This is a genomic window from Bacillus sp. CFBP9009, assembly GCF_036541465.1.
GTDB lineage: Bacteria > Bacillota > Bacilli > Bacillales > DSM-1321 > Peribacillus.
Genome location: NZ_JAZHFU010000025.1, coordinates 1 through 42,307 on the forward strand (window position 1 = coordinate 1; position 42,307 = coordinate 42,307).

The following is a 42,307-nucleotide window of genomic DNA, read 5'->3' on the forward strand; positions in this document are numbered from 1 at the left end:
GTGCTCACTTAAAATTTAACGTTGGCGCTTTGTTTTGTTCAGTTTTCAAAGAGCAATTTCACAATCGTTCTTGCGAACGGCTGTTTATTCATCATAACATCTTATTGATTAGTTGTCAACTTCTGCGAAGTTTTTAACTTATTTTAAATCGCTGTGTTTTTCAGCGACCATTTCATCTTATCATTTTCATAGTAAGAAGTCAATAGTTATTATTTCTTTCAGCAATCAGCCAAAAGCGATGAAGTTTTTCGTTTGTCTTAGTTGGTGCTTATTTATATTAATCCCATTTCAGTTTAAAGTCAACGCTTTTTTTCCTTTTCTTTTATTTATACCATACAACCGGTTATTAGCTTCTTCAGTTTTATCAGCAATGCCAAGACAGTACTTATATAATGGTAAGAATGGCAACACACACGGGATAGACCTAATAAGTATCTTTGTATCCTTTTTTTAATGCCTGTTAATAATGAAATTTGACATATAACCAAGTTGACTTCACAATTTTCATTATGCTATTATATAACCAAGTAAAATAATCGGAATAGTTAATTTTAATTTCATACAATAAAACATAGCTAATTAAAGGAGATGGGATTATGACAGCAGCAATGGTAATACCAGGTGCGGAATCTTTTTTCTTACCCGGCAATTCTATCGGCATTCTTATTTGCCATGGCTTTAACGGAACGCCACAAAGCGTAAGGTATTTAGGTGAAAAATTCGCCGCCAAAGGCTTTACTGTCTTCGCTCCTCGACTGGCGGGCCACGGGACGGATGAATATGAAATGGAAGCGAGTCATTATCAGGAATGGATACAAGATGTTGAAATGGCTTATGCAAAATTAAAACGAACCTGCACCCATGTATTCGCCATCGGACAATCAATGGGGGGTGCCCTTGTTCTCGATTTAGCGACAAAAGTGGCTTGTGCTGGAATTCTCACCATCAATGCCGCTCTCCAAGTTCCTGAATATGAAATATACCGTAACCAATCGGTTCCACGCTTCGTTCCTGAGGGCAAACCTGACATAAAAGACGATACAACTAAAGAAATCACATATGACCAGGTTCCGTTAAAAGCGATTAATCAATTGCTTGATATAATGGAACATGCCAGTCAAAAACTAATAGACGTTTCGTGCCCGATACTTATCTTCCATTCTCCAGAAGATCACGTTGTACCAGACTCTTGTTCCTACCAGATTTACGATACGGTCATGTCCGGGGATAAGGAGATGTCGCCCCTTGAAAATTCATATCATGTGGCCTCGTTGGATCATGACAAAGATCATATCATTGAACGGTCATATCAGTTCATTCAAAGGTTAAGTAAAAGGGCTATAATCGCTTCTTAAACTCCTTTCTCCATATAATTCAGGTTTACCCATACACTTCATGGGTATATACAGTATATAAAGAAAAAGGAGGTAACATAATGAGCGGTTTATCAGACAAAGTAAAAGGTGCTGTAAATAAAGTTAAAGGTGAAACGAAAGACCAAGTCGGAAACGCGAAAAATGATCCTCACTTACAAGCAGAAGGTAAAGTCGATAAATTAAAAGGCAATCTCCAAGATGGCATTGGTAAATTAAAAAATGACCGTTAACTGCAAATAGCCGAATATATGATTCACTCTCTTAACACATTCTCATTTCATATACCCCCCTTTTATAGAGAAGAGGCGGCAGATAACCTGCCGCCTCTTCCTTGTTCAATTTGCTTGAATAACAACAACACACATATCATCAGGTTGATCTTGCTGCATTTCCGGGGACATCAAAAAGTCGATAGGGGGAGATTCCTTACAATCGAACCATCTCGTCGAGACCGCTTCTTTTATTTGGTCGAGTCCTTCCGTCCCTTCTCGATCTATCGCTTCCATGACTCCATCCGTAAATAGCATGAGCTGAATCTTCTCTTCATAATGAATGACGGACTTCTCTATTTTCATTTCGGTGAAGAACCCAACAGGACATGTCCCTTTTGAAAGTGAGACCACTTTCCCATCGTCCATTAAAGCAAAGCCCGGAGGATGTCCGGCATTCACATATTCCACAGTCTTTTGCTCTGTATCAATGACCATATAAATCGCGGTAAAATAATAATGCACTGGATTATCTTCTTTATTAAGGGTACTCATCCAGCGATTCATTTCGTTTATTACTGCCACTGGATCCGTATGTATCCTGATGGCATCCCTCAATACGGAGGAAATGAACATGCACACAAGTGAGGCGGATATGCCATGCCCCATCATATCCAGCAGGATGATCCCATACCGACTTTCATCGATGCGGTGCCAATAGTACATATCCCCTGCCAATTTATTCGCAGGTAAGTATGATGCCCTTATAGTTAAGTGGTCATTTATAATGGGTTCACTTAATAAACCGCTTTGAACCTGCATGGAAAGATCCAATTCATTGCGGATTTTTTCATCCTGCATTTTATGCCAATCTTTTTCATATTTAAGTCTTAACCCCACGCGAATCCTCGCAAGTAAATCTATTTTATTGATAGGCTTCATTATATAATCAATTCCGCCAACATCAAGTGCCTCGGCAACCTTGTTTGAATCTTCAAGGGCGGTCACAAAAATTACGGGTATATCTCTAAGGTGAGGAATGCTTTGAAGTCTCCTGCACGCCTCTATCCCATCGATCTCCGGCATCATGATATCGAGCAGAATGATATCAACTGAAGTCTCTTTAGGTTGCGGACTATCCACCTGTAAATATTCAAACATCTCAACAGCTGAAGTTAATGATAGAAAATCCGTATAGCCAGCTCGTTTTAGAATTTTCTCTATAACGAAAAGGTTAACCTGGTTATCATCTACGATTAAAATCGTCATTCTTTCATTCCCCTTTTGGCTTATATCGAGCGGCAACATTTATCTTTTTTATATGGATCAGTACTTTCATAAAGCTCCCTTAATAGGGATTTTCCTATTATATTATAACGAAGTTCAGTCTCTTTTAATAATAATAAACCACGGCAGTTATTCTACATGGAGACCAACTCATTATTTATACCCCTTCTTTCAATACCTTAAACATAGAAATGAAAAAAAAACGAAAAATAATGCACTAAATTAAAAAGAAAGAGTCCGCTTATATGCGAACTCTTTCTTTTTACAATTTCCGATAAATTCGTTCCTTTGAATCAAAGTCCTCATAATCTTCCGAAAAGGATGATGTATGAAGTGTTTCCTTGCTGCCAACCGCAAGGAAGCCGTCTTTACAAAGGCTGTCATAAAACAACTGATTTACATAGGTCTGCAATTCACCGGTAAAGTAAATCATCACATTCCGGCACATGATGATATGAAACTCATTGAACGAACCATCAGTAACTAAATTATGCTGGAAAAACACAATGTTTTTAAGGAGATTCGAATCAAGATAAGCATTTTGATAATCGGTTGTATAATACTCCGAAAATTCCTGGTTGCCTCCAGCTTGCAAATAGTTTTTCGTATAAGACTGCATTCTATTTAAAGGCAATATTCCTTTTTCCGCATGACGGAGGACTTCATCATTCATATCAGTGGCATAAATCCTCGCCTTATCATAAAGTCCTTCTTCCTTGAGGATGATCGCCATGGAAAAGGCTTCTTCACCGGTTGAACATCCCGCGTGCCAAATTCTGATTTCAGGAAGTTTTTTCAGGAGCGGTACAATATTTAAACGAAAGGCTTTAAAGAAATCCGGATCTCGAAACATTTCAGTGACATTTATTGAAAAATCTCTCAATAGCTTCTCGACATACCCTTTTTCATATAAAACCATTTCAATCATTCCGCTGATCCTGCGAACATGGTCCAGTCTCATTCTATTTTCAACTCTTCTTTTTATTGAAGAACGCATATATTTGCGAAAGTCAAAGCCCGAAACGGAATAAATGGCCTCTAACAATAATTCGATTTCCAAGTCTTCTCTTTCTTCAATCGTTAAAGTATCCTTCATGAAAAACCTTCCTTACCCGTACTATCAATCAATTAGTCAGCCATACCCTTAGGACGGATAGCAGCTGATCCAATTTTAAAGGCTTGCTGACATAATCGGAAGCGCCGGCCTTCAAGCACTTTTCCCTGTCGCCTTTCATCGCTTTCGCAGTTAGCGCGATGATTGGAAGATCCTCGAACTTACTTTGCTCGCGAATTCTGGTCATCGTTTCGTATCCGTCCATGCCTGGCATCATGATATCCATCAAAATAACATCTATATTATTTCCTTTTTCAAGGAGTTCCAAACATTCATAGCCGTTTTCAGCTGTAAGGATTTCCATCCCCTCATGCTTCAGCGCATTTTTCAGAGCAAATATATTACGGTGATCATCATCGACGACCAGTACTGTTTTATTGCAGAATGGTTTGGCCTTATCCCGATCTTCTTCATCCACTATAACTACATCCGGTTCTCCCTGACCGTCAAAAGGCGCGGCAGAATCATCGTGGTTGGCTGCTGCCACTTCTGGAGAAGCAGCCATTGCTTCGCCGACATTTTTGAAGCCCTCTGGCATGCTTGGAATAAAGAAAGTAAAGGTACTGCCTTGCCCTTCCTCACTATCTACAATGACCCAGCCTCCCAGAAGTTTGGCGAACTCCCGGCAAATCGATAGACCTAGTCCTGTACCGCCATATTTTCTCATTGTAGCTCCGTCACCTTGCTGGAACGCTTCAAAGATAAGTTTTTGCTTCTCTTTCGAAATTCCGATGCCCGTATCCGTCACCTTAATTTCAACCCAATTGCTAGCTCCTTTTGTCTGTATCCATTGTGCTACATTTTCTTCATCAGCTTTTTTGATTTGGACAGACACAGAACCTTTTTCCGTGAATTTAAATGCATTGGATAATAGGTTTTTCAAAATTTGCTGGAAGCGCTGTTCATCCGTAAAAAAAATATCCGGAACGTTTTTACTTTTTTCTATTATAAAGTCAATGTTCTTTTTCTTCGCTACATGATCGAAATTACGGTGCAATTGCTCTGGAAGCTCACTCAAATTCATTTCGTCAAAGACCACTTCAAGCTTTCCGACTTCGACTTTCGATAAATCCAAAATGTCATTGATCAACGTTAATAAATCCTGACCTGATGAGTTAATGACACGAGCGAATTCCTGTTGCTCTTCATTTAATTTACTATCATTCGGATCTGAAAGCATTTCTGATAAAATCAGGATACTATTGAGCGGTGTCCGCAATTCATGGGACATATTTGCCATGAACTCGGATTTATATTTGGAACTTAACTTTAATTCTTCCGCTTGTTTTTCAAGATTCAGTTTTGCGACTTGAAGCTCTTTCGACTTTTCTTCAGTTTCACGATTTCTTTCTTCTAATTGTTCATTGATCATTCGCAATTCTTCAGCCTGTGTTTGCAGTTCCTCCGATTGGGCTTGCATTTCCTCTGACTGTGATTGCAATTCTTCCGATTGAGCCTGTAACTCTTCGGTCTGAGCCTGTGATTCTTTCAATAAACGCTCTATTTCCATCCGGCCCTCTACATTATTAATCGTGATGCCAAGAGTATCAAGAACCTGGTTCAGGAAAGTTTTTTGCAGCTTCGTAAATGCCTCCAAACTCGCCAGTTCAACCATTGCGACCACTTCATCCTCAAAAACGACCGGCGCAATGACAATGCTTTTCGGGTTGACTTCCCCCAATCCTGTCGTAACCACTTGAAAATCTTCAGGGATATCTTCAATGACTTTCGATTTTTTTTCAAGGGCGCATTGTCCGATCAAACCTTCACCGAGACGGAATTCACGTCTGCCTGAATCTTCGCCATCTCCCGCAAAGCTGGCAAGCTTCACAAAACGCATATCCACGCCCTCGCCCCGTTTGACATAAAAAGCTCCAATTGAAGCTCCCATCATCGGTGCAAGTCTTGTAATGAACCGGTCAGCCAGAACTTCCACATCAACAATGCGCTGATACATCGTAGCTATATCTGCAACACGGGTCTGGATCCAGTTCTGTTCACTGATCTTTTCGGTGAAATCTTTCTCTTTTTGATTATAGATTTCAAGCGATCCCGCCATTTCGTTGAACGATCTCGCTATATCACCAATTTCATCAGTAGTCCGAACCGGAACTCTTGGTATGACCGATAAATTTTTATAATCGATATTTTTGATGACCTTCGTAATCGATTGCAGATCTTTCGATGTACTGCGGATCATCCAAACAACCGTTACGGAAATAACCAAAATGCTGAGAATAACCGCAAAAATTACAAAACCGATCATATCTTCATAGGTTTGTTTCGAATTGTTTAAGGTATCGTTCATGACACCTTCTTGGTAATCCTTAAATTCATCCATCGTACTGATGACTTTCGTTCGTTTTTCCCTTTGGTCCTCCATCAGGCTTGAAAGATCATCCGAAGAGGTTCCCGATTTTATCTTTTGGATGATTTCAGCCTCCGTTATGGAGTAAGAAGCATATTGAGTCTCGAACTCTTTCAATAATTGCTTTGCTTTCGCCTTATTTAACGAACCTGATAACCCGGCAATTTTTGATTCAATCAAACTATGATTCTCATTGATGATTTCGAGGCTCTCTGCTCTTTCTTCTTTGTTTGCATCATTAGCTGCAAACAGGATCTCACGGTCCGACCTGGAAAAAAGCTGACGGATTTCCATCGAAGCTGAAACTTTTTCATAGCGATTTTCAACTATTTCAGTCATGTTGCTCTTTAAATTGTTAAGCGTAACCATCATGAAAGAAAGTAAAATAGCCAAGAAAAGCAAGATCAAACCAAATCCCAACATTTGCTTCTTCTTAAAACCCATTTTTCCGCCCACCTTCAATACTTATTTATACCAGCTCGCGATAAACGGCTTTGCAAAATAAATCTTAATACTATCATTAGTATTACTTTTGATGAATTTTCCTTATATTCTTTGAAACTCTAAAATGATATATAGATAGATTCATTGCTCAAAGTCAATTTTAACATTTTCCAAGCTTAAATTGTTATCTACTGTGTTATTTTAAATGAATTCATTTTCCAATTAAGTAACAGTCTGCCTTGACCATTGTTATAAACACCGAATAGACTTATTCTTACATAATAAAAGCCGAAAGTTTCCACTTTCGGCTTTGTTGTAATCCTGTTTTATTTAATCTTCTTCACTTCAACATATAAAACATGATGACCGTCCATTTCCTTTACAGTAAATTCATATCCGGCGTATTCGATTTTATCCCCGACAGCAATCTCGAATCTGCCTGTCAGGAACCATCCTCCCAATGTATCGATATCTTCCTCTGGCAAATTGATTGCAAGGGTATCATTGACATCTTCAACCAATGTTTTTGCGTCGAATACATAATGCCCCTCATCAATCTTTTGAATGAGCGGACGTTCATCCTGGTCAAATTCATCACGGATTTCCCCGACGATTTCTTCAAGTATGTCTTCAACCGTAACAAGACCGGCAGTTCCGCCATATTCATCAGTCAAAACAGCCATATGGATCCGTTCCTTCTGCATTTTCAGCAGCAGATCATGAATGGCGATCGTTTCAAGAACACGGATAATGGGTGTTACAAATGAATCCACCGTCAAAGCTGTTACATTATCTTCTGTAATCGTCGCTGTATAAAGTCGCTTGATATTGACCATTCCCACGACATTATCTTTATCACCGTCTATGACCGGATACCTAGTGTATTGTTCTTCCTGAATCAGTTCAACTACTTCCAATAATGGCATGCCCTTTTCGATAACGGTCATTTCCGTACGCGGAACCATGATTTCATTGGCAATGCGCTCATCAAATTCAAATATCTGATTGACATATTTGTATTCCGATTGATTGATCTCACCGCTTTTATAGCTTTCCGATAAAATGATGCGCAGCTCTTCTTCGGAATGGGCCATTTCGGACTCAGATGCAGGCTTTAAACCGAACATGCCCGTCAGGAGACGTGCAGAACCATTCAGTAACCAAATGAATGGGTACAAAATGCGGTAAAAGAGAATTAACGGCTTTGCAAATAGCAAGGTTACCTCTTCTGCCTTTTGAATCGCAACCGTTTTCGGTGCGAGTTCGCCGACAACAACATGAAGGAATGTTACAGAACCGAAGGCGATCAGGAACGAGATGATGTGACTTACGGACTCCTCTAATCCCCATTTAGTGAACAATGGTTTTAAGATCGCCTCGACCGTCGGTTCACCCAATACCCCTAAACCTAAGGCGGTTACCGTAATCCCCAATTGACAGGCAGATAAGTACTCATCGATATGTGATGTCACTTTCTTGGCTGCAAGGGCATTTCTATGCCCTTCCTCAATCAACTGATTGATTCGGGAACTTCTGACTTTCACGATTGCAAATTCCGATGCAACGAAAAATGCGGTTAATGCTATCAATACAGCTACTGCTAATAATTTTATAAATATCTCCAATATGTGCGGGTTCGCCATATTGTGCCCATCCTTCTGACCTTCGGATTAGACATGTACGGCTAAATCCCAAGCACCTCCTGTATAAATGGTTATTTTCGTTTCAAAAAGCGATTTTTGCCTTATCAAAACCATTTAGCCTATATCGTTAATATGCACCTTTGTGCATAAAACTATAGGGATAAATTTTAATCATACCAGCAACACTAGCAATGATTGGATTAAGGCCATGCTTTCGCGGGATATCTGTTTTTTTATAAGAAGCTCACTTTTTCCGTCCTTTTCAATCAAGCTGATGAATTCCTGAAGTTCCTCGTTCAGGCCATCCATTTTATTCTTGAGTTGAAGACCTTTTTCCTCAATTGCTGATGCGGCTTCCTTATCCTTCTTAAGTAATTCTTTAATATCTTCCAATGAAAGGTTTTCTCTTTTGTATCCCTCGATACGGCGAAGCCTTTCAATTTCACCGACTGAATAATAACGGTAATTAGAGGCGGAACGTTCTGCTTTAAGCAAGCCTAGGTTCGTATAATAATCTACAGTTCGTTTCGTAACATTCGCCATTTCCGCCAACTCGCCAATTTTTAAAGTCTCGTTCCCAACATAACCCCTCCTAACCGTCACGTGATGGTTTGACAAACTGAAAGTATGTCTTTTCCTCCATGACGTTTTATTCTATTCCCTAATCGTACATTATTTTAATTGAAATGAAAAATATTTATTACCCTCTTTACCCTTCATTGGAAAAACAAAAACCGATTAATTGAATAATCGGTTCAGACTGTAGACAAACTTGATATTAATTAAGATTGCCTACATTTTTTTGAGAGTGTATAAAATATGAACGCTGATTGGAACTAGGGCACTCGCTTTCCGCGGGCGGTCCGGGAGCCTCCTCGGCTTGCGCCTGCGGGGTCTCCCTTGGACACGCTTTTCCCGCAGGAGTCTCGAACACCCGCTCCAATCAACTTTGTTTAAAAATTAAGATGGAACCCCTTTTGTCTACAAACTCAAACCGACTAATGGTTTAATTTATGATCTATTCCACGGGATTTTATTTTTTTGTTTTAACTGAGAATTGATTGCTCAATATCTTAGGACCGCATTGGCAAAGGGCAGAATGCTTTAGCTTTTTTATTGGTGTTCCGCATGTTCCACAAACTTTTGCTATCATTTACTGTCCTCCTCACTTTATTTGCTTGTTATACATATTATACTACTTTCGTAATGATAATCAATACTAAATTAAAATTATTATAAATAAGGTTTTGTCTTTATTTTGTTCGACTTCACAAGTGTTTAAAATAAAGATAAAATATAAATAAAACATATCAGGAAGGTTGGTATTAGTATGACGAGTGAAATTCGTTCCATTCCCCGTCCTTTAGTACGAACGAATCAATGGGTCATTTTGTTAAGCGTAGCCACCGCCTTATTAACGGGACAAATGTGGATATTAGTGATTCCTTTAACTGCAGGACTTTTAGGTCTTCTCTTTAATTTCAATCCAGTGATGCGTCTAGCCAAGCTCTTTCTTAAAAAGAAACCCTCCGATTATATTCCTGAAGATCATTCACAGCAACAATTCAACCAAGCCATAGCTGTCGTTTGCTTAGGACTTGGATTCATATCTTTTTTGCTGGGTTGGAATGTTACCGGTTATATATTCACCTTGATGGTCGGATTGGCTTCTCTCATAGCCATCCTTGGATTCTGCATCGGCTGCTTTATCCTTTATCAATGGAAGCAATATTCCTATCGCCGATCTATTCGCTAATACCATACATAAATGGGACTGACATGCGTCAGTCCCATTATATTATTCAGTTGTACGTAAGGAATTACTCTTTTTGACCCAAATGGTGGCCAATGCAATCAGCAAAATTAATACAGCTTGCGGCACCAGCGTCTCCATTGTTGGATAAAGACCTATCGTTTCTATAAACGGGAAGGAGCTGATCGTATTTGTCTGTATCATTTGCGATACCTGAAGCGAATGGATGGAGACTCCAAGAATCTTGAAAGCCAAGGCATATATGAGTATCGTTGCCACTTTAAAGAATAGGGTCATCGGTAATTTCACACTATAGCGCAGCATGACGAAACCTATTATCACCAATACGAGGAAGGCAAGGAAAATACCGCTCAGCAGCTGCTTTAATTCCATATAAGGAGCCATTCCAGCATAAAAGATAATGGTCTCGGCACCTTCACGGAATATGGATAGAAAACTGATTAAAGCGAAAGAGATGATGCTTCCCGTCGCAATGGCTTGGTTCATTTGCTTGTCGATATACCGGTTCCATGCATGGACATTCGATTTACTATGAAGCCAAAGACCAATTGTCAACATCATCAATACTGCTATAATCCCTGTGATTCCCTCAATATATTCCCGGCTTGACGCAGCCGTGATCTGAGAGAAAACGATATTAATTATGACCGCCAATATGGAACTGGCAACTAAACCCGCACCAACCCCTGTCCAAATCCATTTTTGTTTGTCCGCTTGCCCGATTTTCTTTAGGAAAGACAATAATGTAGCTACAATCAAGAGTGCTTCCAGCCCTTCCCGTAAAAGGATCAGCGCGGCATCCCATGTTGTATAACCCGTATCATCAATTAAAGGGAGTAACCTTGTGTTTAAATCGGATACGATTTCCTTCGCTTCCTCCGCCTTTACCTTTTTCGACTGCAAAAGGCTGATAGCGGTAGGGACTTTCGTTTCCATATCGCTGTAAAGCTTGCTGTCCCTTGTGGAAACCTCCCCTTCGACATTAGGCCAAATTGTTAAAATTTCATTTAGCTGATCAACGGCGGAATCGATGTCATCCTTTTCAATATCCGTTGCACTTCCTTGTAAAAGTTGCGTTACATCCCCAAGTGAATAGGTATTCTTCTGGCTCCCTTCTTCAACTTTACCAGCAAGGAAATCCTCGATTAGACCCTTCAATTCAGTTAGATTTTTTTTGGCTTTTTCCGCATCAGGCGGGTCTTGGGTAACCGCTATTCGTACAAAGGCCATTTTCGTTTCAATTTCACCATATGTAGCTACACTTTTCTCCCTGACAATGACCTCTGCTTCGGTCCATTGATTCAGGAGATCGGTATATTGAACTTTAGCTTGATCAAAGTCACCTTCAGTTATCGAAGCGTCCAACTCACCTATTAAAGGAAGTATCGCTTCTAACCGTTCTTTATAGTCCGTCTTATCAACAGGGTTTTCCTTGGTATCATAAATAACAAGAGTACTTGATAATGCCGATAATCGCTTCTTGATTTCATCTGTGGAGGCTTGGCCGCTCACAGCAGTTTTTACGGCAGATAGTCGCTCGTCGACTTTCCTCGCACTTTCGCTTTCCGTTTTGATCGTTTTCCAATCTTTCTCGAATAGATCGATATTTTTCGATACTTCCTCAAGGTTTCCGGATTTTACCTTCATTAGGCTATCGCCAATATAAACAAAAAGCTGATCATGATTTTCACCCGCCGAAACCATCCTTATATCTGTCGAAAGAAATAAAAGGCTGACTACTAAAACCAATATCCCACTCTTCCATTTAGAAACGGTCATACTGGTCCCTCCTTATTCATGAACTAAAATCGCCAACTGGATAATATCCATGCTGGCGATTTTCACGTCCTCATTTGAGATTTTATTTATCCAAAAAGGGAATCCCCAATATAGCCACCCTTTTTCACACCTGGTAAACAAGCGAATATGGCACTGCCCCTGTGAACGATATATTCGTTGAGCTTATCATTTTTCGCCAGTCGCTCTTGTATGGGAATGAATTGTTTACTTGGAGTTCGCTGAAAACAAATGAATAGCAAGCCTGCATTGAAGCTCCCTGTTTTAGGATCCATTCCATCTGCATATGAATATGGACGCCGCAATATCTTTGCTTTTCCGCCCCCCCTGGAGAGACTCATATGCGAATCTTCCGGAATGATCCGATTTCCATTTGGATCTTTAGCTTCGAGGTCCACGGTATCGAACTCATTCTTCATCCCTAGTGGAGCTCCACTGTCACGATGACGGCCAAACGTATTTTCTTGTTCTTTCAATATTGTCCGGTCCCAAACTTCAATGTACATCTGGATTCGGCGCACCACCATATAACTTCCTCCAACTAGCCAGTCAGGACCGTCCTCACCCTTCACCCAAACAAGCTCATTCATTTCATTGTCATTATTCGTATCCGGATTGACAGTCCCATCCTTAAACCCGAAAAGGTTACGAGGTGTCGTTTTTTGTGAATCGGCTTGCTTAGTCCGTTGAAAACCTGTTTGTGCCCAATGAATGATCGTTTTCCCTCTTCCGATCCTCACTAAGTTCCGGACGGCATGAAAAGCCACTTGGAGATCATCTGCACATGCTTGAATACAAATATCCCCACCGCTCCATTCTTCTTCTAAAGCATCTAAAGGGAATTGAGGCAGATCCTTTAATTCTGCAGGCCTTTTCGATTTCAAACCAAATCGATCTTTGCCATCCTTTGAAAACAGGGTCGGACCCACTCCAAAAGTGATCGTTAAATTGGAGGGCGATAATTCTTTCGCTTCCCCCGTATCCTTTGGGGGCATATTCGTATTAAGGGATGCTTCACCAATCAAATTCCCCTCAGTCATCTGAGCCGCAGCCTCTGTCCAATCCTTAAATAACTGGATTAGGTCTGACCTTTTATCTGTGGTTACTTCCAATGATGTGAAGTAAAGGTTATCTTGCGCCTCAGTGGTGATACCGGCTTGATGCGCTCCATAAAAAGGAATGATATCCTTAGTTCGTCCCTTTGCCTTTTGTTCAGAAAGTGTCAGCAGCCCGCCAAATCCAGATGCTCCTATCACGACTCCGATTCCACCGACTCCTGCCGTTTTCAACATATTTCGACGACTCACTTTTTTTGTAAAAAGTCCGGTTTCATCTTTCGGCGTATGTTCTTTCAATTAAGATTCCTCCGTTACAATCCCGATTTGCGAAAGTGGTTCAGCCAATGCATCAATTGCTTGACTTAACTCTTTGACTTCAGATTCCTTTAAATCCGTATATGAGATGTAGCCATCCCCTTCTTTATGCTTTTCAAGCAAGCCGTATACATCGTCAAAACGTTGTTGGATTTCCGCAGCAAGCTTCGCATCCTTTTCTTTCAGCGCTGGAGTAAGCAGTTCATAGATCTTTTCTGCACCTTCAACATTTGCAACGAAATCATACAGGTCGGTATGGGAGTATCGGTCTTCTTCTCCTGTCACTTTACTCGTGGAAACTTCATTCAATAAATCCACCGCACCCGTGATCAACAAATCAGGTGTTACCTCAACCGTTTCAACTTTGGCTCGAAGCAAATTGACGTCACTCATTAATTGTTCTGCATACTTTTCGTAGCCCTTCGTTGTATTTTCTTGCCATAACCCCATCTCAATCCGGTGGTAACCGCCCCATTCTTCATCTTTGACATCCCCTTCACGCGCATCGATTTTGGGATCAAGATCGCCAAAAACTTCTGCGATTGGTTCCGCTCTTTCATAATGCATGCGGGCTGGTGCATATAATTCCTTCGCCTTTTCAATATCACCGGCAGATACGGCCGTAGTGAATTCTTCCGTTGCGTTTACGAACTCTTCTATTTCACCAATGGCATATTCCCGGTACTCGCTAGATACATCATCAAGCTTACTCGCACTCACTTCTTTGGCATTATCATCTGCCGGTTCAGTTCCTTCCTTTTCCTGCGCACAGCCAAATAATAGGCTGGTTGATAGTAAGACCGCTAATGACGCCTTTGCTTTTTTCATAGTGTATTCTCCCTTTGAAATGATTTGTAGATTCATATTAGCAGATAATGAAAATCATTATCAATATATATTTTAATGGAAACGTGACATTGTTCATTCTCTTTTAAATAAATTTCACTCTACACCTTTAATTATTGATAAGAAGCTACCAGCTGGCTAAAAATAAAAAAGGCAGCCTACATACACCGGCTACCTTTCCCGCTCACTCATTAATTTGTCATTTTCTTTGTCCATGATTTTTGTGATATCCTCAACAAATTGATTGATCAATTTTAGCTCTTGTTCATTATAAGATGAACATAACTCCTTGGTGGCCATAGAAAGCGATTGATAGTGCGATTTAATCTGTTCCTGCCTTTCGGGTATCGGTGCAATCATTACCCGTCTTCCGTCCAATTGATCTCGTTCTCTTTTAACATAACCGGATTTCTCAAGGCGATTGATCAGTGCCGTAACCGATCCCGTGCTCAATCCTGTAATTTTGGATAATTCACCGGCAGTAATCGGTCCCGTTTCATTCAATATTTCAGCACTCTTTAAGTCCGTATGGGATACCCCTATTTTTTGGGCCATATTTTGTTGAAATAATACGGATCTCATTCCATACCGCTGTAATCTGTGAGTTAAACTCTCTAACAGAGCTGCATTCACCCTATTATCACTTGACATAAAATGCCACCCCTTTTACACTTAAATTTATCTTGATTTTCAAGATAAATGTTTTGTTTCATCTTAACGTTTACCCTTCAACCATGTAAAGGAAAATCATGAGCTGGTTGATACGAAGGAGGAAAATAAATGAACGCTCAAAAAAAACAAAAATTCATTGTTGCCGGTTTACTATTGGGTATCTTGATGTCGGCAATGGATAATACAATTGTTGCGACTGCAATGGGAACGATCGTTTCTGATTTAGGCGGATTCGATAAGTTTGTATGGGTGACATCTGCCTATATGGTCGCCACGATGGCAAGTATGCCGATATTCGGTAAGCTTTCCGATATGTATGGAAGAAAGAGGTTTTTTATTTTTGGACTTATAGTCTTTTTAATCGGCTCCGCATTATGTGGCATGGCCCAGAGCATAGTCCAGTTAAGTATCTTCCGTGCAATCCAAGGGATCGGCGGAGGCGCTCTGATGCCTATAGCCTTTACGATCATTTTTGATATTTTCCCACCTGAAAAACGGGGAAAATTAACTGGCCTTTTCGGTGCTGTGTTTGGGGCATCAAGCGTATTGGGACCACTTTTAGGCGCTTATATTACTGAATACTCCAGCTGGCACTGGATTTTCTACGTCAATGTTCCGATTGGGATCATTTCTTTATTTTTCATCTGGAATTACTACAAGGAGTCACCTAACACCCAAGAGCAAAAAATTGATTGGGGTGGCGCAGCAACACTCGTCATTGCCGTTATCAGCTTAATGTTCGCTCTCGAACTGGGCGGGGAGTATGGCTGGAGTTCCTCTCCCATCATAGGCCTGTTTGCCAGTTTTGTGGTTTTCTTCGTTTCATTTTTCTTTTTCGAAAAAAGGGCAAAAGATCCAATCATTTCATTATGGCTGTTTAAAAGGCGATTATTTGCCACTTCTCAGATCTTAGCCATTCTTTATGGCGGTACATTCATTATATTAACCGTCTATATCCCGATTTTCGTGCAGGCAGTTTACGGTGGTTCCGCAACAAATGCCGGATTGATCCTAACTCCCATGATGCTTGGTTCTGTATTCGGCAGTGCAGTTGGCGGGATATTCAATACAAAGACAAGTTTTCGCAACTTAATGACGGTTTCTGTCATCTGTTATTTTGCAGGAATGCTTCTATTAGGAACCATCACCCCTGATACCAGCAGGACTTTATTAACTTTGTACATGATTCTGACTGGATTTGGCATGGGCTTTTCCTTCTCCCTTTTGCCTATTGCGTCCATTCACAACTTGGAACCTAGATTCAGGGGGTCGGCCAACTCAACAAACTCATTCCTCCGTTCATTTGGGATGACACTCGGTGTAACGATTTATGGAGCGATTCAGACCAATGTATTCCAAAGTAAAATGACGGATGCATTTAAAGGAATGCAAGGAGGTCCTGATACAGCGGGATTAATGGAGGACCCACGTCAGCTCTTCCAATCGGAAGCACGTGCCGAGATTCCGGACTTTATCCTGGATAAAATCGTTCATGCGATGTCCGATTCGATTTCATTGATATTTACCTTGGCTCTCATTCCGATCGGTCTTGCAGCAATCACTGTATTCTTCATGGGAAAAACAAGAGTGGAAACACCTTCAAAAAAGGAATACTTACAATAAACAATAAAGCGCTGCATTTGCAGCGCTTTTTGTTATTTTCATCTCCCTTCTATATGGGAGGTAAAGATTGCCGAAAAATCATTCCACTACTAAAATATAAGTAACACATCCACATACCGAGGTGAGAAGTTTGAAGATCGTATGTTTTGGAGACAGTTTAACCAGGGGCATTTCTTATGTTAGGGGGCGCCTTCGTATCATTAAAGAAAATTATCCGAACTCCCTAGCTAAGCTAACAGAATCTTTGCCATTCGTGGAAGTTTTGAATAAAGGGGTTTTCAATGATAACTCCGACCTGTTGGTTAGCCGGATCGAGAAAGACGTCATGTCGGAAAATCCCGATATCGTATTAATAGAGGTCGGTGGAAACGACTGTAACTTCCATTGGGACGAAGTAGCCAAGAATCCTGAAGGTGACCATGAGCCTATCGTTCCAATCGAACGCTACCTGGAAAATATCACACAACTTGTCAAGCAGGTTCAGGACAAGCATGTAACACCTTTCCTTTTAACTCTCCCGCCACTTGATCCTGCCAGGTATTACAGATCCATCGCTGATAAGTTCGGTCATTCAATCGGGCATTTCGTTTCCCATGTCGGCGGGATTGAACATTGGCATGGGATGTATAATCGCCAATTGAAAAGCCTTGCAGAGGAACTAAGGGTGCCTTTGATCGATGTCCGTTCCTATATTAAATCCTCCGGCGACTTGGGTCGCTTGATTAGCGATGATGGCATCCACCTCACTTCAGAAGGGTACCAGCAAATGAGCCTGGCCATATTCAGTGATTTGCGGAAGCATCTGGAAGAGGAAATGCTTCCGCAGCCATAAAACAGTTAAAGGCAAAGCATGGCGCTTTGCCTTTTTGGGCCTTACAGACTTTTCACTTCCACGTTCTCCGGAAGCTTGAAAGGGTTTTCGGTGTTGATCCGGTCATAAAACATCATCCCGTTTAAATGATCTAACTCATGTTGAAAAACGATTGCAGCAAAGCCCTTCAGCCGCATCTCTATTTCCTCACCATTACCATCCACCGCTTTAATTTTAACCCGTTCATAACGCGGTACATAACCTTTAATATCACGGTCGACAGAAAGGCAGCCTTCACTTTGCGGTAAATAAATCATTGTGGCCGAATGACTGATGATTTTCGGATTTACAAGGGCATATTCAAACAGCTTCCCCTTTTCGTCGGGAAAATACATGACGAACATGCGTTTATTCAAGCCTATCTGATTTGCAGACAACCCAACTCCTTCACGCAAGTTGAACTTCTTTTGGAGTTTTGGATCCTGGCTATTTTTCAGGTATTGCATCATGCATTCCAACGTTTCACGATCTTCATCCGAAATCGGCAGGCTAACTTCATCCGTTACCTGACGCAGAATGGGATCCCCTTCTCTAACGATATCCTTCATCGTAATCATATAGTCTTTTATAAATTTACTCATAGAACTTCACACTCTTCTACCATTTTATTTTTTCATGACTTAGACCATTTCACTTTAGCATTTCGCTTTTAAAAAGTCTAATATGCTGGTTAGATTAAATATTTCTAAATTCCGGACTCTTTAAACTTCCATAATAAATATTATTTCTTGCATTTCACATTATTTACCTTTAATTTAAGGTATAAAGACCTATAGATTACATGTTTAAAAATTTTATACTGGATATATACTCTTAAAGGAGATGAAAAATTGAACTCGAACTCTAAATTAGTTTCGAAATTGCTGCCGTTCCTTACGGCTCTCATTGTGATAATTGCTGGAGTCAGTTGGTATGTTGTTACTCAGTCAAAGGATATGGTCATTCCCTTTTCTTCGGTAGAAAAGACGATTAAAGCCCAAAATGGAGCCCTTGTCACCATTGAAGAAAAAAGAAATGGCACTCTTCACATCTCCACACCAGATGGAGAATATGTTTCCAATATTCCTCCCAACAGTCAAATGATCAATAAACTTGTCGAAACTTATAACGTTCAATATTCTTTTTCATCAACTAATAAATCTGCATTATGGATTTTAGTCGGATTAATGGCGGCTCTCGTCACAACCGGTGTCATAATACAGAAAAAATCAAAGAATGGATTGCGGATCGGCAGTAAAAAACAAAGCCTTTCCACTCCAAAGCCCCTGCCAGAGATAACTTTGGATGATGTAGGCGGTTTACAATCCGAAATCAAACAGGAAATCCTACAGACACTCACTACACTAAAGGAACCTGAACGTTCAGCTAAAATTGGAATTAAGCCGCCTCAAGGCATTTTATTATATGGCCCCCCTGGAACGGGGAAAACGCTGCTTGCACAGGCAATTGCAAAAGAGCTTGGTGCAAACTTCTTCTCAACGAGCGGTTCAGCCTTCAACGAAATGTTTGTTGGAGTCGGTGCAGCCCGTGTCCGCAGCCTTTTCCAAAATGCACGTAAGCAATCGCCAGCTGTCATTTTCATCGATGAAGTGGACGCGTTGGCTGGTAAAAGGAAAGCTCATGGCGGGGAAGAAGGCGAAAAGACGTTAACTGAACTGCTTGTGCAATTGGATGGAGGCCATCCAAATGAAGGCATTTTATTCATTGCAGCAACCAACCGGAAAGATATGCTCGATGAGGCATTTCTACGTCCGGGCAGGATCGATTTCTCTTTCCAAGTTCCACTTCCAGATACACAAGGAAGAAAGGAAATCATCAATATCCATACGAAGGGTAAGCGTCTGGCGACAGATGTCCTTGCTTCCCTGGATGAGTTGGCTGAAAGTACATCCGGTTTCTCCGGTGCTGACTTAAGCTCCCTGTTCGATACTGCATCACGTCATGCCCTGAGGAATGAACAGGATATGATTCGTAAACAGGATCTTGATTACGCCATTGACCGCACGATACTCGGAGCGACATCACGTACCTTGAATGATGTGGATACGAAACGGCGCGTAGCCATCCATGAAAGTGGACATGCCCTGATTGCAGCTTTGACAAAGCCCGGTTCCGTTCGAAAGGCGACCATCATTCCGCGTGGGGAAGCCCTTGGGTATGTAGCGCCAATACCTAAAGAACTCCATCTGGCAACAGCCAGTGAATTGCTTGATCAAGTCAAAATGATTTTAGCTGGCGGCGTGGCGGAAAGAATGTATTTAGGAGAACATAGCATCGGTGTAGGCGGAGATGTGCAGCAGGCGAAACATCTACTTGAACAAATGGTCGATACCGGAATGCTTCAAGATGGATTTACCCTCACCTTTAATAAAGGCGAGAAGGAGCAAAAGATGCAGGAATTATTCACGAAAGCGATTTCTGAAACGGAAATGTTGATTGACTCGAATCGCCTACAGTATGAAGAGCTTGTTGAAGAGTTATTGAAAAAAGAGACACTTGAGGGATCTGAAGTTCAGCGTATCGTTGATGCAGCAGAAATAACCAGCATATGCTCGAATGCATAACGTGTTTAAAAGACTAATATTATGTTTAGAGCCTGTTCGAATCGAACAGGCTCTTTTTTATATATGGTAGTGAGCCGCAAAGCCAATCTTTAATTAATATTATGTAGGAGGTCACTGGCAAAATCACAGTTATCCGCTTCTCACCTGTTTTACATCAAGGGATTTAGCCATATGCTGTTTCGGTATCTTGGCCTTAAAATCATCCTTTTTCAAACGCATCGCAAATAATAGGGCTATGACGAGCAAAGCCACAGAACCGAGGAGACCAAATTGATAGGAGGTTAAACTAACATGCTGCTCCCCATTCGTTCCTATCGAGCTAGTGCCCACTGCCCCCAGAATGCTGGCTAGGATGGCTACACCAATGGCTGAGCCAATCCGGTTTTGGCCACTTTCACCAATATCAACTCGGCTTCGATGGGAAACGGTTGGTCATCAGTTATTGTCCTCCTTCATAATTTTTTCAAATTCTTGATAGTGAATGTTTGTTAGCAATCTCCTAGCCAATTTCAGCAAGCAGCATTTTCAACTAATAATGATAATCATTATCAACTATAATCTATAGGTAATGATATATATTTATAACTTAATGGTCAAGTGCCCTCCACGGATTTACTGAGAAAGACCTATTTCTTACCAGGCACATTTCTCTTCAAAGCAAAACGCAAGGCCCTGTTAATCAAAGGCAGCAAAACTGAAAGATGCCCTTCCTCTTCAAACTCCTTGAATTGAACATTCACTCCGCTATCCTTTAAGGATAATCGTTTTGATAATTCCAAAGCATTTTCGTTCATACCGCTTTTATGGGAGCCCTCCAGTTCCCCCACGCCAAGCAATAAGGAAATATCACCATTTCCTTGATTCAATCGGGAAAGAAACCTATCCTCCTCCTCACGGAACCACTTTTTGTTCCAATGGAGAGATGGGCTCCCAGCTATATATGTTTGGAACGCATACGGATTTTCAAAAAGAACATATAAAGCGAAAAGACCGCCAAGGGAATGCCCGAAAAGCGTTTGGCTATTGTAATCGACCTTATACCTTTTACCGATTTCCGGTTTTAAATCGTCTTCTATGAATTTCAGAAAGTTTTCCGCCCCTCCATGTGAAGGCCATGGACTTCCGTCTGGTCTTACAGGTAACTCACTAACCGCAACGGGCAGAGTGAAATCATAATAACGTTCAGAAGAAAATGGTGCATTGGTGGCATATCCAATACCCACAATGATGGCGGGAACCACGCCTGACTTTTCCGGCCGGCGCGATTGCAATCGTACCGCCTCAACCATCGTTCCAAATACAGAATTGGCATCCAGCAAATAAATGACCGGATATCCCGAGGGTGGCGGCTCTTCCAATGGCTTTGATACAAAGATTTGGTATTCACGTTCCCCGGTACTCGAATGCATGAGAAAGTGTTGAGTTCCTTTGATCGTAACCTCTGTACTGGCAGTAGTTTTGTCCATTACGCTTTTGTCCATTTTTTTATGCATCATCTAAATGAATTCCCCCAACCTCTAATACTCGTAATCTTATTCATTGTTTACTTCTCAAATAGCTCTTTTAATATCAGCCTAATTTAAAAGAATGTAATTGAGAAAAGATTACCATGATATTGATAATGATAATCTTTCTCAATCAATACATCAACCATACACCGATAATTTTTTCCTATCATTTTACAAAAAGGAGCTTTCCCTCCCCTTTCCCCCCTGATTTTCAAAGCCTTTTTGACATACCAAAAACATTACTATGGAAAATTATTCTTGAAATAATAGAAAATTAAATATATATTTAATAACATGTGAAAATGATAATGATAATCGTTATCATTAACGCGGGTCATTATGTTAAGCTATTGTTAATTTCACCGGCAAAGGAAGTGAAAATAGATTTTTAACCAATAAGGATTTGTTTTTCGATCCTATGAAGCAGCGATAAATGATATTTAATATATTCAAAAAGGGGAATCGACTAATGAAAAAGCAATTATTCGTACTTGGAATGGCAACAGTATTCAGTTTAGGACTTGGAGCTTGCGGTAATGCCGAAAAGACTTCCGAGGATGCTTCACAGAAGAGCAAAGTGACAGATACGGCGAAAAAAGAAGCAAAGACCCAAACCGTCACATATCTGGATAAGGAGTATACAATCCCAGGCAAAGTCACCAGTATCGCCACTGCTAGTTTGGAATCAATGGAGGATGCAGCCATATTAGGGATTAAACCTTCGGGTGTTGTTACTGTAGGTGGAGAAATACCTGAATATTTGGCTAAAGACCTCGAAGGTGCTAAGTCGATCGGTGAAAAAATGCAGCCGAACTATGAAACTCTTCTTGGGATGAAACCTGATGTGATCATGTGGTCTTCTAAATCTCCAGCTAATGTGACGGAACAATTGGAAAAAGTGGCGCCAACATTCCCTTATTCACATATTTCGACAAATTGGGAAGACAACCTGCGGTTAATGGCCAGCCTTGCCGGTAAAAAAGATCAAGCTGAAAAAATCATCACAACCTATAATGATGACGCCGCAAAAGCAAAACTTGAAATTGGTGAAAAACTGAAGGATAAAAAGGCTTTAGTAGTGAGAATCCGGAATGGCAGCCTATTCCTATATCCTGAGGATGTATATTTCAACCCAGTAATTTATAAAGATCTAGGTTTGACTGTCCCTGAAGAAATTAAGCCTATTAAAGCACAAGAAATGATTTCATTAGAAAAATTTGCAGAACTGGACCCAGATTATGTCTTCTTACAATTCTCGGAAAGTGAAAATGCACAAAAACCGGAAGCGTTAAAAGATTTGGAAAACAACTCCATTTGGAAGAGTATCACGGCAGTAAAAGACAATAAAGTGTTTGTAAACTCGGTTGATCCTCTTGCTCAAGGTGGAACGGCTTGGAGTAAAATAGCTTTCCTGAAGGCTGCAACGGAAGAATTAGCTAAATAAACAGTAAGGTGCGTTGATTGATATGGCAAAAACAAATTCATTACCAATAATAATTCTTTGTATGGCACCTCTATTGATTTGCTTCTCCATCGTATTATCGATTTTATATGGTGCCAAAAATATAGATTCCATAACGGTATGGAATGCCATTTTCCACTATGACTCTAGTAACGTTGACCATACGATCATTATGGCTTCTCGCTTGCCTAGAGTTTTGGGTGCCCTTCTCGTCGGGGCATTTTTAGCCATATCAGGAGCACTCATGCAGGGGATGACAAGAAATTATCTTGCATCCCCTTCAATCATGGGAGTGACGGATGGCTCTGCGTTCGTAATTACACTTTGTATGGTATTTGCTCCAGGTATGTCTTCATTCCAAATGATCCTCTTTTCCATGTTAGGTTCTGCATTGGGAGCCGGAATTGTCTTTGGTTTTGGGTCGCTGCTTCCAAATGGATTATCACCCGTTCGATTAGCCATAATCGGAACAGTGATCGGGACATTTTTAAGCAGTATATCTGCTGCCATAGCATCCTATTTCCAAATTTCCCAGAATGTAAGTTTTTGGTACAACTCGAGGTTGCACCAGATCGATCCCAATATACTAAAATTGGCGATACCGTGTGGAATGGTGGGAATCACCCTCGCCCTATTCATCTCAAAATCCATTACGATATTATCTTTAGGCGAAGAAATTTCCATCAATTTAGGTTAGCGCACAAAAATAGTAAAAGCTGTGTCCCTCCTTTCCGTCATCTGCTTAACGGGAATCGCAGTGGCGCTTGTAGGGAAAATCGGTTTTGTTGGACTTATCATCCCCCACATCACCCGGTTTTTAATTGGGATCGATTATAAGTGGATCGTTCCATGTGCAGGGGTAATCGGTGCGGTTTTTCTAGCTCTTTGCGATGTCTTGAGCCGGTTTGTTAATTATCCATTCGAAACCCCCATAGGAGTCGTTACTTCCCTGATCGGCATTCCTTTCTTCCTGTACTTAATTAGAACGAGAGGAGGAGAAAAGAATGGATAAGAATACTCGGTGGCGCTTCACCGTCACGATGACCATCATTTTATGTTTAATCGTTATTACAAGTTATTTTAGTTTGATATCCGGTACATTCGACATGACCGTCAAAGCTGTCCTTCAGACCTTATTCAGGGTGAATCCAGTTTCCGATTTTGATTTGGTCATCTTTGATTTCAGGCTCCCCCGCATTGTGATCGCCGGTTTGGTGGGAGTGAGCTTAGGAATTGCAGGGACTGTCATTCAAGGGGTTACGAAAAATGGCTTGGCCGATTCCGGTATTCTCGGTATTAATGCCGGTGCTGGTACGGCCATTGTCATTTTCATGTTTTTCTATCAAGGTCAAAACAGCGGCTCGGACTGGTTCTCCATTATGAGTTTTCCGCTATTCGGTTTGGTGGGCGGGCTTTTGGCAGCCCTATTGATTTTCCTTTTCTCTTGGAAGAACGGCACCCTGGACATGGGCCGCCTTTTACTGACCGGAATCGCCATAGGCTCGGCATTTGGTGCCCTTTCCTTATATTTATCATTAAAAATGAAATCAACCGAATTTGAAATGGCAACGGTTTGGCTTTCAGGAACGATATATGATGCGAACTGGAAATACATCGCATCCATGTTACCATGGTTGATAGTCCTGATTCCGATTATTAAGAAAAAGGCGTATTTACTAGATTTGTATCAGTTGGAAGAATCGAGTGTTAAAAGTTTGGGGATTTCAGTAGAAAAGGAAACGATCATCCTTTTACTCTGCAGCATCGGATTGGTGGGCGCCTCCGTTTCCGTATCGGGAAATATCGGATTCGTAGGTTTAATGGCTCCCCACATAGCGAAGCACCTTGTAGGTATCCATCACAATCAGGTCATCCCAGTATCGGGAGCAATTGGCGCATTGCTGGTGATCGCATCCGACTTTATCGCAAAAACCGTTTTTGCACCGGCTGAATTGCCAGTTGGGATCATCATCTCAATTATTGGTGTCCCATATTTTCTTTATTTACTAATTAAAGCTAAAGCGTAGAAGGAGAGATGATCAGTGAGTATTCTCCGTATGGAAAATCTAGAAACGAATTACGAGAAATTCACGGTGTTCAAAGACTTGAACTTGGAAATAAAAGAAGGCCTAGTCACTACCATCATTGGTCCTAATGGCTGTGGTAAATCCACATTACTGAAAACGATAGGCCGCATTCTAAAACAAAAGAGCGGAAGCGTTTTTTTACAAGGTCAGGATTTACATAAGATCCATACGAAGCAGATTGCCAAGCACTTGGCACTACTTCCCCAAAACCCGGTTGCACCAGCCCAATTGAAGGTAGAGGAGCTTATTTCATATGGAAGGTATCCGCACCGCAATAATGTAAATAAATTAACGAAAGAAGATAAAGAAACGATTGAATGGGCCATGGATATCACCAAAACCCTTTCATTTAGAAACCGGGAGATCACAAATCTTTCCGGTGGTCAAAGACAAAAAGTTTGGCTGGCAATGGCTTTAGCACAGAAAACGGAGATTTTATTATTGGATGAGCCGACCACCTACCTTGATATGGCTCATCAACTAGAGGTTTTGCAAATAGTTGAAAAACTTAATAAAGAACAAAAAATAACAACTGTCATGGTGCTGCATGATATTAACCATGCGTCCCGGTTTTCACATGAGATCATAACGATGAAGGAAGGAGAAATCGTTAAAATCGGTACCCCCAGCGAAATCATTACACCTGCCGTTTTAGAAGAAGTCTTTCGTATTCATGCAAGGGTTATGATAGACCCTGCCAATGGGGCACCCGTTTGTTTTGGTTATGACAATTTATCACAGCAAGAAGTATATAAAGAAGCCTTTTCAACCAATTGAAAGGTGTGCTTCTAAAAGTGGTTCGGAAAACGTATATTTCATCAAATGATATTCCCGAATCAACTGACCCAAACCAACACCTCCAACTCCTCAGGTATGGTTTCTAAATTTTATAACATAGTTGATTGGAGCGGGTGTGCGAGACTCCGCAGGCGCAAGACGAGGAGGCTCCACGATCGCCCGCGGAAAGCGAGTTTCTTGAGCGGAAATCAACATCCAAATTGTACAAGCCATAAAAAAAACTGCAGGCAAACTCGCTTTTCTTTGAGTTTGCCTACAGTCTAAAGTCTAAAGGAAAGGGATGTCGACAAGTCGACACCCCTTTTTTTACAAATTTATAGTTTTTCCAACTGGATGATATCTGGTGTATTTTGTTTCTGGATCCCTGACTTTTGCAATTTCACTGCCGTTCCTTCAGGTAAGTTAGTGAATATAATAGGAGTGACCGTTGATGGGGCATTCCGTTTTATGAAATCTAAATCAATTTCCAAAAGAGGTGTTCCTTTTGTTATTCTTTGACCTTCTTGCACAAGAGATGTAAACCCTTCTCCATTTAATTTAACTGTATCTAAACCAACATGGATCAGAATTTCCAGACCATTATCCATTTTCAATCCCAGTGCATGATTTGTCGGGAAGATACTTAGCACTTCCCCATCAATTGGGGATACTAGTTTTCCGTTGACTGGCTCGATAGCAAAGCCATCCCCCATCATTTTCATTGCAAACACTTGATCGGGAACTTGTTCTATCGGTAAAACGGTTCCTTCAATTGGAAGGACAAAGTCATTTGCACCCAAAGCTTGGTTTTCCTCTACTATATCCTCTGCCACTTGTGCAGATGGAACTGCTTTCACTTGGCTTGGGTCGGCGCCATTCTTGACAAGTTGTTTCATTGCATTTGCAACGAATTCAACATTCGTTCCAACAATGACCTGCACACTCGATTTATTCAACTTCATGACACCGCGCGCACCATGCCGTTTTAAGGCTGCTTCATTCACATTTCCTGAATCGGCCACTTGTAAACGCAAGCGTGTTGCACAGTTATCAATTAGCTTTATATTCTCTTTACCGCCAAGATCTTGAATGAAAAGCGATCCCATATCGGTATATTTGTCCCCTGTTTTTACAATAGTTTCTTCTTCCACTTCTTCCTCATCGTCTTCACGGCCAGGTGTTTTTAAATCCATGATCTTGATGACAAAATAGAAAATCACGAAGTAAACTGCCGCGTATACTAAGCCAATCGGTATTAACCATAGCGGTTTTTGCGCAATACCAAAGTTCAAGAAATAATCAATCGCTCCTGCGGAGAATCCAAAACCATGATGGATATCCAATATAACAGCAAGTGCCAGAGAGACCCCGGTTAAAAGGGCATGTATTACATATAACACCGGTGCGATGAACATGAACAGAAATTCAATTGGTTCAGTGATTCCTGTAAGGAAAGAAGTGAAAGCTAACCCAACAAGCATCCCCGTCACCAATTTACGTTTCTCTTTCTTAGCAGCTGCAATCATCGCTAATGCCGCTGCTGGAAGACCGAACATCATGATCGGGAAAAAGCCGGTCATGAAGGGCCCAGCAGTCGGGTCCCCTGCGAAGAAACGATTTATATCACCTGTCGCTCCATTGTACTCACCAAAGACGAACCAAACCATACTATTCAAGACATGATGCAGTCCTACTGGAAGCAATAAGCGATTCAATACGCCGAATACGCCGGCACCCAATGCCCCGGCACCTGTAATCCAGTCTCCAACACTATTGATTACATCTTGAATCGGCGGCCAAACAAAACCGAATATTGCCGCAAGTATAATCATCGCAAGCGAAGTGATGATCGGGACGAATCGTTTCCCTGAAAAGAATCCAAGCCATTCAGGGAGTCTTATGTCGGAGTATCTATTATATAGAAGAGCGGCAACTATACCGGATATAATACCGCCTAAAACAGCCATGTTGATATCTTTATTAATCGCTTGTGTACCATTCGTTAAAACAAAGTAACCAACAAGACCTGCCAATGCCGCAGCACCGCTTCCATCTTTGGATAATCCAATCGCTATACCTAAAGCGAACAATATGGCAAGATTATCAAAAATAGCTTGTCCCGAGGCAGCCATAAATGGAATATTAAGTAAATCCGGTTGCCCTAAACGAAGCAATAAAGCCGCTGCTGGCAAAACAGCAATCGGTAACATTAAAGCCTTACCAATCTTTTGTAAAAAATTTAACATCGAACTCATCTCCCTTGTTCCTAACTTCTTTTGATTCAGCAGAACGAAAAGACGTATAAAGCGTTTTCATTTTATCAATATAATAACTTTTCTTTGGCTTATACTAGCACAGAAAATATATAGATGTCTATACCAATTCACTTAAAAATATACTACATTCTTCGAAAACAAAGCAAAAAAAGCTTTTTTATTCCTGATACACCTTAACTGGTCTAGACAACTTTTGATAAAAACGATAAAATGAGGGCAAAATATATGAGACCTTATTCATTAAGTTTTACTTTCATAAAGGAGATTATGTATGAAAACATTCATTATTAATAATCTAATAGTTCATAGCGAAAAGGAAACATACAAAAATGGATATATTAAAGTCGTGGATGGAAAAATTGCCGAAGTTGGTCCAGTCAGCCAATACAAACAGGACGATGATGCCAAGGTAATTACTCTTTCACCGGATTATCAGGTAATTCCCGGTGCGATCGACATCCACATTCACGGAGCATCCAATTCCGATGCAATGGATGCCACACATGAAGCATTATCCACAATGGCAGAGACTCTTCCCAAAGAAGGAACCACCAGCTTTCTGGCCACTACAATGACTCAATCTACCGAAGCCATTGAATCAGCACTTCTTAATGCTGGTAAATATATCGAAAATCAATCTCAAGAACACGCTGAAATAATTGGAATCCATTTAGAAGGTCCTTTCATTTCACCGGTCCGTAAAGGAGCACAGCCTGAAGAGCATATCGTTGACCCTGATGTCACTCTATTTAAAAGGTGGCAGGAAATGGCCGAAAATCAAATCAAGCTTGTAACGCTTGCTCCTGAACAACCAAACGGATTAGATCTTGCCGCTCACTTAAAGGCAACTGGCGTCGTCGCTTCCATTGGACATTCAGATGCAACATATGACCAAATCGATGAAGCAATCCAAGCAGGGACTACCCACGTTACACATCTTTATAATGGGATGCGGGGACTCCATCACCGTGAACCTGGTGTTTTGGGAGCTGCTTATCTTCGAGACGAGCTATATGTTGAACTTATTGCTGACGGCATTCACTGCAGGCCGGAAATGATCAAGCTGGCATATAACCAAATTACCAGCGAACGAATGATCTTGATAACGGATTCGCTTCGTGCCAAATGGCTTGAAAAGGGAACCTATGATTTAGGTGGTCAGCCTGTGTATGTTAACGAAACGAAAGCAACGCTTTCAGATGGTACACTAGCCGGCAGTATATTGAAAATGAACGATGCCATCAAGAACACAATGGAATATACCGATTGTTCCATGACTGACATTATAAAAATGACGGCGGAAAACCCTGCCAAACAACTTCGGATTTTTGACAGAAAAGGAAGCATCCAGGTCGGCAAAGACGCCGATCTTGTAATATTGAATGACCGCTTGGACGTTGAAATGACGTTCTGCAGAGGAAATTTAGCTTTTAAAAAGGAGAATGTATAATGAATATCATACAAGTGCAGGACTACATGGAAATGAGCCGGACAGCCGCAGGAATAGTGATCGGAAAAGTCAAAGGAAATCCAAATATCAAATTGGGCCTTGCAACAGGCGGTACCCCTAAAGGAATGTACGATAATTTGATTGAAGATCACTTGCGCAATCATACTTCTTATGAACATGTAACGTCTTTTAATCTTGACGAGTATATCGGCTTAAAACCAAATGATCCAAACAGCTACCATTATTATATGGATGACTCCTTATTCAATCACATCAATATAAATAAAGAGCGCACTCATCTGCCAAACGGCACAGCAGATGACACCAACGGAGAATGTAAACGATATGATGAAATGATTGATTCCGCGGGAGGGATCGATCTTCAGATACTTGGCATTGGGCAAAATGGCCATATTGGTTTTAATGAACCTGGAACTTCCTTCACATCCGGTACACATGTCGTGACACTCGAAGATTCCACGCGTCAAGCGAATGCACGTTATTTCGAATCTATAGACGAAGTTCCTACACATGCCGTTACGATGGGCATTTCAACAATCATGAAAAGCAAAGAAATTCTGCTGCTGATATCTGGTGAAGAAAAAGCCGAAACACTGAAGAAATTGATACACGGTGACATTTCAGAGGAATTCCCTGCATCCATCCTAAAAAAACATAATAATGTTACAATTATCGCAGACCAAAAAGCGTTATCCGGAGTAATAATACCCTAAAAGGAGCGAAAGTCGATGATTGATAAAAACTCACCTCTTCCGATTTATTTTCAAATCGAAGAACAAATAAAAAGACAAATAGAAAACGGTGAGTTCCAAGCGCACGATGCCCTTCCATCTGAACGTGAATATGCCGAGCAATTTGGAATTAGCCGGATGACCGTCCGGCAAGCCATAAATAATTTGGTGAATGACGGATACTTATACCGTCAAAAAGGAAGGGGAACCTTTGTCGCCGATAAGAAGTTGGAGCAGCAGCTCAATGGGTTGACCAGTTTTACCGAGGACATGAAAGCCAGGGGATTGAATCCAAGCAGTAAGCTGCTGAGCTTTGAAATCATTCCGGCTGATAAGAAGATTGCCAGTGAATTGCACATTTCCCTTTATGCTCCCGTTTATGAAATAAAACGCATTCGGTTGGCTGATGATGTTCCAATGGCGCTCGAGACCGTGTACATGTCTGCCAATTTAATTAAAGGATTAACGGAAGAAATCATTAACCTTTCTCTTTACCAATATGTGGAGAACTACGTTAAACTTAAAATAGACTATGCTACACAAACGTTGGAATCATCGATTGCTTCTGAATTAGAAGTCACCCATTTAGCGATTCCAAAGCACTCACCCATATTATTCATTCAAAGGCATACGTTCCTAATAGATGGAACTCCCCTTGAATATGTTAAATCGGCTTATCGTGCGGACAGGTACAAGTTCAGTATCAAAATAAGCAGATAAAATTGAATATTTTCAATCGGAGGGTGTCACATATATGAACTCATACTTTGAAGAAGTGCAGGCTTTACTCACAATTGTGGAACAACAGGAAAAGCAATCAATTAAGGAATCTGTGGAACATATCGCAAAAGCAGTGATATCAGATGGAATCATCCATCTATTCGGAAGCGGACACTCTCATATTTTGACCGAAGAGGTATTCTACCGGGCAGGTGGTTTAGCCGCAATTCGTCCTATTTTCGTTGAAGATTTGATGCTTTTTAAGGGTGCTTCAAGATCATCCCAACTTGAACGGCAAAATGACCTATCAGAGAAATTCATGCATGATGAGGATATCCGTCCTGGTGATGTCTGTATCGTCATTTCATCATCCGGCGTAAATCCCGTTCCCATAGATGTCGCCACTATCGCAAAAGAAAAAGGAGCCTTCGTCATAGGACTAACATCACCGGAGTATGCAAAAAGTTGTCCTTCACGGCATAAACAGAAGCATTATCTCCACGATGTCGTTGATTTGGTCATAGACAATCATATTGCCAAAGGTGACACATTACTGAAATCAAATAATATACCTTTTGGTTCTGGATCGACCGTGGTCGGGGCCGTTCTCCTCAATATGATTTTCACGCAAGTCATCCAAACGATTATTGAATCAGGGGAGACCCCTCCCGTATTCCTAAGCAGTAATATCGAAGGGGCAGATGAACACAATCAAAAGATCATCGCGAAATATAAAACAAGAATCCCCCAATTATGAATCGATTTAGCCAAAAAAGAATATATAATTAAAGAAGGCATCAATGCGGATGCCTTCTTTAATTTAAGTTTATTCCTTATTTTTCAAAAACGGCCACCAATTCGCGTTTCCGAACGTCGCAACCATAACCGGGATAAACAATGGCAATATGACAAACGCATATAAAGCAAGCCCCACCAATATTAAAGTGGCTATCTCCAAGAGCGATAAAACTCCTGCTGGCATCATGGCAGCAAAGGTCCCGCCCAGAATGACAGCCGCCGAGATGATCACAGTTCCCATTTTTCTCATGGACAGTAACATCGCTTCCTTGACCGGCTTATCTTTCCATTCGTTAAAGCGATCCATCAAGAAAATGCTATAGTCAATGCCAAGAGCAATCAAGATGACGAAAGCAAAGAAAGGAACTGCCCAGCCGATGCCGGCGTAACCGAGAATATTAACAAAAATCAACTCGGTAATGGCTGCCGCTGTATAATAAGTCAAAACGAGCGACACAATCAAATAGACCGGCATGACCAGGGATCGCAGCATGAAAAAGAGAATGATTGCGATACCCGACAGCATCAAAACGACCGTCCGTGAGAAATCCTCCTCAGACATCATGCCCAAGTCATGATGTGTACTTGTGATTCCCCCTATCGCCACTTGCGCATTTTCTAGCTTTGTATCTTTCGTTACTCTTTCAACGGTTGCCTCAATCGAATCGATTTGCTCGATTGCTTCATTGGAATATGGATTCGCCTTGAACACCACATCCATCGTCATGGTTTTACCGTCTTCAGATAAATAAGCGTTCAATGCTTCCCCGAATTCTTCGCTTTCTACTACTTCTTTGGGAATGTACATGCCTGTTACCGTTTTATCCGTTTTTGCCAGCCCTGATAAATAACCCTGTGCGGACGATAGTCCATCATGGACTTCATTCAGACCATCCGCACTTTCATTTAAGCCATCTGTCAAATCAGTAAGTTGTCCGCCGAGGCCTGAAAAACCATTTAGGAGTTCTTGCTGCCCATTACTTAAGCTGGTAAGGCCTCCTTTAAATCCTGACAAATTATTTATGACTTCCCCCTGACCATTGGCCATCGTGCTTAGACCTTTTTGTAAAGTGTCAACACCTGAAATCAATTGGTTCAGGCCCTCCCCGAGAGAGGTTTGACCGTTTACGATTTGGGCCATATTTTCGTTCGCCGTATTCAAACCGCCGGACACTGAACCAAGATTCCTATTGAGCTCGGAAAGGCCTGCTGCCATGGGCTCCAAGCCACCCTGTGCCCCTTGCACGGTTTGCTTGATCGTTTGATAGGACTGATCCGCCTGTAATTCTGGATGAGTGGCTTCCATTTGCTCAAAGGATGGATTTAAACCAGCAAGGCTTTGTGATACGCCCGTAAGATTAGTTTGAATCTCTTTGTATCCACCTGTGAGCTCACTTAGCCCATTAGCTGATTGTTTATAGCCTTCGAGGAGCTGTCCGCTTCCGGTGGCGAGCTTCTCCAAGTTTGCCTTGACCTCATTCAGTCCGTTTTTTATATCCCCAGTCCCTGAAGAGCCATCGCGAATGCCTGCTTCAATGCTTGTTAACGCCTTCTCCACCTGGCCTACGCCGCTCTTTAATTCATTGGTCCCGGATATGAGACCCCCTATTCCGTCCGTAGCTTGCTTCAACCGTGGTCCTGAATCTGAAAGCTCACTGCCTGCCGTTTTTAATCCATCACTGATTTGTTTAATGCCTTCATTTCCTTCCCCGATTCCCTTTTCCAAAGTTTCGGCCTGGTTCGCTACAAATAAGTCCTTAATCGGTTCACCTGTCGGGCGGGTCATGGATCGAACTACATCGACTTCATCCACCTTGACGACTTCCTGGCTGATTTTTTCAGCAAGTGCGACGTATTCTTCCGAATCCATGCGTTCGTCATTCTTTATGACAATCTGTGTTGGCATGGATTGTCCCGGTCCGAATTCATCGGAAATGATATTAAATGCCATGATGGAAGGAACATCATCACCCGCTTCTTCAAGGGAGTTATATGAAATCTTCCCATCATACATAAACAAAAAGGGAACACAGACGATTGCAACGATCATCAGCGCCAACAATGGGCGGTTCATGGAGAAGTTACCGAGAATTCCCCATAGTTTACTTTCACTATGCTCAAGTTTCCCTTTTGCCGGCCAGAATAGCTTTTTGCCAAGAACCGCCATGAAAAATGGAACAATCGTATAAAGGGCGATCATTAAAATGAAAACCCCTATGGCAACGGCCGCCGCAGATTGATAGAGCTTAAAAGTAGAAAAACCGATTGCCGCAAAACCAATCATTACGGTCAGCCCACTGAAGAAGACCGTCTTACCCGCAGTTCGGTAAGTCTCAACGATCGCTTCAGTCAAGGACTCCTGTGACGATAGCTCTTCCTTGAAACGACTAAGCAGCAGGATGCAATAATCAGTCCCGATTCCAAATAAAATACCTACCAGGAATATTTGGGTGTAAGACGAAATCGGAAAGTCCCATTTATCCACCAGGAATGAGACGATGGATTGTGAGCATAAATAAGTGAAACCTACCGTTACCAACGGAATGATCGGTGCCACCACTGAACGGAAGACTATCAGTAATACAGCCAGAATGAAGACAACCGTGATGCCTTCAGTTTTCTTCAGCCCTTCTTGGGAATTGGCATTAAGATCTTCATCGATCATCCAGCTGCTTGTGTAATAATGCTCGACATCCACTTGCTCCAGCTCTTTATAAAGGGCATCGATCACTTCCTTAGCTTCTCGGTCCCCCTTGACCATCGTGATGGATGTCAAAACCGTTGTTTCATTCTCCGAGACCAACTGACCTTTTAGCGAGGGCTCTTTAAAATGGGTCATGACCTCTTTGATGCCAAGCTCTGCTTTATTCTTTTCAAGGTTTTGGATCGCTATCTCAATCTCTTTCAATTCCGAGGAAGACAGCTTCTTATCACCATGAAATACGAGGGCCACTTGTGACTCATCCTTATCCTGGATCTCTTTCATTAGCTCATTGGCCATCCCAGAGGAGTACTCTGCCGGTACATCCAGCTGTCCCTTATTCCGGACAAGGTCCGCCATATTCGGTGCCGCAAACAATAAACCTGCCGTAATTGCAACCCAAGCGATAATGACCAGCCATCTTCCCTTTATGATGCCCCTCATTATATTTCCTCCCATTCCTCATTCTTCATTTGAATAAAAATTTGTGAAAGCTTCTCATATGTATCAAGGAATCTAACGATTTCTTCATAATCGAATTTCGTCATGATGCTCTCTACCAACTTATGAATCTTATTTTCTGTTTCCTGTAACAATGCTTCCCCCTCTTTTGAAAGCTTCAAGTGAAAGACCCTTCGGTCAACCAGGTCCTGTTCCCGTTCTATCAATCCTTTGCCTTCCAGCCTATTGATGTTGGATGTGACGGCACTCTTATTAATATAAAAGGCATCACTGATTTCCGTCGATGTACACAACCGCTGTTGTTGAATGAAGCGTAAAGTATAGTATTGTTCGTTCGTCAGCACATCACAAATCTGATCTTTTATTAAAAGCTCCCCCATCTTATTGACATAGAAGGAAACCTTCATATATCGATCAATCAATCCAGTAACTTTTTCATTAGTCATCGTTGCACCTCCCAAAAAGTAGTTCAGTCATTTAACTATATGTAGATTACTATTGTTTTATTTATTATGTCAATCCCATGACAGTTTATTATTTCCAGTTTAACTTATGGTAAATAAGGGAAAACCCAAAGTAAGCAAACAATCTACTATTCTAAAGGAGGAAATATAAATGACTCAATCAACTATCGAAACGCAAACGAATAGCAAACTTTTAAAAGGAATTCTAATCGGGGGGCTTGTTGGTGGTGCGTTGACCTTACTTGACTCCAACACAAGAAATAAAGTAAAGCGTTCAGCCGTCCTTTTAAAAGACAACTCCATGAATATGATTGAACAGGTCAAGGAAAATCCCGGTGAAATGAAGGAACAGATGGTATCAGGAGTCAAAGGGGCAACCGAGACGATTAAAGAGGCAATCAATGACGTCGAAACACTATATGAAACCGTCAATGAAGACGTGGTGGGTAAAGTATCAGAAGTAAAGGATATCTCCACTGATGCCCTTGGTACAGCGAAGGAAGCAACAAGTGAATTAAAAGACATCAGTTCAAAGGTGGTCGTTGCCGGTAAACAGCTGAAAGAAACGCCATCACAATCATTGAAATCCGATAATGATAAAGGTGAAAAAGAGAGTGATGAAATTGTTAAAAAATCAGGATTATCCAATCAAAAATCCATTTCATCCAACTTCTAATATATAAAAAAGCTGAGGCATTATGCCTCAGCTTTTTTTTGTAGAGAAAATGGGCCCAACATATGACCCAAAGCAACAACTCCAACTCCATAGGGATGATTTTATCTATATTAATAACAGAGTTGATTGGAGTGAAAGGTACGAGACTCCTGCGGGAAAACGCGTCTAGGGGAGACCCCGCAGGCGCAAGCCGAGGAGGCTCCACGACCGCCCGCGGAAAGCGAGTGCCTGAAGCGGAAATCAACATCCAAATCGTACAAGCCATAATAAAAGCTGAGGCATTTTGCCTCAGCTTCTTTGATCGGTATATCATTCACTTGATAACCTTAGTTAGAGCTCTCCAATTTATTCGTTATCTCATGGTCTTTTTTCACTTCAGCTAACCAAACGGGATATTCCTCTTGTAATCTTTCAGAAAGAAGCGTTTCTTTAATTACATCTTTACTGTCTTCTAAATTAGCTTTTTTTGCTTCCTTCTTACCGGTTACTTTTATGATATGGTACCCATATTCGGATTTAACTGGATCACTGACTTTATTTATATCAAGATCAAAGGCAACATTTTCAAACTCTTCCACCATATCACCTTTCCCAAAATACCCTAGGCTTCCACCGTTATCCGCCGTTTCGGTATCAGTGGAATATTCAGCTGCCAATTTAGCGAAATCACCGCCATCTGCGATTTCTTTCGCAACCTTTTTAGCCGTTTTTTCGTCTTCGACTAAAATATGACTGGCTTCCACTTGTTCCGCTTGAGCAAATGTATCTTTGTTATCTTCAAAATACGTACTGATTTCTTCGTCCGTCACGGTAATTCTCGGTTCTACCAGTTTTTTCGTTTGCAGATAAACCACGATGTCCTTTTTTAAGGCTTCCATTGAAGAACCGCTTGCTTCCAATTGCTCTTTTAACGATTTTTCATCACCATAGGACTCTACCATAACATCGATTTCTTTCTGGATTTCTTCATCCTTAATTTTAATTCCTGCTTTTTCCGCTTCCAATTCAACCAATTTATTCGTAATCAACAGGTCTAAAGTATCTGCTCCGTATCCCGCAACAAGCGCGTCATACAGCTCATCCTTATTGATTTTCTCGCCATCGATACTCGCCATTGTCTTATCCGTGGATGAAATCATCGCAAATGCCATGATCCCGGCAATGATTAAAATGCTCCCTGCCCAAATATATGCCTTCGTGCTTCTTAATAGTTTCATGAATACTCTCCCTTAATTTTTCTATTATGATAGCTTGGAAATATTAATTAATCCTTAAGATTTTAGTTCCACCTTCAATATGCACCGACTCAATCATTATACTAACATACTTGTATACCTACATATATTTTAAAGTATTTCATTCTGCTACCATTTTGCATTGAGATTTTGGTTGATCATTACAAAAAACGATATTATACCGTTATATCGACTTTTGATATATAGGTAACAGAGTGCAATTCGGCTTTTACTCGTGAGTTTCGGGCTTTTACTCGTGAATTTGGATGGAGCAAATACTCGTGAAACACAGAAACGAAAAAGCATGGTGTATGGAGGGAATTCCTACACCATGCTTTTTCGTTTCTGTGTTATTTACGATGCATCTTGAATTCAAGGAAGAGTTCGTTGTAATGGGCTAAGTTCTTCTTCCCCAGGTTTTCGTACACTTCCAGTTTCTTTGTCAGTTCCGGCGATGGATAGAAACGTTCATCCTTCACCACTTCTTCAGGCATATATTTCAGTGCTTCTTTATTAGGTGTCGAGTAACTTACATATTCAGCGTTCTGTGCCGCAACTTTCGGGTCCAGCATGAAGTTGATGAACTGGTGAGCCGCATCGACATTTTTGGTTGTTTTCGGGATGACCATATTATCAAACCATAAATTGGACCCCTCTTTTGGAACAACGTATTCGAGATCTTCATTTTCAGCCATGATTTCAGAAGCAACTCCCGACCAAACAAGGCCAATCGCCGCTTCCTGGGCTTCCAATAGCATGCGGCTTTCATCTCCGACAATCGCTTTAATATTCGGGGTGAGGGCATCAAGCTTGGATTTTGCCTCTTGAAGGTGTTCTTCATCTATATCATTCAATGAATAATTCAACGAGTTCAGGCCCATGCCCATCACTTCTCTAGCTCCATCCGTCAAAAGGATTTCATTTTTTAAATCTTTATCCCATAAATCCGCCCAGGCCGTTATTTCCTTTCCACCGAGCATCTTGGAATTGTAAACAATTCCAACCGTTCCCCAGAAATACGGCACGGAATATTTATTCTCCGGATCGAATGGCAGATCGATGAATCGCTCATCGATATTTTTCAAATTCGGAAGCTTGGAATGATCCAAGGGAACCAGCAAGTCTTCTTGCCTCATCTTATCGATCATATACTCAGACGGAATGGCAATATCATAAGTGGTACCGCCCTGTTCGATTTTAGTCATCATGGCCTCATTCGAATCGAACGTCTCATAAATAACCTTTATACCTGTTTCTTCTTCAAAACGTTCGATTAGATCCGTATCGATGTAATCGCCCCAGTTATAGATGGTAAGCGTATTGCTGCTCGTAAACCCCTGCGATGAATTCAATCTTGAAATCGCATATAGCAGCAAAGCGGATACGAGGGAAATGATTAAAAACATTTGGACAAGCCTTTTCATCGTTTCCCCCCCATTCCCGTTTGCCTTACACGTTGAGTTATAAAGTAATAAACGACAACCAACAGCAGTGTCACGACGAACAGCAATGTCGATAGTGCATTGATATTCAATGAAATCCCACGGCGGGCCAAGGAATAGATTTCCACAGAAAGAGTGGAGAAGCCATTACCGGTCACAAAGAATGTAACCGCAAAATCATCAAGTGAATAAGTCAATGCCATAAAAAAACCAGCAAAGATACCTGGTAAGATGTATGGAAGGATGACCTTCGTCAATACATCCCACCGGCTTGCCCCTAAATCTCGGGCCGCATCAATTAAAGTAGGGCTCATTTCCTGAAGTTTCGGAAGGACCAGCAGAACAACAATCGGGATACTGAAGGCGATATGCGACAACAGTACAGAGTAGAATCCAAGCTTGATCCCGGCCATTGTAAATAAAATCAGGAAGGAAGCACCGATGATCACATCGGGACTGACAATCAATACATTATTCAATGACAATACTGTATTCTTAGCTTTACTGCTCGTAAAGGACCGAATTCCAATCGCCCCTATCACCCCGATGATCGTTGCGATCAGTGCAGATAATAAAGCAATCACAAGTGTATTCAATACAATGATCAACAGCCTTGTATCTTGAAATAGCTCCTTGTACCACTCCATCGTGAACCCTTTAAAGTCATACATCGTCCCACCGCTGTTAAAAGAGTAAAAGACTAAAAAGAAAATCGGTGCATAGAGTATGAGAAAAATCAAAACGAGAAACGCTTTTGATATTGGTGATAATTTATTGCCCAATTTACACACCCTGCTTTCGGTTACCCGTTACAAACATAATCAGGAACATTATAATAATCAAAAATACCGCGATTGTGGAACCCATTCCCCAATCCTGTGTCACAAGGAAGTGCTGCTCGATAGCCGTACCAAGCGTAATCACGCGGTTACCGGCAATCAGTCTTGTAAGCATAAACAATGAAAGTGCCGGGATGAAGACTACCTGGCATCCCGTCTTTACACCATCTAACGTCAATGGAAAAATGACACGGCGGAATGTCATCCATCGGGACGCTCCCAAGTCATTGGCCGCATCCAAAAGGGTTGGATTCATTTTATCAAGCGCATTGAATATCGGTAAGATCATAAACGGGATGAAAATATAAACCGAAACGAATATGAAGCTGAAATCGGTAAAGAGAATCTGCTGCTTTCCGATTCCTACAGCCTCTAGAAAACCATTTGCCACACCATACGTGCCAAAAATACCAATGAAGGCATAAGCCTTCAAAAGTAAATTGATCCAGGAAGGGACGATAATCAGCAAAAGCCACAACTGCTTATGCTTGGTTTTCGTTAACAAATATGCGGTCGGGTAAGCGACTAAAAGGGATATTCCCGTAATCAGGAAAGCATACCAAAATGAGCTTAAAGTCATTTTTAAATATACTGGCGTAAAGAACTTTTGATAGTTAATCAAAGATAGATTGCCTTCAATGTCAAAGAAGGAATAGTAAAGGATTAACAAAATGGGTGCGATCACGAATAAAGCAATCCATAAGACATAGGGTATGAAGTAAATATTCCGGGATATTTTATTCTTCATGACTTTCCCCATCATGATACGCTTCCAGACGCTTATCGAATTCTTCTTCAGTTTCACCCAATCGCATGACATGAATCGATTCTGGATCGAAATAAAGACCTATTTCATCACCAACTGCCACTTTTTTCGTTGATTGGACAAGCCATTCATTTCCATCATGGTCATAACAGCTGATTTCATAATGAACACCGCGAAATAGCTGGGAGTCCACCCGAACTTGCAGTTTTCCGCGATCGACGGAAGTAATCTCTAAATCTTCCGGGCGGATGACAATATCGACAGCTTCATTACTGTTCAATCCTTGGTCGACACATTCGAACTGTCTGCCGACGAATTCCACGAGGTAATCTTCAATCATTTTTCCTTTTACAATATTGGACTCGCCGATGAAATCGGCAACGAATCGATTCAGCGGTTCATCATAAATATCCGTAGGGGTCCCGCTTTGCTGAATTTTCCCTTTGTTGAGGACAAAAATCTCATCTGACATCGCTAATGCTTCCTCTTGGTCATGAGTGACGAAGATAAACGTGATTCCAAGCCTCTGTTGCAGCTCCCGCAATTCATATTGCATTTCTGTACGCAATTTCAAATCGAGGGCAGATAGCGGTTCATCCAGAAGGATGACTTCCGGTTCATTAACGATCGCCCTGGCAATCGCCACCCGTTGCCGCTGACCGCCGGACATTTCCCTGATCTCCCGTTTTTCATAACCCTCCAAATTAACAAAGCTGAGGGCTTCCTTCACTTTTATTTCCACTTCCGAGTTTTTCATTTTTTTGATCCGAAGACCAAATGCTACATTTTCAAACACATTTAAATGCGGAAAAAGTGCATAATCTTGAAATACCGTATTCACTTGCCTTTTATTGGCTGGCACATCATTGATCTTTTTTCCTTCAAAGTAAATATCACCTTTGGAGGCTTCCGTAAATCCGGCAATCAAACGAAGGATCGTAGTCTTCCCGCATCCGGAAGGACCCAAGAGCGTATAGAACTTCCCTCTCTCGATTTCAAAACTAACATTATCGAGAACTACCGTATCATCATCGAATTGCTTCGTAACCTGATCGAAGCGTATTATATTCCCGTTTGCCATAGCTCTTCCCTCTCTCCATTACCTTACTCATCAATCTTCAGCGATTGCATTTGTTTTCTATAAATATGATTCCGTCACCACGAGTAATAACTCGGAAGGACCTTCAAAATCATTGATGATTTGATGTTCATCTGAAGCATGAAAATAAATCGATTCCCCTGCCTTGACGAAATACGTATGTTTACCAAGCTTTACAATGACTCTTCCGCTTAATACATAGCCGAATGTTTCCGACAAGGATGGTTCAAATTGTTTGAACTCCCCCTTTTCCTGGAGAGTCAGTCGAATAGGTTCCATTTCCTTCTCATTCGATTCAGGCACGAGCCACTGGATTTGATACCCGCGTTCTTCATCGATGAAAAATGTTTGTGCCTCTTCTTCATACACTACCTTTTGGACCTGATCCTCTTCATCGAAGAACTGCTTCGGCGTGCAGCCAAGCACTTCTAAAATATTGAAAAGAGTTTCAATTGAAGGGGAACTAAGATCCCTTTCCAACTGTGAAATATATCCTTTGCTTAAATCCGTTCTTTCTCCCAATTCTTCCTGGGTCAATCCTTTTTTCAAGCGAAGATTCTTTATTTTTTTTCCAATTTGCATCACATTTACCCTCAATCGGTTTACTTATAGTAAACCCACAGTAGATAAAGTTTTATATAAGTAAACTTTCAGTTTAATTTTACGAGTATCATTATACAGGAAATGCCAGAAACTTCAAACCGAAATTCCGGCATGCATAAAAAATGGACCGCCACCATGAAGTGAACCCAAAAAGTTAGACACTTTATTTACTTAGGCAGCCTTGAGGGCATGAACCCGGTAATCTACCGGGCTCATGCCTTTTAATTTT

35 protein-coding genes and 1 pseudogene are annotated in these 42,307 nt (G+C 41.2%); 15 read left to right on the forward strand and 21 right to left on the reverse strand.

Going from position 1 to position 42,307, the window contains the following annotated elements:
* Positions 1-596 precede the first annotated feature (596 nt).
* Both V3595_RS26515 and V3595_RS26520 read left to right on the forward strand, forming a co-directional pair.
* Positions 597-1,355, forward strand: a complete 759-nt coding sequence (locus tag V3595_RS26515; RefSeq protein WP_485910779.1) for an alpha/beta hydrolase — start codon at positions 597-599, stop codon at positions 1,353-1,355.
* An 80-nt stretch (positions 1,356-1,435) separates the two neighbouring features.
* Positions 1,436-1,606, forward strand: coding sequence for a CsbD family protein (locus V3595_RS26520; protein WP_098866101.1), 171 nt, complete (start codon positions 1,436-1,438; stop codon positions 1,604-1,606).
* 105 nt (positions 1,607-1,711) lie between these two features.
* On the opposite strand, the gene V3595_RS26525 is transcribed toward V3595_RS26520, so the two are convergent.
* The 5 genes from V3595_RS26525 to V3595_RS26545 all read right to left on the reverse strand — a co-directional run bounded on the left by V3595_RS26525 (position 1,712) and on the right by V3595_RS26545 (position 9,044).
* Positions 1,712-2,854 carry a PP2C family protein-serine/threonine phosphatase gene (locus V3595_RS26525; RefSeq protein WP_485910781.1) on the reverse strand — a complete coding sequence of 381 codons (1,143 nt, stop codon included), beginning with the start codon at positions 2,852-2,854 and terminating at the stop codon, positions 1,712-1,714.
* Positions 2,855-3,134: 280 nt separating this feature from the next.
* Positions 3,135-3,968, reverse strand: a complete 834-nt coding sequence (locus tag V3595_RS26530; RefSeq protein WP_137019304.1) for a CheR family methyltransferase — start codon at positions 3,966-3,968, stop codon at positions 3,135-3,137.
* A 28-nt stretch (positions 3,969-3,996) separates the two neighbouring features.
* A complete protein-coding gene (locus V3595_RS26535; protein WP_485910783.1) occupies positions 3,997-6,798 on the reverse strand; it encodes a response regulator in 2,802 nt (933 codons plus the stop codon).
* A gap of 326 nt (positions 6,799-7,124) precedes the next feature.
* Positions 7,125-8,441 carry a hemolysin family protein gene (locus V3595_RS26540; protein WP_485910785.1) on the reverse strand — a complete coding sequence of 439 codons (1,317 nt, stop codon included), beginning with the start codon at positions 8,439-8,441 and terminating at the stop codon, positions 7,125-7,127.
* 171 nt (positions 8,442-8,612) lie between these two features.
* Complete coding sequence (locus tag V3595_RS26545; protein ID WP_485910787.1) at positions 8,613-9,044, reverse strand: MerR family transcriptional regulator; 432 nt, start codon at positions 9,042-9,044, stop codon at positions 8,613-8,615.
* Between the two features lie 727 nt (positions 9,045-9,771).
* On the opposite strand from V3595_RS26545, the gene V3595_RS26550 reads away from it, so the two are divergent.
* Positions 9,772-10,197, forward strand: a complete 426-nt coding sequence (locus V3595_RS26550; protein WP_137019300.1) for a DUF4395 domain-containing protein — start codon at positions 9,772-9,774, stop codon at positions 10,195-10,197.
* A gap of 42 nt (positions 10,198-10,239) precedes the next feature.
* Here V3595_RS26550 and V3595_RS26555 read toward each other — a convergent pair whose 3' ends face one another.
* The 4 genes from V3595_RS26555 to V3595_RS26570 all read right to left on the reverse strand — a co-directional run bounded on the left by V3595_RS26555 (position 10,240) and on the right by V3595_RS26570 (position 14,882).
* Entirely contained in the window at positions 10,240-11,994 is a 1,755-nt protein-coding gene (locus V3595_RS26555; RefSeq protein ID WP_485910789.1) for an FTR1 family iron permease, read from the reverse strand.
* A gap of 86 nt (positions 11,995-12,080) precedes the next feature.
* Positions 12,081-13,367 (reverse strand): iron uptake transporter deferrochelatase/peroxidase subunit, encoded by a 1,287-nt coding sequence (gene efeB / locus V3595_RS26560; RefSeq protein ID WP_485910791.1) that lies wholly within the window; start codon positions 13,365-13,367, stop codon positions 12,081-12,083.
* Positions 13,368-14,213: an iron uptake system protein EfeO gene (gene efeO / locus V3595_RS26565; protein ID WP_485910793.1), complete on the reverse strand. Its 846-nt coding sequence runs from the start codon at positions 14,211-14,213 to the stop codon at positions 13,368-13,370. It abuts the gene before it with no gap.
* Positions 14,214-14,402: 189 nt separating this feature from the next.
* Positions 14,403-14,882, reverse strand: a complete 480-nt coding sequence (locus tag V3595_RS26570) for a MarR family winged helix-turn-helix transcriptional regulator (protein WP_485910795.1) — start codon at positions 14,880-14,882, stop codon at positions 14,403-14,405.
* 129 nt (positions 14,883-15,011) lie between these two features.
* Here V3595_RS26570 and V3595_RS26575 point away from each other — a divergent pair, with 129 nt between their 5' ends.
* Together V3595_RS26575 and V3595_RS26580 are read left to right on the forward strand one after the other, a co-directional pair.
* Positions 15,012-16,526 (forward strand): MDR family MFS transporter, encoded by a 1,515-nt coding sequence (locus V3595_RS26575; protein ID WP_485910797.1) that lies wholly within the window; start codon positions 15,012-15,014, stop codon positions 16,524-16,526.
* Positions 16,527-16,656: 130 nt separating this feature from the next.
* A complete protein-coding gene (locus V3595_RS26580) occupies positions 16,657-17,358 on the forward strand; it encodes an SGNH/GDSL hydrolase family protein (RefSeq protein WP_485910799.1) in 702 nt (233 codons plus the stop codon).
* 41 nt (positions 17,359-17,399) lie between these two features.
* Here the strand turns inward: V3595_RS26580 and def are convergent, their stop codons facing one another.
* A complete protein-coding gene (gene def, locus V3595_RS26585; RefSeq protein WP_230301983.1) occupies positions 17,400-17,978 on the reverse strand; it encodes a peptide deformylase in 579 nt (192 codons plus the stop codon).
* Positions 17,979-18,227: 249 nt separating this feature from the next.
* Here def and V3595_RS26590 point away from each other — a divergent pair, with 249 nt between their 5' ends.
* On the forward strand, positions 18,228-19,961 hold the full coding sequence (locus tag V3595_RS26590) for an AAA family ATPase (RefSeq protein ID WP_485910801.1): 1,734 nt from the start codon (positions 18,228-18,230) through the stop codon (positions 19,959-19,961).
* Between the two features lie 129 nt (positions 19,962-20,090).
* On the opposite strand, the gene V3595_RS26595 is transcribed toward V3595_RS26590, so the two are convergent.
* Both V3595_RS26595 and V3595_RS26600 read right to left on the reverse strand, forming a co-directional pair.
* Positions 20,091-20,291 (reverse strand): hypothetical protein, encoded by a 201-nt coding sequence (locus V3595_RS26595; RefSeq protein WP_485910803.1) that lies wholly within the window; start codon positions 20,289-20,291, stop codon positions 20,091-20,093.
* Between the two features lie 296 nt (positions 20,292-20,587).
* Positions 20,588-21,442: an alpha/beta hydrolase gene (locus tag V3595_RS26600; RefSeq protein ID WP_485910829.1), complete on the reverse strand. Its 855-nt coding sequence runs from the start codon at positions 21,440-21,442 to the stop codon at positions 20,588-20,590.
* Between the two features lie 496 nt (positions 21,443-21,938).
* Between V3595_RS26600 and V3595_RS26605 the strand changes: the two genes are divergently transcribed.
* The 4 genes and pseudogenes from V3595_RS26605 (at position 21,939) to V3595_RS26620 (ending at position 25,795) form a co-directional block, all read left to right on the forward strand.
* Positions 21,939-22,913, forward strand: a complete 975-nt coding sequence (locus tag V3595_RS26605; RefSeq protein WP_485910805.1) for an iron-hydroxamate ABC transporter substrate-binding protein — start codon at positions 21,939-21,941, stop codon at positions 22,911-22,913.
* 22 nt (positions 22,914-22,935) lie between these two features.
* Positions 22,936-23,943: pseudogene (locus V3595_RS26610) on the forward strand (FecCD family ABC transporter permease).
* On the forward strand, positions 23,936-24,958 hold the full coding sequence (locus tag V3595_RS26615; RefSeq protein WP_485910807.1) for a FecCD family ABC transporter permease: 1,023 nt from the start codon (positions 23,936-23,938) through the stop codon (positions 24,956-24,958). Before V3595_RS26610 ends, V3595_RS26615 begins: the two are co-directional and overlap by 8 nt.
* Before the next feature lie 15 nt (positions 24,959-24,973).
* Positions 24,974-25,795, forward strand: coding sequence for an ABC transporter ATP-binding protein (locus V3595_RS26620; RefSeq protein WP_485910809.1), 822 nt, complete (start codon positions 24,974-24,976; stop codon positions 25,793-25,795).
* A gap of 335 nt (positions 25,796-26,130) precedes the next feature.
* Here V3595_RS26620 and nagE read toward each other — a convergent pair whose 3' ends face one another.
* Positions 26,131-28,041 carry an N-acetylglucosamine-specific PTS transporter subunit IIBC gene (gene nagE / locus V3595_RS26625; RefSeq protein WP_485910811.1) on the reverse strand — a complete coding sequence of 637 codons (1,911 nt, stop codon included), beginning with the start codon at positions 28,039-28,041 and terminating at the stop codon, positions 26,131-26,133.
* 301 nt (positions 28,042-28,342) lie between these two features.
* Here nagE and nagA point away from each other — a divergent pair, with 301 nt between their 5' ends.
* The 4 genes from nagA to V3595_RS26645 are packed head-to-tail and all read left to right on the forward strand — an operon-like array spanning position 28,343 to position 31,750.
* A complete protein-coding gene (gene nagA / locus V3595_RS26630) occupies positions 28,343-29,521 on the forward strand; it encodes an N-acetylglucosamine-6-phosphate deacetylase (RefSeq protein ID WP_485910813.1) in 1,179 nt (392 codons plus the stop codon).
* Positions 29,521-30,255, forward strand: a complete 735-nt coding sequence (gene nagB, locus V3595_RS26635; protein ID WP_485910815.1) for a glucosamine-6-phosphate deaminase — start codon at positions 29,521-29,523, stop codon at positions 30,253-30,255. Before nagA ends, nagB begins: the two co-directional genes overlap by 1 nt.
* A gap of 15 nt (positions 30,256-30,270) precedes the next feature.
* Positions 30,271-30,993 carry a GntR family transcriptional regulator gene (locus V3595_RS26640; protein WP_101225693.1) on the forward strand — a complete coding sequence of 241 codons (723 nt, stop codon included), beginning with the start codon at positions 30,271-30,273 and terminating at the stop codon, positions 30,991-30,993.
* Between the two features lie 34 nt (positions 30,994-31,027).
* On the forward strand, positions 31,028-31,750 hold the full coding sequence (locus V3595_RS26645; RefSeq protein WP_485910818.1) for an SIS domain-containing protein: 723 nt from the start codon (positions 31,028-31,030) through the stop codon (positions 31,748-31,750).
* A gap of 69 nt (positions 31,751-31,819) precedes the next feature.
* Here V3595_RS26645 and V3595_RS26650 read toward each other — a convergent pair whose 3' ends face one another.
* Positions 31,820-34,936: an MMPL family transporter gene (locus V3595_RS26650; protein WP_485910820.1), complete on the reverse strand. Its 3,117-nt coding sequence runs from the start codon at positions 34,934-34,936 to the stop codon at positions 31,820-31,822.
* Complete coding sequence (locus V3595_RS26655; protein WP_485910822.1) at positions 34,936-35,400, reverse strand: MarR family winged helix-turn-helix transcriptional regulator; 465 nt, start codon at positions 35,398-35,400, stop codon at positions 34,936-34,938. Before V3595_RS26655 ends, V3595_RS26650 begins: the two co-directional genes overlap by 1 nt.
* Before the next feature lie 169 nt (positions 35,401-35,569).
* Here V3595_RS26655 and V3595_RS26660 point away from each other — a divergent pair, with 169 nt between their 5' ends.
* Entirely contained in the window at positions 35,570-36,094 is a 525-nt protein-coding gene (locus V3595_RS26660; protein WP_185149873.1) for a YtxH domain-containing protein, read from the forward strand.
* A gap of 326 nt (positions 36,095-36,420) precedes the next feature.
* Here the strand turns inward: V3595_RS26660 and V3595_RS26665 are convergent, their stop codons facing one another.
* The 6 genes from V3595_RS26665 to V3595_RS26690 all read right to left on the reverse strand — a co-directional run bounded on the left by V3595_RS26665 (position 36,421) and on the right by V3595_RS26690 (position 42,057).
* Positions 36,421-37,311 (reverse strand): peptidylprolyl isomerase, encoded by an 891-nt coding sequence (locus V3595_RS26665; protein ID WP_485910824.1) that lies wholly within the window; start codon positions 37,309-37,311, stop codon positions 36,421-36,423.
* A gap of 368 nt (positions 37,312-37,679) precedes the next feature.
* Positions 37,680-38,753 (reverse strand): ABC transporter substrate-binding protein, encoded by a 1,074-nt coding sequence (locus V3595_RS26670; protein ID WP_144480945.1) that lies wholly within the window; start codon positions 38,751-38,753, stop codon positions 37,680-37,682.
* Positions 38,750-39,553, reverse strand: a complete 804-nt coding sequence (locus V3595_RS26675) for an ABC transporter permease (RefSeq protein ID WP_034304873.1) — start codon at positions 39,551-39,553, stop codon at positions 38,750-38,752. The genes V3595_RS26670 and V3595_RS26675 overlap by 4 nt, the downstream gene beginning before the upstream one ends.
* A gap of 1 nt (position 39,554) precedes the next feature.
* Positions 39,555-40,358, reverse strand: a complete 804-nt coding sequence (locus tag V3595_RS26680; protein WP_063236153.1) for an ABC transporter permease — start codon at positions 40,356-40,358, stop codon at positions 39,555-39,557.
* Positions 40,348-41,457: an ABC transporter ATP-binding protein gene (locus tag V3595_RS26685; RefSeq protein ID WP_485910827.1), complete on the reverse strand. Its 1,110-nt coding sequence runs from the start codon at positions 41,455-41,457 to the stop codon at positions 40,348-40,350. The genes V3595_RS26680 and V3595_RS26685 overlap by 11 nt, the downstream gene beginning before the upstream one ends.
* Before the next feature lie 57 nt (positions 41,458-41,514).
* Positions 41,515-42,057: a helix-turn-helix domain-containing protein gene (locus V3595_RS26690; protein ID WP_137017539.1), complete on the reverse strand. Its 543-nt coding sequence runs from the start codon at positions 42,055-42,057 to the stop codon at positions 41,515-41,517.
* Positions 42,058-42,307 lie beyond the last annotated feature (250 nt).

Excerpts from the sequence above, each read along its gene's own strand:
- def (WP_230301983.1), bottom strand. The coding sequence starts at position 17,978 with ATGAGTAAATTTATAAAAGACTATATGATTACGATGAAGGATATCGTT.
- V3595_RS26520 (WP_098866101.1), top strand. The coding sequence starts at position 1,436 with ATGAGCGGTTTATCAGACAAAGTAAAAGGTGCTGTAAATAAAGTTAAA.
- V3595_RS26600 (WP_485910829.1), bottom strand. The coding sequence starts at position 21,442 with ATGGACAAAAGCGTAATGGACAAAACTACTGCCAGTACAGAGGTTACG.
- V3595_RS26550 (WP_137019300.1), top strand. The coding sequence starts at position 9,772 with ATGACGAGTGAAATTCGTTCCATTCCCCGTCCTTTAGTACGAACGAAT.
- V3595_RS26665 (WP_485910824.1), bottom strand. The coding sequence starts at position 37,311 with ATGAAACTATTAAGAAGCACGAAGGCATATATTTGGGCAGGGAGCATT.
- V3595_RS26645 (WP_485910818.1), top strand. The coding sequence starts at position 31,028 with ATGAACTCATACTTTGAAGAAGTGCAGGCTTTACTCACAATTGTGGAA.
- V3595_RS26680 (WP_063236153.1), bottom strand. The coding sequence starts at position 40,358 with ATGAAGAATAAAATATCCCGGAATATTTACTTCATACCCTATGTCTTA.
- efeO (WP_485910793.1), bottom strand. The coding sequence starts at position 14,213 with ATGAAAAAAGCAAAGGCGTCATTAGCGGTCTTACTATCAACCAGCCTA.
- V3595_RS26540 (WP_485910785.1), bottom strand. The coding sequence starts at position 8,441 with ATGGCGAACCCGCACATATTGGAGATATTTATAAAATTATTAGCAGTA.
- nagB (WP_485910815.1), top strand. The coding sequence starts at position 29,521 with ATGAATATCATACAAGTGCAGGACTACATGGAAATGAGCCGGACAGCC.
- V3595_RS26685 (WP_485910827.1), bottom strand. The coding sequence starts at position 41,457 with ATGGCAAACGGGAATATAATACGCTTCGATCAGGTTACGAAGCAATTC.
- V3595_RS26515 (WP_485910779.1), top strand. The coding sequence starts at position 597 with ATGACAGCAGCAATGGTAATACCAGGTGCGGAATCTTTTTTCTTACCC.
- V3595_RS26660 (WP_185149873.1), top strand. The coding sequence starts at position 35,570 with ATGACTCAATCAACTATCGAAACGCAAACGAATAGCAAACTTTTAAAA.
- V3595_RS26525 (WP_485910781.1), bottom strand. The coding sequence starts at position 2,854 with ATGACGATTTTAATCGTAGATGATAACCAGGTTAACCTTTTCGTTATA.
- V3595_RS26555 (WP_485910789.1), bottom strand. The coding sequence starts at position 11,994 with ATGACCGTTTCTAAATGGAAGAGTGGGATATTGGTTTTAGTAGTCAGC.
- V3595_RS26690 (WP_137017539.1), bottom strand. The coding sequence starts at position 42,057 with ATGCAAATTGGAAAAAAAATAAAGAATCTTCGCTTGAAAAAAGGATTG.
- V3595_RS26640 (WP_101225693.1), top strand. The coding sequence starts at position 30,271 with ATGATTGATAAAAACTCACCTCTTCCGATTTATTTTCAAATCGAAGAA.
- V3595_RS26615 (WP_485910807.1), top strand. The coding sequence starts at position 23,936 with ATGGATAAGAATACTCGGTGGCGCTTCACCGTCACGATGACCATCATT.
- V3595_RS26575 (WP_485910797.1), top strand. The coding sequence starts at position 15,012 with ATGAACGCTCAAAAAAAACAAAAATTCATTGTTGCCGGTTTACTATTG.
- V3595_RS26650 (WP_485910820.1), bottom strand. The coding sequence starts at position 34,936 with ATGAGGGGCATCATAAAGGGAAGATGGCTGGTCATTATCGCTTGGGTT.
- V3595_RS26670 (WP_144480945.1), bottom strand. The coding sequence starts at position 38,753 with ATGAAAAGGCTTGTCCAAATGTTTTTAATCATTTCCCTCGTATCCGCT.
- V3595_RS26655 (WP_485910822.1), bottom strand. The coding sequence starts at position 35,400 with ATGACTAATGAAAAAGTTACTGGATTGATTGATCGATATATGAAGGTT.
- V3595_RS26535 (WP_485910783.1), bottom strand. The coding sequence starts at position 6,798 with ATGGGTTTTAAGAAGAAGCAAATGTTGGGATTTGGTTTGATCTTGCTT.
- nagA (WP_485910813.1), top strand. The coding sequence starts at position 28,343 with ATGAAAACATTCATTATTAATAATCTAATAGTTCATAGCGAAAAGGAA.
- nagE (WP_485910811.1), bottom strand. The coding sequence starts at position 28,041 with ATGTTAAATTTTTTACAAAAGATTGGTAAGGCTTTAATGTTACCGATT.
- V3595_RS26605 (WP_485910805.1), top strand. The coding sequence starts at position 21,939 with ATGAAAAAGCAATTATTCGTACTTGGAATGGCAACAGTATTCAGTTTA.
- V3595_RS26570 (WP_485910795.1), bottom strand. The coding sequence starts at position 14,882 with ATGTCAAGTGATAATAGGGTGAATGCAGCTCTGTTAGAGAGTTTAACT.
- V3595_RS26530 (WP_137019304.1), bottom strand. The coding sequence starts at position 3,968 with ATGAAGGATACTTTAACGATTGAAGAAAGAGAAGACTTGGAAATCGAA.